Annotated in this window: 60 protein-coding genes (1 of these 60 cut by a window edge); 36 read left to right on the top strand and 24 right to left on the bottom strand. The window is 72.1% G+C overall.

Features of this window, described 5'->3' with window-relative positions:
• The 4 genes from ACWERV_RS23175 to ACWERV_RS23160 form a co-directional block, all read right to left on the bottom strand.
• Positions 1-77: the 5' end (the start) of a hypothetical protein gene (locus ACWERV_RS23175; protein WP_452936059.1), read on the bottom strand. Its footprint begins 283 nt before the window's first position; only the first 77 of its 360 coding nucleotides appear in the window; its start codon is at positions 75-77; its stop codon lies off the left edge, out of view.
• 175 nt (positions 78-252) lie between these two features.
• A complete protein-coding gene (locus ACWERV_RS23170; RefSeq protein ID WP_452936056.1) occupies positions 253-822 on the bottom strand; it encodes a hypothetical protein in 570 nt (189 codons plus the stop codon).
• An 89-nt stretch (positions 823-911) separates the two neighbouring features.
• Positions 912-1,097 carry a hypothetical protein gene (locus ACWERV_RS23165; protein WP_452936054.1) on the bottom strand — a complete coding sequence of 62 codons (186 nt, stop codon included), beginning with the start codon at positions 1,095-1,097 and terminating at the stop codon, positions 912-914.
• A gap of 118 nt (positions 1,098-1,215) precedes the next feature.
• Positions 1,216-1,785: a hypothetical protein gene (locus ACWERV_RS23160; RefSeq protein ID WP_452936052.1), complete on the bottom strand. Its 570-nt coding sequence runs from the start codon at positions 1,783-1,785 to the stop codon at positions 1,216-1,218.
• A 330-nt stretch (positions 1,786-2,115) separates the two neighbouring features.
• Between ACWERV_RS23160 and ACWERV_RS23155 the strand changes: the two genes are divergently transcribed.
• From ACWERV_RS23155 to ACWERV_RS23135, 5 genes are all read left to right on the top strand, one after another.
• On the top strand, positions 2,116-2,874 hold the full coding sequence (locus tag ACWERV_RS23155; protein ID WP_452936049.1) for a GntR family transcriptional regulator: 759 nt from the start codon (positions 2,116-2,118) through the stop codon (positions 2,872-2,874).
• On the top strand, positions 2,871-3,581 hold the full coding sequence (locus ACWERV_RS23150; protein WP_452936046.1) for an AAA family ATPase: 711 nt from the start codon (positions 2,871-2,873) through the stop codon (positions 3,579-3,581). Before ACWERV_RS23155 ends, ACWERV_RS23150 begins: the two co-directional genes overlap by 4 nt.
• A gap of 232 nt (positions 3,582-3,813) precedes the next feature.
• Positions 3,814-5,118 (top strand): XRE family transcriptional regulator, encoded by a 1,305-nt coding sequence (locus tag ACWERV_RS23145; RefSeq protein WP_452936043.1) that lies wholly within the window; start codon positions 3,814-3,816, stop codon positions 5,116-5,118.
• Positions 5,119-6,108: 990 nt separating this feature from the next.
• Positions 6,109-8,553: a hypothetical protein gene (locus ACWERV_RS23140; RefSeq protein WP_452936041.1), complete on the top strand. Its 2,445-nt coding sequence runs from the start codon at positions 6,109-6,111 to the stop codon at positions 8,551-8,553.
• 191 nt (positions 8,554-8,744) lie between these two features.
• Complete coding sequence (locus ACWERV_RS23135) at positions 8,745-10,241, top strand: hypothetical protein (RefSeq protein WP_452936039.1); 1,497 nt, start codon at positions 8,745-8,747, stop codon at positions 10,239-10,241.
• Between the two features lie 109 nt (positions 10,242-10,350).
• Here the strand turns inward: ACWERV_RS23135 and ACWERV_RS23130 are convergent, their stop codons facing one another.
• The 4 genes from ACWERV_RS23130 to ACWERV_RS23115 form a co-directional block, all read right to left on the bottom strand.
• Positions 10,351-10,533, bottom strand: coding sequence for a hypothetical protein (locus ACWERV_RS23130; RefSeq protein WP_452936037.1), 183 nt, complete (start codon positions 10,531-10,533; stop codon positions 10,351-10,353).
• A 104-nt stretch (positions 10,534-10,637) separates the two neighbouring features.
• The gene (locus ACWERV_RS23125; RefSeq protein WP_452936034.1) at positions 10,638-11,324 is read right to left on the bottom strand and encodes a hypothetical protein; all 687 of its coding nucleotides are present in this window, start codon (positions 11,322-11,324) and stop codon (positions 10,638-10,640) included.
• The gene (locus ACWERV_RS23120) at positions 11,321-11,932 is read right to left on the bottom strand and encodes an RNA polymerase sigma factor (protein ID WP_452936032.1); all 612 of its coding nucleotides are present in this window, start codon (positions 11,930-11,932) and stop codon (positions 11,321-11,323) included. The genes ACWERV_RS23125 and ACWERV_RS23120 overlap by 4 nt, the downstream gene beginning before the upstream one ends.
• An 800-nt stretch (positions 11,933-12,732) precedes the next feature.
• Positions 12,733-13,035 (bottom strand): hypothetical protein, encoded by a 303-nt coding sequence (locus ACWERV_RS23115; RefSeq protein ID WP_452936029.1) that lies wholly within the window; start codon positions 13,033-13,035, stop codon positions 12,733-12,735.
• A 489-nt stretch (positions 13,036-13,524) separates the two neighbouring features.
• On the opposite strand from ACWERV_RS23115, the gene ACWERV_RS23110 reads away from it, so the two are divergent.
• From ACWERV_RS23110 to ACWERV_RS23080, 7 genes are all read left to right on the top strand, one after another.
• Complete coding sequence (locus ACWERV_RS23110) at positions 13,525-13,728, top strand: hypothetical protein (protein WP_452936026.1); 204 nt, start codon at positions 13,525-13,527, stop codon at positions 13,726-13,728.
• A 152-nt stretch (positions 13,729-13,880) separates the two neighbouring features.
• A complete protein-coding gene (locus tag ACWERV_RS23105; protein ID WP_452936024.1) occupies positions 13,881-14,423 on the top strand; it encodes a hypothetical protein in 543 nt (180 codons plus the stop codon).
• A 34-nt stretch (positions 14,424-14,457) separates the two neighbouring features.
• A complete protein-coding gene (locus ACWERV_RS23100) occupies positions 14,458-14,793 on the top strand; it encodes a hypothetical protein (RefSeq protein ID WP_452936022.1) in 336 nt (111 codons plus the stop codon).
• A gap of 72 nt (positions 14,794-14,865) precedes the next feature.
• Positions 14,866-15,864, top strand: coding sequence for a helix-turn-helix domain-containing protein (locus ACWERV_RS23095; RefSeq protein WP_452936019.1), 999 nt, complete (start codon positions 14,866-14,868; stop codon positions 15,862-15,864).
• Between the two features lie 35 nt (positions 15,865-15,899).
• Entirely contained in the window at positions 15,900-16,430 is a 531-nt protein-coding gene (locus ACWERV_RS23090) for a hypothetical protein (protein ID WP_452936017.1), read from the top strand.
• 88 nt (positions 16,431-16,518) lie between these two features.
• A complete protein-coding gene (locus ACWERV_RS23085) occupies positions 16,519-17,421 on the top strand; it encodes a hypothetical protein (RefSeq protein WP_452936014.1) in 903 nt (300 codons plus the stop codon).
• A gap of 37 nt (positions 17,422-17,458) precedes the next feature.
• Positions 17,459-20,032: a Helicase associated domain protein gene (locus tag ACWERV_RS23080; RefSeq protein ID WP_452936011.1), complete on the top strand. Its 2,574-nt coding sequence runs from the start codon at positions 17,459-17,461 to the stop codon at positions 20,030-20,032.
• A gap of 254 nt (positions 20,033-20,286) precedes the next feature.
• On the opposite strand, the gene ACWERV_RS23075 is transcribed toward ACWERV_RS23080, so the two are convergent.
• Positions 20,287-20,892, bottom strand: a complete 606-nt coding sequence (locus tag ACWERV_RS23075; RefSeq protein WP_452936008.1) for a hypothetical protein — start codon at positions 20,890-20,892, stop codon at positions 20,287-20,289.
• Positions 20,893-20,957: 65 nt separating this feature from the next.
• Positions 20,958-21,590, bottom strand: coding sequence for a hypothetical protein (locus tag ACWERV_RS23070; protein ID WP_452936006.1), 633 nt, complete (start codon positions 21,588-21,590; stop codon positions 20,958-20,960).
• Between the two features lie 187 nt (positions 21,591-21,777).
• Here ACWERV_RS23070 and ACWERV_RS23065 point away from each other — a divergent pair, with 187 nt between their 5' ends.
• The 3 genes from ACWERV_RS23065 to ACWERV_RS23055 all read left to right on the top strand — a co-directional run bounded on the left by ACWERV_RS23065 (position 21,778) and on the right by ACWERV_RS23055 (position 24,071).
• On the top strand, positions 21,778-22,257 hold the full coding sequence (locus tag ACWERV_RS23065; protein ID WP_452936003.1) for a hypothetical protein: 480 nt from the start codon (positions 21,778-21,780) through the stop codon (positions 22,255-22,257).
• 319 nt (positions 22,258-22,576) lie between these two features.
• Positions 22,577-23,077 (top strand): hypothetical protein, encoded by a 501-nt coding sequence (locus tag ACWERV_RS23060; RefSeq protein ID WP_452936001.1) that lies wholly within the window; start codon positions 22,577-22,579, stop codon positions 23,075-23,077.
• 100 nt (positions 23,078-23,177) lie between these two features.
• Entirely contained in the window at positions 23,178-24,071 is an 894-nt protein-coding gene (locus ACWERV_RS23055) for a hypothetical protein (RefSeq protein ID WP_452936000.1), read from the top strand.
• A 41-nt stretch (positions 24,072-24,112) separates the two neighbouring features.
• Here the strand turns inward: ACWERV_RS23055 and ACWERV_RS23050 are convergent, their stop codons facing one another.
• From ACWERV_RS23050 to ACWERV_RS23020, 7 genes are all read right to left on the bottom strand, one after another.
• The gene (locus ACWERV_RS23050; protein ID WP_452935997.1) at positions 24,113-25,129 is read right to left on the bottom strand and encodes a hypothetical protein; all 1,017 of its coding nucleotides are present in this window, start codon (positions 25,127-25,129) and stop codon (positions 24,113-24,115) included.
• 900 nt (positions 25,130-26,029) lie between these two features.
• A complete protein-coding gene (locus ACWERV_RS23045; RefSeq protein ID WP_452935994.1) occupies positions 26,030-26,965 on the bottom strand; it encodes a phosphotransferase family protein in 936 nt (311 codons plus the stop codon).
• Positions 26,966-27,166: 201 nt separating this feature from the next.
• Positions 27,167-27,862, bottom strand: coding sequence for an HAD family hydrolase (locus ACWERV_RS23040; RefSeq protein ID WP_452935992.1), 696 nt, complete (start codon positions 27,860-27,862; stop codon positions 27,167-27,169).
• Positions 27,859-28,380 carry an orotate phosphoribosyltransferase gene (locus ACWERV_RS23035; RefSeq protein WP_452935991.1) on the bottom strand — a complete coding sequence of 174 codons (522 nt, stop codon included), beginning with the start codon at positions 28,378-28,380 and terminating at the stop codon, positions 27,859-27,861. The genes ACWERV_RS23040 and ACWERV_RS23035 overlap by 4 nt, the downstream gene beginning before the upstream one ends.
• Complete coding sequence (locus ACWERV_RS23030; RefSeq protein ID WP_452935989.1) at positions 28,377-28,928, bottom strand: SLOG cluster 4 domain-containing protein; 552 nt, start codon at positions 28,926-28,928, stop codon at positions 28,377-28,379. The genes ACWERV_RS23035 and ACWERV_RS23030 overlap by 4 nt, the downstream gene beginning before the upstream one ends.
• Positions 28,925-29,857 (bottom strand): nucleotidyltransferase domain-containing protein, encoded by a 933-nt coding sequence (locus tag ACWERV_RS23025; protein ID WP_452935986.1) that lies wholly within the window; start codon positions 29,855-29,857, stop codon positions 28,925-28,927. Before ACWERV_RS23025 ends, ACWERV_RS23030 begins: the two co-directional genes overlap by 4 nt.
• A complete protein-coding gene (locus ACWERV_RS23020) occupies positions 29,854-30,744 on the bottom strand; it encodes an aspartyl/asparaginyl beta-hydroxylase domain-containing protein (protein WP_452935984.1) in 891 nt (296 codons plus the stop codon). The genes ACWERV_RS23025 and ACWERV_RS23020 overlap by 4 nt, the downstream gene beginning before the upstream one ends.
• Before the next feature lie 201 nt (positions 30,745-30,945).
• On the opposite strand from ACWERV_RS23020, the gene ACWERV_RS23015 reads away from it, so the two are divergent.
• From ACWERV_RS23015 to ACWERV_RS22990, 6 genes are all read left to right on the top strand, one after another.
• Entirely contained in the window at positions 30,946-32,310 is a 1,365-nt protein-coding gene (locus ACWERV_RS23015; RefSeq protein ID WP_452935981.1) for a transcriptional regulator, read from the top strand.
• Positions 32,311-32,725: 415 nt separating this feature from the next.
• A complete protein-coding gene (locus ACWERV_RS23010) occupies positions 32,726-33,733 on the top strand; it encodes a DUF6292 family protein (protein WP_452935978.1) in 1,008 nt (335 codons plus the stop codon).
• Between the two features lie 259 nt (positions 33,734-33,992).
• Positions 33,993-34,211, top strand: coding sequence for a hypothetical protein (locus tag ACWERV_RS23005; protein WP_452935975.1), 219 nt, complete (start codon positions 33,993-33,995; stop codon positions 34,209-34,211).
• A gap of 226 nt (positions 34,212-34,437) precedes the next feature.
• Positions 34,438-34,821, top strand: coding sequence for a WYL domain-containing protein (locus ACWERV_RS23000; protein ID WP_452935972.1), 384 nt, complete (start codon positions 34,438-34,440; stop codon positions 34,819-34,821).
• A gap of 86 nt (positions 34,822-34,907) precedes the next feature.
• Positions 34,908-36,410, top strand: a complete 1,503-nt coding sequence (locus tag ACWERV_RS22995) for a hypothetical protein (RefSeq protein WP_452935969.1) — start codon at positions 34,908-34,910, stop codon at positions 36,408-36,410.
• 95 nt (positions 36,411-36,505) lie between these two features.
• Positions 36,506-36,700, top strand: a complete 195-nt coding sequence (locus ACWERV_RS22990) for a hypothetical protein (RefSeq protein ID WP_452935968.1) — start codon at positions 36,506-36,508, stop codon at positions 36,698-36,700.
• A gap of 138 nt (positions 36,701-36,838) precedes the next feature.
• On the opposite strand, the gene ACWERV_RS22985 is transcribed toward ACWERV_RS22990, so the two are convergent.
• On the bottom strand, positions 36,839-37,327 hold the full coding sequence (locus ACWERV_RS22985; RefSeq protein WP_452935965.1) for a GNAT family N-acetyltransferase: 489 nt from the start codon (positions 37,325-37,327) through the stop codon (positions 36,839-36,841).
• 222 nt (positions 37,328-37,549) lie between these two features.
• On the opposite strand from ACWERV_RS22985, the gene ACWERV_RS22980 reads away from it, so the two are divergent.
• The 4 genes from ACWERV_RS22980 to ACWERV_RS22965 all read left to right on the top strand — a co-directional run bounded on the left by ACWERV_RS22980 (position 37,550) and on the right by ACWERV_RS22965 (position 40,711).
• On the top strand, positions 37,550-37,777 hold the full coding sequence (locus tag ACWERV_RS22980; RefSeq protein WP_452935962.1) for a hypothetical protein: 228 nt from the start codon (positions 37,550-37,552) through the stop codon (positions 37,775-37,777).
• A 17-nt stretch (positions 37,778-37,794) separates the two neighbouring features.
• On the top strand, positions 37,795-38,505 hold the full coding sequence (locus ACWERV_RS22975) for a hypothetical protein (RefSeq protein WP_452935959.1): 711 nt from the start codon (positions 37,795-37,797) through the stop codon (positions 38,503-38,505).
• A 322-nt stretch (positions 38,506-38,827) separates the two neighbouring features.
• Complete coding sequence (locus tag ACWERV_RS22970; RefSeq protein WP_452935956.1) at positions 38,828-39,130, top strand: SH3 domain-containing protein; 303 nt, start codon at positions 38,828-38,830, stop codon at positions 39,128-39,130.
• A gap of 525 nt (positions 39,131-39,655) precedes the next feature.
• Positions 39,656-40,711, top strand: coding sequence for a PhlD (locus ACWERV_RS22965; RefSeq protein WP_452935954.1), 1,056 nt, complete (start codon positions 39,656-39,658; stop codon positions 40,709-40,711).
• A gap of 60 nt (positions 40,712-40,771) precedes the next feature.
• On the opposite strand, the gene ACWERV_RS22960 is transcribed toward ACWERV_RS22965, so the two are convergent.
• Positions 40,772-41,572 carry an MmyB family transcriptional regulator gene (locus ACWERV_RS22960; protein WP_452935951.1) on the bottom strand — a complete coding sequence of 267 codons (801 nt, stop codon included), beginning with the start codon at positions 41,570-41,572 and terminating at the stop codon, positions 40,772-40,774.
• A 246-nt stretch (positions 41,573-41,818) separates the two neighbouring features.
• Here ACWERV_RS22960 and ACWERV_RS22955 point away from each other — a divergent pair, with 246 nt between their 5' ends.
• From ACWERV_RS22955 to ACWERV_RS22940, 4 genes are all read left to right on the top strand, one after another.
• Positions 41,819-42,244: an ATP-binding protein gene (locus ACWERV_RS22955; protein WP_452935948.1), complete on the top strand. Its 426-nt coding sequence runs from the start codon at positions 41,819-41,821 to the stop codon at positions 42,242-42,244.
• A gap of 176 nt (positions 42,245-42,420) precedes the next feature.
• A complete protein-coding gene (locus ACWERV_RS22950; RefSeq protein ID WP_452935945.1) occupies positions 42,421-44,139 on the top strand; it encodes a dihydroxyacetone kinase subunit DhaK in 1,719 nt (572 codons plus the stop codon).
• Between the two features lie 983 nt (positions 44,140-45,122).
• Positions 45,123-45,401, top strand: coding sequence for a hypothetical protein (locus ACWERV_RS22945; RefSeq protein ID WP_452935942.1), 279 nt, complete (start codon positions 45,123-45,125; stop codon positions 45,399-45,401).
• Positions 45,398-45,733: a hypothetical protein gene (locus tag ACWERV_RS22940; protein WP_452935939.1), complete on the top strand. Its 336-nt coding sequence runs from the start codon at positions 45,398-45,400 to the stop codon at positions 45,731-45,733. Before ACWERV_RS22945 ends, ACWERV_RS22940 begins: the two co-directional genes overlap by 4 nt.
• 42 nt (positions 45,734-45,775) lie before the next feature.
• Here ACWERV_RS22940 and ACWERV_RS22935 read toward each other — a convergent pair whose 3' ends face one another.
• On the bottom strand, positions 45,776-46,735 hold the full coding sequence (locus ACWERV_RS22935) for a PIN domain-containing protein (protein WP_452935936.1): 960 nt from the start codon (positions 46,733-46,735) through the stop codon (positions 45,776-45,778).
• 48 nt (positions 46,736-46,783) lie between these two features.
• Complete coding sequence (locus ACWERV_RS22930) at positions 46,784-47,155, bottom strand: hypothetical protein (RefSeq protein WP_452935934.1); 372 nt, start codon at positions 47,153-47,155, stop codon at positions 46,784-46,786.
• 91 nt (positions 47,156-47,246) lie between these two features.
• Between ACWERV_RS22930 and ACWERV_RS22925 the strand changes: the two genes are divergently transcribed.
• The gene (locus tag ACWERV_RS22925; RefSeq protein ID WP_452935931.1) at positions 47,247-48,236 is read left to right on the top strand and encodes an ATP-dependent DNA ligase; all 990 of its coding nucleotides are present in this window, start codon (positions 47,247-47,249) and stop codon (positions 48,234-48,236) included.
• Between the two features lie 18 nt (positions 48,237-48,254).
• On the opposite strand, the gene ACWERV_RS22920 is transcribed toward ACWERV_RS22925, so the two are convergent.
• The gene (locus tag ACWERV_RS22920; RefSeq protein WP_452935929.1) at positions 48,255-49,274 is read right to left on the bottom strand and encodes a PIN domain-containing protein; all 1,020 of its coding nucleotides are present in this window, start codon (positions 49,272-49,274) and stop codon (positions 48,255-48,257) included.
• A gap of 117 nt (positions 49,275-49,391) precedes the next feature.
• On the opposite strand from ACWERV_RS22920, the gene ACWERV_RS22915 reads away from it, so the two are divergent.
• Both ACWERV_RS22915 and ACWERV_RS22910 read left to right on the top strand, forming a co-directional pair.
• Entirely contained in the window at positions 49,392-49,811 is a 420-nt protein-coding gene (locus ACWERV_RS22915; protein ID WP_452935926.1) for a hypothetical protein, read from the top strand.
• Positions 49,812-49,891: 80 nt separating this feature from the next.
• Positions 49,892-50,104, top strand: coding sequence for a hypothetical protein (locus ACWERV_RS22910; RefSeq protein WP_452935923.1), 213 nt, complete (start codon positions 49,892-49,894; stop codon positions 50,102-50,104).
• 52 nt (positions 50,105-50,156) lie between these two features.
• Here the strand turns inward: ACWERV_RS22910 and ACWERV_RS22905 are convergent, their stop codons facing one another.
• Both ACWERV_RS22905 and ACWERV_RS22900 read right to left on the bottom strand, forming a co-directional pair.
• On the bottom strand, positions 50,157-50,387 hold the full coding sequence (locus ACWERV_RS22905) for a hypothetical protein (RefSeq protein ID WP_452935921.1): 231 nt from the start codon (positions 50,385-50,387) through the stop codon (positions 50,157-50,159).
• A 60-nt stretch (positions 50,388-50,447) separates the two neighbouring features.
• Positions 50,448-52,106, bottom strand: a complete 1,659-nt coding sequence (locus ACWERV_RS22900) for a 3'-5' exonuclease (RefSeq protein WP_452935918.1) — start codon at positions 52,104-52,106, stop codon at positions 50,448-50,450.
• Between the two features lie 355 nt (positions 52,107-52,461).
• Between ACWERV_RS22900 and ACWERV_RS22895 the strand changes: the two genes are divergently transcribed.
• The 4 genes from ACWERV_RS22895 to tap all read left to right on the top strand — a co-directional run.
• Entirely contained in the window at positions 52,462-52,854 is a 393-nt protein-coding gene (locus ACWERV_RS22895; protein WP_452935915.1) for a DUF3846 domain-containing protein, read from the top strand.
• A gap of 57 nt (positions 52,855-52,911) precedes the next feature.
• Positions 52,912-53,157 (top strand): hypothetical protein, encoded by a 246-nt coding sequence (locus tag ACWERV_RS22890; RefSeq protein WP_452935912.1) that lies wholly within the window; start codon positions 52,912-52,914, stop codon positions 53,155-53,157.
• Between the two features lie 79 nt (positions 53,158-53,236).
• Positions 53,237-53,902, top strand: coding sequence for a hypothetical protein (locus ACWERV_RS22885; RefSeq protein WP_452935909.1), 666 nt, complete (start codon positions 53,237-53,239; stop codon positions 53,900-53,902).
• A 145-nt stretch (positions 53,903-54,047) separates the two neighbouring features.
• A partial coding sequence (gene tap / locus ACWERV_RS22880; RefSeq protein ID WP_452936137.1) for a telomere-associated protein Tap occupies positions 54,048-55,744 on the top strand: 1,697 nt, incomplete at its 3' end.

Here is a 55,744-nt window from a genome sequence, read left to right as displayed (position 1 = left end):
AGGCGGCGGGCGTGCAGCGTGCTGGTGTGCGGTACTCCGGGGGCGGCGGCCATCGCCGCCGGTACGATCGTGTTCAAGGTCGAATCCCTTGTTCAGGAGTGGATGGGGAGGCGACTGGTGAAGGCCCCCGGCGGCTACCGGGGGCCTTCGTCGTGTGGGCCCTGCGGCCCCCGCCGCCACCATCCCCGCGCCTGGGCAGGCCGGGAGGATGGGGGCGACGGTCGGTGCAGGGATCCGATGGGTGGGCTGGGCTCAGGCCGCGTTGCTCCAGCCGGAGCGGGAGCGGCGCGCGGCGCGGATCGCCCGCAGCTCGCGGGCCGTCTCGCGGATCTTGCTGCTGACGTGGGAGTCGGAGCGGGAGTCGCGGTGCTTCAGCGTGAGCAGCCGCAGCTGAACCGTGAGGCGGTGCAGTTCCTTCTCCTCGCGCGCGGCGCGCGCGTCCTCCGTACGGGCCACGGCCAGACGGCCGGCCTGGTCCTGGCGCGCCTGGTACAGCTCCGGGCCGGTCCGGCCGCCGCGCACCATGTCCTCGTACCGGCGCTGGCTGCCCTCGCCCTGCCGCAGCGCGGACTCCTCGCAGGCCGCTCGTACCGGACAAGCCTCGCACACTGACAGCAAATCCTTGCGGCGGAACTCCCACTCGACCGCCGGCTCGTCATCGCCCCGGTACCAGTCGGCGGCGGCCGGGATGCCCGGGGCCGTCGACGCGCACAGGGCGCCGGCGAGGGTAGCGTCCAGGAGCTGCGGCAGCCGCTGCTCCTGGACGGCCGCGGGCTCGGTTCCGACTCGCCCGGCCACGGTGATGGCTACGCTGGTACTCAACGTCGTGTCCTTTCGTAGGGGTTCAACGCGACCGCAGACGGCCTCCGGGATTGCGCCCCGGGGGCCGTCGTCGCGTTCGTGAATTGTGGTCAGGTGCTGCGCACCGCCCGGCGGGCGATCTCCTCCACCTGCGCGACCGTGATCGACGCGCGGCGCGCGGTGCCCGAGGGACACCGCGCGTGGTCCGCGTCGAACAGCGGGTCGTCCTCCGCCGAGACGAGGCGGCGCACGGTGCCGGAGCGGTCCGTCGGGGTAGCGGTCGTGACGTTCTGCACCTTTGGAGCCTCCTGGCTGGTGCGATGTGGGTGTGGCTGTCGTACGAGCAGCCACGGCCCCGGCCGCCCGTCGTAACGCGGGCGGCCGGGGCCGTGGTCGTTCGTCCGGGTGGAAGGGTCAGCGCGCGGGCCGCTGAGGGTGAAGCGTGTCCAGCGGAACCGAGGGGCCTTCCGCGGGGACGTCGCCGGCGGGGAACGTCTGGCGCTTCGCGTCGGCGTCGGCCACACGGGGAAGCACTGCGTTCCACTCAGCCACGCGCCCGGCCGGCGTGCGCTCGGCGCGGGCGCGCAGGGTCCGGTCGGTCTGCAGGCTGAACGCCTTGGGCAGCACCGCGGTGGCCCGGCGGCTGGAGGCGTCCTTGACCGCGTCGGTCAGCGCCTGGTGCCACTCGGGGATCGTCATGTCGAACTCGACACGGCGGTTGCTGCTCCGGCAGTGGATCGCGGCGGCGACGCCGGCCTCGCCGGTGTGGTGCGGGACCAGCTTCTGCACCTTGCTCTGCATGCCGGTCACAGGCACCCACGTCTTGCAGTCCTCGCAGACCACGACGGCCTTGAGGGGGTCGCGGAGGTCGATGTGCGACGGCGGGAGCTGGGAGAGCTTGATGGCGGGGAGGGTGCTGACCCGCTTCGTACGGGTCCGGCGGGGACGTTCCTTGGCGGTGGGCATCGCGGCGGTGATGGACATGGGGATCTCCTCAGGTGCGAAAGGGGAGGGGCTGCGTCGCGGTGCTCTCTCCGCCCGCCAGGCCGCGGGTGACCCCGGCGCCGTGGCGGACAGACAGCGCATAGCGCTGCGAGGTGCAGCAGGAAGTCGAGAACCCGGGGGATTTGGTGGAGCCATCAACCCCGGCCGCCTCTTTACAGAGCGGACGGACTTCCTGCGTCTTGCGGTGTCGCTCACTCAGCGCTCCGTCGGGATCACCGAGGTCTTACATACATCAGGTTGCCTCAGGTACCCTCAGGTGTCAAGCGGTATAGTGAGGCACCTAGTGAGAGTCGAAGGAGGCGAAGGCACATGTCCGGGCCACCCCGAGCCGACAATCGGCCGCCGTACGCACGCATCGCGGGCCACTACCGTGGCCAGATCAGCTCCGGGGCGTTGTCGCCGGGTGACCTCCTGCCCAGCATCAAGGCGCTGGCGACCGAGTGGGATGTCAGCACCGCGACCGCTGACCGTGCGATGCGGCTGCTGCGTGAAGAGAAGCTGGTGCGGGGCATTCCCGGCGTCGGCACCGAGGTACTGGCGCGCCCCATCTCCCTGACCTCCGGAGCGGAGCGCCACGACCGGAGCAGCAAGACGCAGTCGTCCTGGGGCGCAGGGGAGAAGTCGTCCGGCCACACAGCCGGCATAGTCGCGGCTCCTGAGGACGTCGCGCACGTGCTCAGCATTTCGCCTGGTGACGACGTGATCCGCCGCAGTCGGGTCTACCGTGATGATCACGGGATCGTCTCCCACTCGACGTCGTGGATCCCGGCGGAATTCGCCCGTGTCGTGCCCGAACTGGCACGAAGCGCGCGTCTCAAGGGCGGCCTTTCCCTGGACCTGATCGCTCGCACCACGGGACGCCAGGCCGTAAAGCGCATTGATGAAGAAGCGGCCCGCATCGCGACGCCACAGGACCTCGAGCTCCTGGAGCTAGAGGCCGACACCGTGGCGGCGATCCTGGTGCTGACCGCACGCTTCCTGGATGCCGACGGCGAGCTGCTCGAGTACGGCGTGGACCTGGGTGCTCCGGGCCGCACCCGTAAGACGACCTCGGAAGCCGTCCAGTGACCACGCCTCGTGCTGCGCTGCTGGACGACACCCTGGTCAACTGCCTTGAGCGTCGCCTCGGTGAGCTCCTGCGCGAGGAGAACGCCGACACACTGTCCCTGGAAGGACGATCCGAGATCACGAGCATCTCCGCCGCTCTGTCTGGCCGACCGAACCCCGCGCCCCGCGCAGTCCTCATGTCCGGGCTCCAGGGCGCTGGCAAAACGACCCTCGCCCGCGCGCTGCAGGAAGCCGGCTTTCAGCGCCTCTGCCCTGACGAGGAGGTCTTCCGTCGCCACGGCCACTACGGCAGGGACTTTCCACGCGGTGAGTTCCTGGTCAGGGAGGCACCGGTACTCAAGGACATCGCCCTCGAGCTCCAGCAGCTCCTGGTGGCCGGACGCGACACCGTCGTCGACCATGGGTTCTGGACTCGGGAAGAGCGGGCGCACTGGGCAGCGACCGCGCTGGAAGCCGGCGGCGACCCCGTCCTCATCTACCTGCCGGTGCCGCACGAGGTGCGTTGGGCGAGGATCCAGAAGCGCAACGAGCAGTCCTTGATCGACGCGAACAGCATCGAGTTCAGCGAGGAAGACCTGCTTCGTCACGCGGGCCGATTCGCCCCGCCGGCCGACGATGAACCGCACATCGTCTACGACGGCAACCCAGAGCACGTGTTGGCGGCTCTCCGTCGCGCCCGCTCTTCCGGGGATGGTGGCCCGCATTGACTGCTACCTCCCGCCCGCAACTCCCGGCACTTGATGACCATGACCGTGCTCGGATGGTGCGTCTGCGGAAAGTGACATCGGCTGGTGACATTCGAAATGTCACCGCTACTTGTCACCTCCGCGCGATCAAGAAGCCGTGCCATCCTCGGCCGCAGAAGGGCGGCCTTCGCTCGGGCGTATCCGTGCTGAGGTACAGGCTGCGCCGCTGGACGAGTCGGGGTTAGGAGAAGCCATGGATGAGCGTCCTGACTGGGCACGCCGGATGGTTGAGGAGCGGGCCGCGCGCGACTGGTCGCAGACCGATGCGGTGCAGGCGCTGATGGCACGTCTCCCCGATGACCAGGTCGTCAGCGAGCACGACCTGTTGCGGCAATGGAAGCGCTGGGAGGCGGGGGACGCGCAGCCGACGAAGTACCGGTCGGCGATCGCTCAGACCTTCGGCACCACCACGGGCGCGTTCTTCCCCGAGCGCGGCCGCCGCGACGGCCGCGCAGAGGTGTTGCAGGTCAGTGGCATGGACACCGTGGACATCATCGCCCGGCTACGGGCGTCGGACGTCGACACCGCGACGCTGGACGCGCTGCGGATCACCGCGGACCGCCTGTGCTGCGAGTACGCCTACATGCCCGCCGACCAGCTGCTCCTGGAGGGCAAGGCGTGGCTCGCGCGGGTCGTCGGTCTGCAGCACCAGCGGGTGAGCCTGGCGCAGCACCGCGAGATCATCGCGCTCGCCGGCAAGCTGTCGCTGCTGGTGGGCTGCGTGGAGTACGACTCCGGGCGGCCGCGGGACGCGGAGGCGACCCGGCAGGCCGCGCTGATGCTCGGTCAGGAGGCTGGGGAGCTGAGCGTGCAGGGGTGGGCGCACGAGATGCGTGCCTGGTTCGCACTGACCCGTGGCGACTACCGCGGCGTCATCGCAGCTGCGGAGGCCGGCGTCGCCGTGGCGCCGAACGAGTCCGTGGCCGCGCAGCTGTACGCGCAGCAGGCGAAGGCGTGGGCGCGGCTCGGGGACCGGACGCAGACCGAAGTGGCTCTCGACAAGGGCCGCCAGTTGCTCGAGCGGCTGCCGTACCCAGAGAACATCGACAACCACTTCGTGGTGGACCCGGGGAAGTACGACTTCTACCGGATGGACGCACTACGTAAGGTCGGTGAAAACCGTCTCGCCGAGCAGCTGGCCAGCGAGGTGATCCGGGCGAGCACGGACTTCAGCGGAATGGAGCGTGCTCCGATGCGTATCGCCGAGGCCCGGGTGACCCTTGGAGTCGTCGCTGCCCGCGAGGGGGACTTGGACACAGCGCTCGCATATGGCGAGAAGGCGCTTAGTGCTGACCGTCGCTCACTGCCTTCCCTGGCCATGGTCGCAGCTGACCTTGGGCACGTACTCCAGGCTCGTTACGGCCAGGTCAGCGAAGCTATAGCGTTCGTGGCGCACCTTCGCGACCTTCGAGGAGCCCAAGGAACACCTTCGGATGTGCAACCGGGTCCCCACCCCACCCCACCCGTCACCGTCACCACTTCGCTTCCGCCGAGGTGAGGGTGACGGTCACGCGCCCGCACCGTTCGTGACGACACGTCACGCCCCCGCCCACCCAGAGTGGCGGGCTGGGCGGTACAGTGACCACCAGCATTGATCAACTGAACAAAAATGAGAGTGGCCCCATCAGACCGGCTTGGGGAAGCCGGGAGGGGCCACTGCGGCTGCGGACCCCGGGCAGGGTCCAGAGCCGATGCCGAGCACCCTTTACCCAGAGGAGGGAGCCGACGTGATCAGGGTACCCGTACCCCGCGCCGACGACACCGCACCCCGCCGTGGGGGCAGCAGTCCTGACCGGCTGCTGGTCCTTCGCCGGGGTGTTCGTGGTGCCCAGATGCAGATCATCCCGGCCCGCACCTCTGGTGGTGAGGGGGCCGGGATGACTTAAGGTCTGCGGCGGCTGTGCCGCCGGGGCTCTGGTCACCGGGACGGTCCCCACCGTTCCGGGCTGATCACCCCTTTTTCCACCGGAGGTAGGCCCCTCCGAAGGAACGTCCGCCCGGTTAGCAGCCGGTCGGACCTTCGAACTTCACTCGCTAGCCCCACGGGGGCTTTGTGCGCCCTCGCGGGTATCGCAAGGAGCACCGCTATTTTGCATGCTGTCGTGCGCGCGCGCCAGTTTCCGCGTGCTTACCTGGGTTCGTTTCAGCCATCGGTGTGGGTCTACCGGCCCTTCCAGGTGGTGAACGTCACACCTCCGGGCACCGCCCTGTGCTGTTTCAGCCGTACGTCGCGGCTGCGGGCTGTCACGCCGGTGAGGGGCTTCGGGCTTGCCGCAGATGTGACGCATTCCGACCTCCCGGGCAGCGCCCCGGTCGCCTCAGACCTGCACCGGCCGGCCCCGAGCACCCTGCGGGCGGGCCGGTGAACGCGGCTGCGGTGGTAGCTGCCGCTGGGCGGGTGCCGGGTCCGCGGCGGGGTCGGTCGCGTCTTGGTCCTGTGCCGGTTCAGGCCGGGCCGGTGCCGGAACGTGCGGCGGGACATCCGCTCGTGCTCGGCCGGCAGATGCGCGGCCGGCTCGCGGGCGCGGTCCGGGCGTTGCTGGACGCGACGGAGGGGGCGCCGGATCCGGTCCGGCTGGCGGTGCTGGTGCTGGCCTCGCGGACGCCGTCGGGGGGGACGCCGCCGCGGGTGCTGATGCGTTCTCGCTGGTTGGGGGAGTGGCTGGGGTTGTCGTTGTCGCAGACGGCGTCGGCGGTCATGCCGGTGCTGCGGCGGTCGCCGGTCGTGGACGTCGTGGACGTGCCGGGGGAGTACGGGCAGGACGATCTGCTTGCCTTCGAGGTCGTGCCGGTGCGCGCGGCCCGGGGCGTGGTGGGGCATCCGCTGGCGCTCAGCCGGACCGAGCTGGCGGTGTTGTGGCGGCTGGTGGACGCGGTGATGCGGCCGGCGATCGCGTACCGGGACGGGCGGGCGGGCCAGGCAGGTCTGCTGGGGGCTCGTACGGGTCGGGGGGCGGCGACCGACCGGCTCGCGCTGCTGCTACTGCTGCTTGAGGCCTCCGAGCAGGGCCGGGTGCGGCTGTGCGGCGGTGCGGTGGTACGCCGGTACGGACGGGCGGTAACAACGCTCGCGCGGCTGCTGGGGTGCGGACTTGACGGTGCGGCCGGGTCGCTGCGGCGGCTGGCTGATGCCGGACTGGTGGAGCGGGTCCGCCGTCCGGACGGCAGGACCCGGCTGGTGCTGCCCGCGGTGCGGGCGGCACACCGCGGCGGGCCGGCGCCCGCAGGGAGTGCGGACGCCGACGGGGTGTCCTTCACGAAACGGAGCCACGAGGCCCGCCAGCTGCCGGCCGGACCGGAGGAAGGTGTGCCCGCGCCCAGCCGTTGCTCCGGCTTCGCCGAGGCCGTAGCCGCTGCCGGGGGCGTCAGCACGGAGTTGTGGTGGGCCGGGTGGGACACGGATGACGCCAGCTCGCACGAGGACTTCGACGGCGACGGTCGGGGCGGAGCGTCTGCGGACGACCCGGGTCCGCTGGACGGCGGCGAGCAGTCCGACGGGGTCCCCGGTGACGTCCAGGGCGTGGTCGACGAAGGCGTGGATGCAGCGGGTGCTTGCCCCCACGGCGATACGGCAGGGCCGGACCAGACCGCGGCACCGGAGGCAACAGCACAGGTCACCGTGCTCGTGCTTCGCGAAGGTGCTGGTCAGAGCGCGCACGGCGATACGGCAGGCCTTCACACCCACCACTCACCTGTGGTGGAGGTAGTTGGTGATGGTGCTGCTGGATGTGGCTTTTCCGGCGAAGCCGCGTACGGATACCCGCCGTTGCCGGAACGCGCGCACAAGGACGTGAACGGTGGTGCGGGGGACCGGCTCCCGGTTCGGCCGAAGGTCGCCGGTACGTCCGGCGGCCCGCTGCGCGGGGAGCAGCAACCCCTTCCCCCCGCCGTGAACCACCGACACGAGCCGCAGCCGGCATACTCGGGCGCCGGCTGCTCGGAGCAGTCGGCGGGCGCGGTCGGCCGCGTGCATCAGCAGGAGCTACGAGGTCACGACCAGCAACGGGGGAGGGTGCCCCGACCGCCGGATGATCTTGTTGCCGTGGTGGCTCCGGCCGCGGCGCTGTGGGACCGCCTGGTCCATCGCGGCGCCCGCGGCCTGGTCGTGGCCGCGCTCCGCCGCGAGTTGACCGCGGTGACCGCGGCTGCCGACGACCCGGACCGCGCGGTGCAGCTGCTCGCCGCGCGGCTGGAGCGGCGGCTGGCCGTGCAGGACGGCCCGGACCAGGTCCGCGACCCGGTCGGATGGCTGCTTCGCCGAGGCCTGCCCCGCGGCGGCGCGGGTTGCACCCACCCGCGGTGCGACGAGGGGACCCGGATGGACACCGGCCTGCCATGCGAGATGTGCCGCTCGCGTATCGCCGGCCAGCGGGCCCTGCGCGAGCGGGTGACCGCCGAGGTGGCCGCGGACCGCCCGAACGCGCCGCAGGCAGTCCGGCGGCGCGAGGTCGAGCGGCGGCTGCGCGAGGAGACGGCGAAAGCGGCCGAGCAGCGGGCGGTAAGGCTCGCCGCGTCGACCGCGAACCGGGCCGCCCCGGGCGGACCGAACACCGCCCTCCAGGAGGCCCGCCTGCGCGACGGCGCCCAGACCACGGCCGATGCGGAGACCGCCGCGGCCAAGAAGCTGGCGTGCGGTGGAGGGTGCGGGCGCGCGGCCGCGGACCGGATCTCCGGACTGTGCCCGCTGTGCGCGGAGGAGACCCGCGACCTGCTCGTCGAGCCGGAGCTGGAGGGCCTGGACGCCGCCGGGCAGAAGCTGATGCTGCGCCTGGTCCGCGGACACGCGGAGCCGACCGCGGTCCGGGCGTGGACCTGCCGGGAGTCCTCGTGCGGCCGAAGGCTCCACGGCGTACCGCCGGAGTCGGGGCGGTGCGCTCCGTGCGAGCGCACGGTCGACGGGCTTCCGGCTCCGTATCGGGCAGCAGCGCGGTGAGCCCGGTGCCTCCGCGCCGCGGCGCTGAACCTGCGGCGATACCGAGGACGTACCTGGCCGGTTGCTTCTCGGCCAAACCACAGGAGGAATCGGGCGAGAACAGACGGATCCGGCGTGCCGTCCAGCCAGCGGCCTCATGATCTGCCCGAAGCCGGAGCGGCTTCGCTACAAAGACGGTGAGGAGCAGCAGTATGAGCGTCGGCCACGGCGAGCTGACCAGGACCGAGGTCCAGCGCCTACTGGGCGTGAGCACCTTCAGGATGCGGCGGCTGTCCCGCCAGTACGACAAGTTCCCGGCACCGGGCAAGAAGGCGCACGGCACCTTCGGCCAGCAGGACGCCGAGGAGATGTGGCCGGCCGAGGAGGTCTACGGCTGGGCAGCTCGCACCCCGGAGTTCGCTCACCGCGGTGCAGCGCTGCTGCGCCCCCTGCCTGCTGGCCTGTCCCCGGGTCGCTGGCTCGGCTACCGGGACACGCCACGTGGGCCCGCCCAGGACTGGGGCACCGACGTCGGCGTGATCCGGGTCGTACACTGCGACAGCTCGCGGGCCGCCACCGACGTCGCGACGGCGGTCGCCGGCAGCGGCAACCAGGAAGGCGTCGTCACCGTGTGCGCACTGTACGGCGACGTGGGGCCGTGGGGGCCGGCGCTGGTTGCTGCCGACACCGCGCACCCGGGTATCGAGTACGAGGCGAGCTGGGGCGTCGTCGCGGACCTCGTCGGCCAGAAGCTTCCCTGGTGGCCGCCCCTGCTCCGCCTGACGAGCCTGATCCGCTCGTGGAAGCCCGGGACCGCTCCGGCCGTGGTCGAGGCTCCAGTCGGCGACCGGGAACGGGCCCTGCGTCGCGCCGCGGCCAACCCCGCTCTGGACGCGGCCTCGCAGGCGGCTGCTACGGAGATGGCTAACGGCATCCGCAACCAGCAGATCGACAACGCCGTTCAGGACGTCGAGATCTTCTGCGAGGAGGAAGTCGGACCGCGGCCCCGTCAGATCGTTGCCGGGGCCGTGCCGGACACCCGCAACCACCCGCTGCCGAGCGGCGGGGACGGCCGGGCTCTTCGGGAGGGCTGGCACAAGATCGCGCTGCACACCCACCCCGACGCCGTCGCCGCGCTGGACATCGCCTCCGGCCGTGACCCGCGCCTGCTGCCCTTCGGCACCGTCACCGACGTCCCCGTCCAGGACGGCACGGTCAGCGACCGGTGGTCGCGGAGGCTGACGATGTGCGACCCGACTGCCGCCCACGCCGTCCTGGCCCAGGACGTCAAGGCCGACGCGTTCTTCGTGGACCCGCTCACAGACATGCCCGTGCTGCGCACCCACGGACCGAAGCCCAGGTGGCGGTTCTACGCGCCGCTGTCCCTCCCGGCCGGCGGCGCGGAGCTCGCCTCCGTCGTCCTGCACCATGCCGTGTGGGTGACCACCAGCGACGGCCAGGTCCACCCCGCGCCCTGCACACCGTTCGAGCACCTGTGGTGGGGAGACGGGTGGGGCGACCGCGCCAGTGAAGCGGCAGCCGTCGTCGACCAGCTCCTAGACAACCTCGGTGCCATCGTCAGCCTGCGGCAGCACTGGGACGCCCCGAAGGGCCTGACCGCCCTGTTCAACGAGGAACACCCACAAGGCACCGAACTGACCCGCGCCGCATTGCTCCACGCCCGGATGGTCCCACCCCGCGCCCGCTGAGCCCGGCTGCACGACGAGGCCAGCTGACAGCTGAACCCAAAGCCGCGGGCCGCGCCAGCCGGAGGGGGACCCAAGGACCGCCGCGGGGCGGCGGCCCGGGGAGGCTGCTTCAGACGGCGTGGTGCTCCAGCCACACCACGGCGAGACCCACGGCGCCGCTGCCGACGGCGTAGCAGGCCCCGCGCAGCACTTGGGCCAGGGCCGCCCGGCGGCGGGCCCGCGCCCACGCGGCCGCACCGGTACAGGTACGGCGAAACCGGTACGCCCAGGGGCGCGCAGACGTATTCTTCATAGCGGTGTTCCTCTGTTCGGGGATGCCGGGTGAGGAGCCCGTTCGGCCTGATGGGGTGGTATCCGGGGGCCGGACCAGGGCTCCTTGCTGTTTGCGGGTCAGGGTCAGGAGCGGCTGTCTCCGGCGAGCTGCTCGGTAAGCTCGTCGACCAGGCGCTGGTCGGGCGGGCTGACGATGCCGTAGGACGAGCCGGAGGCCAGGCGGGCGATCTCGGCGGCCAGGGCCTGGCTCGTGCGGCTGGTCGGGGTCGTGCGGCCGACGTACGTCGCGACCGCCCCCAGTGCGGTCAGGAACGTCTCGACCCGGCCGTTGGTGACGGCGGCGTCCTCCACGGCGCTGAGGGCCTGGTGGTACCAGTGCTGCGCTTCCCGGGTCTCTCCGAGGACCAGGTGGTACTGGTTGAGGGCGTACGCGGCCAGCGCGTGCCCGGCGCCGGCTGCGAGCTGCCACCAGAACTGGGCGCCCTCGGGCTGACCGGACTGGTACAGCATGCACGCGAAGACCAGAGCACCTTCGAGGTCGAGGTCGCCGGCCGGGGTGGGGCACATCTCGTCTTCGGACAGGCTGGAGGCCAGCTGCTCGACGTGCCGGGACGCGCCGGGCGCGTTGAGTGCCCACTGGCACACCACGGACAGCTTGGCCCTGGCCTGCGCGGCGCGGACCACCTCGGGAGGCGGGCCCTCGGGACTGGCCTCGTCCGCCAGCCGGCGCAGGCCTGCCGCGACGTCGAAACTCGCTGCCGACGTCGGGATCAGGGCGTTGGCGAGCAGTTCATCCAGAGACGCGGTCACGGGCGTACTCCCCTCGTGTCGGTTTCGGAGGGCAGGCCCAGCTGGACGCGCAGCCGCTCCTTGCCCTTTCGGATGTGGTAGTCGACGGTGCGCTCGTCGATGCCCAGCAGCCACGCGATCCGGGAGGCCGGGTAGCCCACCACGAAGCGCAGGACCACGACGTCGAACTGCCGCGGCGGCAGGTCGGCGATCGCCACGTACAGCCCGCGGGAGCCGTCCATCAGCGCCAGGCGCTCGCGTGCGGACCGAAGGATCGCCGAGGCCGCCTTGGCACGCTCGATCGGGCCGTTGACGAGCAGCGCCGTCGGGCGGTTGCCCGCTTCCAGGTACCGGGCCACCGTGCGGCGGAGGATTCCCCAGGCCTGCTGCTCGATCTCGCCCTCCTGCAGCAGGGCGTTCCAGCCGCTGAGGATTTCGCGGAACGCCTCGTGCACGGCTTCGCGGGCCTGCCCGGGGAAGCCGAGGTTGACCTCCGCGTAGCTGTGGAAGATCTCCTGGTGCACCAGGTAGAAGGCCTGGAAGTCGAGCTCGAGCGGGGCGAGCGCGCCCAGGGCGGCCTGCCCGCTGTCGGACGCGGGCGCAGCCCGGTCCGGAACGTCATCGGTCACATCAGCCTCCGTCCGGATCGCCCCGCCGGTCCGGTCATGTGGATGACGGCGCGGGGAACCGCGCCGGAGGCCGGTGCCTCGATACCCACCTAAGCGATTTCGCCTCCCCTTCACTCATCAGTCGCCCACGAAAATCACTGAGTGATCATCAAGTAACACGATCGGTAACGTAGTTGGGATACCTGACCCCCTGTGAGCTGTGACGACTGCCCGGCCCTTCCAGGAGGGGCGATCGGATTCCACCCGCAAAGTGACGCGGATCACGCAGGAGACGATTTGCGGCGTACCGGATCATGCACCGATCTCGATATGACTCCCGCATAACCTGGCAATCAGGATGATGTCGATCAAGTAGTGCGTGGTGTCCCGGACACACCGCCGACGCCGGACGAACCGCCTTCGTTCGTCCCGCTTCCACCGCCGCCCGGCCGGGGCGGCGAAGAGGACCAGGACGCGCACCTCGCCCCGGGCGACGACTAGGGCCTGCCGCTTCCGGAGCGCTGGCTGATGCGACGGCCTCCTAACCGGACACCGAGCAGGCCTGGACGGGACGCGACCTCGCCGTCGACGTGGCGGCCGCCGACGTCAGCACGTACGCCTTCGCTCCAGGCTGGGACGCCCCGCCCTCGCTGCCCCGGCTGCTGGTCCGCTCCCGGTCCGACCTGACCGTTGACGTCATCGAGCAGCATCTGGACTCGCTTGCCGGCACCAGACGGGCCGTCGAGCTCGTCGTCGTCGACGCCTCCCGAGCGGAGGCGCCACGCTGGTCTGGTAGAGCTGGCGGCACTGGCCGTACTGGATTAGGACGCCGGGGGCAGCTCGCGCCAGGCTGCCCCATGAAGTACCAGGTGCGGGTCGATGAGCTGGGCGTGCGCCCGTACTTCGACGCCGAGGAGGAAGGCCTGGCGGCTGGCGGGGGCGACCTCCTCGCCGCGTTCCGCGGCCGTGCGGATGCGCTGTCGAGGTGGCACGCCGAACTCGCCCGGCTGCTCGCCGACCCTCTCCTGGAGAACGCCCGCCGCCGCGAGGACCCGTGCGGGCCGCGGTACGACGAGCGCGGTGACGGCCCGTACGCCGGAGCCGTCGCCCGGTTCCTCCGGCACGCCGTTGCGGACTACCACCGCTACCGCCACGGCGTCGAGCGCGCGGTCACCGTATGGGCCTTCGGCCGCCAGGCACCCGGCGCGTACCCGCCGGCCTGGGCGATCTGCGTGGTGGTCAGGTTCTCGTCCGCCCACAGTTCGCGGAGCCGGTCCTGGGAGAACCGGGGCCCGAAGGTGTGGGTGCCGGTGGTGGTGCGGGTTCGGTACGGGCCGGGTGGGGGCGATCGGTACGTGGACCTGCCGTACGTGACGACCGGGACGGCCGCACCGCGGAATGTTCTCGTCGAGCGGGAGGACGGGACCGCGGTGGTGCGCCCGGCCCGGGTGCAGCGGCTGCCGCAGGGCCCGAACGGCAGGTGGTGGGCCCGTCGTCGTGCAGCTCCCGGCCGCCGGCACGACCGCGGAGCCCTCCCCGGGTGGCCACCCCGCGTGCGACATAGCTGCGACACAGTCCTGGGACCCTCGGACCACCCAACCTGAGGAGCACCCGTGGACCAGCAGCCCGCCGTCGAGCAGATGCCCGACGTGCCGCTCGCGGACCGAATGGCGTGGCACGTACAGGGGTGGGACGCGGTGACGCCCGCCGAGAGACGTTCCCAGGGCGAGTACCTGCATCTGGCGACCGTGCTGCTGACGATGGTGCAGCGGGCCAACAACGAGCGGGACGCCCGCCTCGCCGACGAGGGAGAGTAGGGCGGGTTGTCAATACTGGGAACCTCGCACGCGTCCCGATGGACACCCACTCACGCGGGCGCGCAAGGCGCTTGACGCTTCCTAATCTAGGAAGGTACGATGTGGGTGTTGGTCAGGGGAACAGCCCCAGACCTCGCCGGAAGGACCCGGTCATGAACCACCTCGACACCCACACCGCCGCCGCCCAGGCCCGCGTCACCGCCGACACCGTCCGCACATGGTGCCGCCGCGGCGTCGTCACCGCCACCAAGCACGCCGGCCGCTGGGCCATCGACGCCGCGTCCCTCGCCCACCGCCTCGCGATCGGCGCGCTGAAGACCGCCCGCCGCACCAGGCCCGTCGTTTTCACCGTCGAGACGATGACCGCGATCGGCGGCCGCCGCTGGCAGAAGAACGGCATGGACCGCGTCTACCTCAACGACTGGGCCGAGTTCGCCGGGATCGAGATCCACCGCTACAACACCGGCAACATCTCCTACGCCGCGATCGGCGGCCGCGGCATCGCGAACAGCCGCGCCGGCGCGCTCCTCGGCGCGGTCGACAAGGTCTGGTTCGACGCCGCGGACGGCAAGCTGCACTTCAGGCACTACGACGCGAAGGCGTACGAGATCCGCTACTACGACGGCGAGCGCACCCAGCTCGACCTGCTCGCGCTCATCACCAGCGGGGTCCGCACCGCGATCGCCGCGCTCTGACGCCAGCGATTCTCCTCGAAAGGCACATCCGCAGATGAACCCCGACAGCGCCCACTTCACCGCCTGGATCACGAAGGACCCGCAGTTCCTGGAGACGGACCGCATGGATGTCTTGATCATGGAGGACACGGTGATGGTGCCGCAAACAACTCCGGACGGCCGGAGAATCCAGATATGGGAGACCGACGGGAACATGGTCTTCTACGCCGTCACCAGCGTGGACGCCCGCGAAGGCGACGTGTACGACGCCATGAAGGAGGCCGAGCTGCTGATGCAGCAGGCCGGATGGCGCACCGTCGGACCGTGGGGGCTCGTCCCTGAAGCGCCCAACGACCACGAGTACATCGCCACCGTCGAACCCAACGCCTGACTTCCCTCCGCACAGCACCCACCCCACCGGGCCGGAGACAAGCTCCAGCCCTCATCCGAAAGGACTCGGATCATGAGCGACTACACCACCACCGTCATCCAGCTGGACGAGCCGGCCGGGCTGTACCGGCAGTACCAGGGGCAGAGCGAGCCGCAGCCTGCGTACATCGAACTGGACCTGCGCACGGGCACCGTCCTCGCCACCTACGACTCCGAGGTCGGCAACGCAGTCCCGTTCTCCGTGCGCCACGGCTTCGAGCGCCGCTACGGCATTCCCCGGCTGACCGCGAAGGCCGCGAACCGCGTCATGGACGAGCTGATGCCGCTGGCCGACCGGATCCTCGCGGACTGGGAGGAGGTCTGGGACGGCAACAACCACGTTGCCCGCCTCGGCGACGACGCCCGCGCCGCCGAGGACGAGATCGAGAAGGCTCTCGGCCTCGGCTCCGACAGCACGGACTCCTACGGCCCGTTCGACGAGGCTGACCAGGTCGCCGTGTGGGACATCGACGGGGCCGTCAACGGCTCCGAGGCCGACGACTACGACATCACCGCGGACACCACGGACGAGCGCCTCGACGAGATCGCCGCCGAGATCACCCGCGACCTCGCCAACATCAGCGACAGCAAAGTCGCGGTCGTCAACGGCCTGGAGGAGTACCTCCAGAACCTGCGCGACCAGCTCATCGAGGACGCCACCGCCCCGATGAGCGACGCCGAGTTCCGGGTCCTGCGCGAGTCTCTCGGCCTGACCGGCGACTGGCTCGCCGACCACCTCGGCGTCAGCAGCCGCACCGTCCGCCACTGGGAGCAGGGCAAGTACGACATCCCCCTGGGCGTCGCCCGCGCCCTGCGCGCACTGGAGACCGAGACCGCGGCCGCGGCCGCCGATCTCACCGCCGAGATGACCGAGGCCTACGCCACCGGGCCCGTCCCGGAGGTCACCGTGTACCGCACCGACGAGGACTACCTCGCGACCAACCCCACGCCCCGCCGTACCGCCTCCTGGCATCGCGCCATGGTCGCCCGAGTCGCCCAGCAGACCACCGTCGTTGTCACCTACGACGCCTGACCCCGGCACTGCTGCCGCCGACCGAAGAGGAACCTGTGAAGACCCCGAAGAAGCCCTACACCCCCACCAAGCGCTGCCCTCACCGGTGGTGCGGCCCCGTACACACCATGTATGTCGCCATCGGCTTTATGATGATCGGCCCGACGGTCTTCCACGCCGGCCCGGTCTACCTGATCCTCGCGGCCCTCACGGTGCTGCTCGCCGTGCAGGCCATGAGGATCGCCTGGAAAGGGAAAACGCCCCTGGACGTAGCCGCGGAAGATGCCGTCGCCCGATCCTCCGGCGGCGAGGGCAACATGTCCACGCGGTTCCTGGTGGTACGCCTGGTGTGGGCACGCATCGCTATCGGCATGGACATGGCGGTGGCGGGGGCCGGGGCCAGCGGCGTCTGGAAGAGCTACCGGAATACCGCCGACTACTCTGTTCCCTCCAGTCTGGGCCCCGTGCTGCTCGGCGTCGCGCTCACGTTCGGCCTCATGTGGTTCTGGGAGTTCGCCCACCGCAAGGCCACCGAGCCGGCCAAGCCCGTCCGGCTCCTGGCGACCGATCCTCAGGCGATCAGTTGATGCTCGGCGCCCGATCATTCCCGGTGGCGACACTCCGCCCACCGCAGGGTGACAGCCCCCTGTGACAGCGAGAAGGGATCCGCAAACCGTGACCAGCACCGCGTCCGTGAAGTGCGCCGAAGGCGGCGACTACTGCGGCACGCCGACCGGGTGGCGCCGCGGCGGGCGCTGCCGTCGGTGCCGCACCGCCCACAACGCCGACCTCCGCAACAGCCGCGGCCTGACCGGGCAGCAACGCGAGCACGTCCTGCGGCTCCTGCGGACAGGCCGCGACGTCGACCAGGCCGCCGTGTCCGCCGGCGTCACGCCGTCCCTGCTCGCAGGGGTCTCCAGCACTGACGGAGAGCTACGCGCGGCTCTCGACGGCTACCCCGAGGCCGTCCAGAGGGCTGCACGGTTCGGGGACTACCTGGCCGCGCTGATCCGCACCGGCGGTGACGTCCCGCTTGCACTGCAAGCGTCCAAGATCACCAGTCTTTCCGGCCTCGTAAGCTACCGGCACAACGACCCGCTCTTCAATGCAGCTGAGCAGGCCGTCCTGCAATGGATTGACCAGGCGTCCCAGGGCACAACTCGGCAGGTTCCCGACGAACTCCTCGACCACGCCGCCCGCTTGCTGGAGGACGACCCCACCACCTCCCTAGCTGCTGTCGCGCGGGCAATTGGTGTAGCGAACTCCTCGTCGCTGCGATACGCCGCCCGCCGACACGACCGCCTGCGCGCAGCCCTCCCGCCGAAACTACGGGCCAGCACCAAGCCATCGGTATTCACGCCTGAGAAGGACAAGCTCCTGCGGGAACTGTGGCCCGACAAGAGCCGCTCCCGGGAGGACATCGCCAGCGTCCTCGGGGTGAGCTTGGCTTCCCTTTCCGCCCGGGTCAGAGCCCTCGAACTACCCCCTCGTCTGACCTTCCGTACCGGCCGCCGCGGAATCTCCGCCAGCCGACACGCCCCCGCTGGCCCCCCCGTGGAAGACCCGGCATGCCCGTAGCCGCCCCAGGGCTTCCAGGACCCGGAGGGAAGAGCCCGTGTCCGGCGCTCAGCAGCTCGCCCAGGAAAGGATTGATGTTGTGACGCCCCCGCACGCTCCGCCGACGGTCACGCTGCGCCCCTACCAGGCCGAAGCGGTCGACGCGATCCACGCTGGCCTCGCGGACGGCGGCCGCGGGCAGCTCCACGCCGCGTGCGGCGCCGGGAAGACTCTGATGGCGATCACCGCCGCGGACCGGATCCTTCCCGGGGACGGCCTGATCGCCGTGTTCGTGCCGTCCCTTGCGCTGGTCGCCCAGTTCATCTCCGACTGGCGGACGTTCTCGACGGTCGACTCGGTCCTCGCGGTGTGCAGCGACGACACGGTCACCGACTCCTCGTTCCACGTCGATGACGTGCCCGCCGACGTCACCACCAGCCCGCAGGCCATCACCGCGTGGCTCACCAACGCCCGCGGGCGGCGCCTGCTGGTGTCGACGTACATCTCCGCCTACCGGGTCGGCGAAGCCCTCCACGCGATCGGCGCGACCGTGGACCTGGCCGTGTTCGACGAAGCCCACCACCTCGCCGGGCGGCAGGACTTCGTGACCCGCCGCATCGTCACCGACCAGGCCATGCCGTGCCGCCGGCGGCTGTTCATGACCGCCACCCCGCGCGTGGAGGACGCCCGCACCGAGTCCACCGGCCTGATGTCGATGGACGACCCCGCAGTGTTCGGGCCCGTCCTGTACCGGTACCCGTGGGTGCGCGCCATCCAGGACGGCTACCTCGACGACTACCGCATCGTCGTCATGGGCATCACCGAACAGCAGATCATGGACCTCCTGGCCGACGAAGAGCACGAGTACGTCGACCGGGCCGGCGCCCCGGACCTGCGCACCCTCGCCGCTCAGGCCGTCATCGGGAAGGCCGCAGCCCAGTACGGGCTACGGCGCATCATCGCCTTCTGCACCCGCCTGGACGTCGCCCGGGAGTTCGCGTCCACGATGGGCTCCACGATCCGCCGGCTTCCCCCCGCCGACCGGCCGGACGGTGTCCTGCACGCGCAGCGGATCAGCGGCGACATGCGGCACACCCAGCGCCAGGCCGCGCTCGACCGCCTCCGCCAACCCCCCGAGGGCGGGTGGACGGTCCTGACGAACGTCCGCTGCCTGACCGAAGGCCTGGACGTGCCCGCGGTCGACGCCGTCGCCTTCACCCACCCCAAGCGGTCCCAGGTCGACATCATCCAGGCCGTCGGCCGGGCGCTGCGCCGCTCCGGCGGAAAGCAGGGCACCGCCACGATCGTCGTGCCCATCGTCGTCCCGGACTCCACCGAGGAAGTCGGCGACCTCGAACCCGGTGACTTCCGCGTGCTGTGGCAGGTCGTACGGGCGCTGCGCGCGCACGACGACACCCTCGGCATCGAACTGGACGCGCAGCGGTCCCACGAAACCTCGTCGAACCCGCAGCTGCCCGGCAGGATCACCATCGAGCTTCCCGCGGGCAGCAGCGACACGATGCTGCGGCAGCTCCGGGCCCTCGTGGTGAAGCAGACCACCTCGTCGTGGTGGCACGGCTACGGGTGGGCGCGGGAGTTCGCGCAGCAGCACGGGCACCTCCGCGTCCCGATCACGCACGTCACCGAGGACGGCACGCAGCTCGGGGTGTGGATCCAGAACGCCCGCCAGCACCGGCGCAAGGGGTGGCTGCGTCCGGACCGTGTCGTGGCCCTGGACTCCATCGGCATGGTCTGGGACGTCAGGACCACCGGCAGCATGTGGACGAGGTTCGTCGCCGAACTGGCCGCGTTCAAGAAGACCCACGGCCACGCGGCCGTTCCGCAGAAGTACATCTCGCCCAGCGGGTACCGCCTCGGATCCCAGGTCAACAGCGTCCGCCAGGCCCCCCACCGGGTCTCCACCGCGGTCCGGGCCGCCCTCGACGACATCGGCATGATCTGGGACACCCGCGACCTGCGCTGGCAGCAGCTCTACAGCGCGTGCGTCACCTTCCGCCGCGAGCACGGCCACCTCGACGTGCCCGCCGACTACACCGACATCTCCGGGTACCCGCTCGGTGTGCGGCTGAAGAAGATCCGCCTGAAGTGGAAGGCCGGAACCCTCGACCCGGCCGAGGAGAAGTCCCTCGCCGAGCTCGGCTTCAGCTTCGGCGACCGCAAGGACCAGGCGTGGCTGGACTTCCTCGCCGCCTGCGACCGGTACTGCGCCGACCACGGCGACCTGTCCACCGTTCGCAAGGACTACACCGACAGCGGCGGGTACCGCCTGGGCGCCGCGATCTCCTACTACCGGAACATCAACAACGGCACCAGGTCCGGCACGATCCCCGCCCCGCGACGGGACGCCCTGGACAAGCGCGGCATGGTCTGGCGCCTCGTACCGGACCGCGACATCACCGCCGCCGAAGCCGAGACGCTCACCCCGCTGGCCGGGCCGGAACTCGGCCGCGCCATCATCGACCTCATCGACAGCCAGGCCGTCACGCAGTCCAGCATCGCCGCGGCTCTGGGCATGCACCGCTCCTACCTCAACACCAAGATCAAGCAGTTCCGGGAGGACGGGACCTGGGCGTCGCGCGCGACACGCGGGAAGCGGGCAACCTCGTCCTGACGCCACCCGCCCGGGAACGCGGAACGCCCCCTCGGCCAGCTCGCGGCAGAGGGGGCGTTCCGTTTCCGGGGCGGAACCGTGCTGCCCCGGGTCCGTGGCAGCAAGGGATCGACCCCGGTACTCCTGTCCCCAACGCGTAAGCGTGGACCGTCGCGGTGAACGCGACGTCCGGGAGACGGGCAGGAGCGCACCCCACCAGGCGGTCCATCCCGCCGAAGGGGCGTCCGCACTGTAGCGCTCCCGCTACGCGCAGTTCAAACGTCCCACGCGCCCTGCTGGGCTTCATCGGCCCAGGTGCGCCGCCGTCCGCGGGTTCGCTCGGGGAGCTGCATCTGCGCGGCCCAGACGGAGACCGTGCCGCGCGCGACCCCGAGTTCCTGGGCGATCCGCATGGTGGTCAGGTTCTCGTCCGCCCACAGCTCGCGGAGCCGTGCCTGGGCGCGGGCCTTCGCGGTGGCCCTCTTGGCGTTCGGCCGGGAGGGGCGCGGCGTGAACGGGAGGCCCATGTCGGACGCCCACGCCCTGACGGTGTGCCGGTCGACGCCGAGCGTGTCGGCGATGTCCGCGAGCGGCAGGTCGGGGTCCGCCCACAACTCGCGCAGCCGGGCCTGGTCCGCCTGCCGGGCGGCGCGCGTCTCGCCCATGGAGCGGTGGCCGTTGCGGGAGTAGGAGTGCCGGAGCGGCAGGCGCATGGCGGCGGCCCGCCTGTACACGGTGGCTCTCCCGAGCCCCAACCGTCCGGCGATGTCCTCGACGGTGAGGCCCCGGTCGGCCCAGAGGTCTCGCAGGAGGCCGGCGTCCTTGGGGCGCCGCTCGGCGGGAACAGCGCCCTCTACGTCCTTGGGGGTGAAGCGCGTCATCGCCCTGTCCGTGTCGGCGTGGATGGTCCCCCGCTGGGGGCGATGAGGTGGACAGCATACCGGGTCTAGCTGGCGAGCTCGCGGGCTTTCGCGTGGCCGACGCGGGCCCGCTCGGCGTAGTCGCCGGGGGCGGCCATGGCCCGGCTGGCGGAGGTGTGGGAGACGTCGAGGGCGCGGGCGGCGCGGGCGGCGGCGCCGTGCTCGGTGCCGTAGGCGGTCGTCAGGTTCACGCCGCGCAGCCGGGACAGGCGGGCGATCTCGGCGCTGAGGCGGGCGATCTGCCCGCGGATGATCCGGTCCACGACCACGGGGTCGTCGCTGTGCTCGCTCAGGGCGGCGAGCCGGACTTCCTCGTACTCGGCGAGCGCGTCCAGGTCCTCCTCGACGTCGGTGTTGGGCCCGGCGTCGATGTAGCCGTCGCCCTCGGGGTCCGCGAGCCGGTCGAGGAGGAGAACGAGCTGGTCCTCGATCCAGGACTGGGCCTCACGGGCGGGCTCGACTTCGAGGGTCCATCCGTCGGCGTCGGGGTCGGTGGAGGCGTGCCAGACGGTGGCGGCGGTCTTGTCGAGCCAGACGTTGTGGAGGTCGGCGCCGAGGTGCGCGGTGATGAGGGGCAGTTCGTAGGCGTTGGGGGCGTGCTCGGCAACGTGGGCGGCGGCCTCGGTGCAGTTCTCGAACTGCAGGGTGTGGGTGGTCATTTGGGCCTCCTCGGTCGGCGTTGAACCGAAAGTACACCCCCAGGGGTTGAGAATCAAGCCCTGGGGGTTGAATTCGACCCCGCGTCCCGATCCCCCCCCCGTCAGGATTGGTCAACACCTTGACCGGTCAAGGCGTTGACCGGTAGTGTGTGGGTGTCGGAACCACCACGCCCGGAGGGGAACCACCATGCGCTTCCAGCACGTCATCGAGTCCTGCGACAACGCCGAAGACCCGATCTGGGTCGCCACGATCCAGGGCGACGAGCCTGAGGAGTACGACGGCACCGCCGCACAGTACGGGCGTGAAGTCCTGCGCAACTGGATCGACGACATGCGAACGGACGACCCCGAGGCGCAGATCGTCGACGAGTACGACAACCCCTACCTGCGGGTCCTGGTGCACTTCGAGGACAACCCCGTGCTCGACACCCCCAGTGCGGCCGCCGTGATCGGCTCAGACGACCTCGACACACCGTCGCCGGAGATCGCCGCCGTCGAGGCCGCCCGCGACGCCAAGCTGTACGCCCGGCACCTGGACTTCCGCGCCAACGAGATGCTGGAGGAGGCCCTGCCCGCGGCGAACGCGGCAGGACACGGGGCCAACGCTCTCGCCCGGCTGGTGGACGGAGCGGTCTCCCGCCCGATCGCCCTGCGGATGATGCGCTGACCCCGCGTTGCTCGACCAGGTCGGCGGCGACGGCGCCGCGCCCGGTTCGGCAGCTCACGGGCCCGCACGTACGATCGGACGCATGTTCGAGCACCTGCCCCGCGCTGACGTGGTCCTCCCCGACGGCCGGACCCGGCCAGCTACTTCCCATGAAGGTTGCGGGGTGCCCGTATGGCCGTCAGAAGCCCGCCCGCGTACGTACGTTGGGATCCGAACACCACGTGGAGGGACCGATGATCCGAAGCAGGCGGTGGCGTCACCGGCGCGAGGGCGCCGTCCGGCTGCAGGGCACCGACCACGGCACGGCAGGCGGTGGAGCATGAGCACCGTCCTGTACCGGGTCCACTGGGAGGACTGCCCGCCGATGAGCCCTGAGCACGCCTGGTCGGCCCCTTGGGGGACCATCCGCAGCGACGACGGCTCCCGGTACCAGTGCGTTGTGTGCGACGGCACCGGGGAGGGCTTCCGCGACTGCCCCAGGTGCGTCTGCGGCGTCGTCGAAGCCGCCGACGGCGACGTTGTCACCTGCCCGCTGTGCAAGGGGAACGTCGTCCTCGACGGCTGCGAGAACTGCGAGGGCGACGGCTGGTGGGACTGCATCCGCGGCTACTCCTGCACGGCCAGCCCCGAGGGGCTCCTCGACTACTTCGAGTGCAGTGCCCGCTCCGGCCTGGCCGGCGGCGAGACCGTCGTCGTCTTCGAAGGAGAAGTCGTCGATTCCGGGATCGACGGCGAGCCCACCGCCGTCCCCGTCCGCATCATCGAGACCCTGTCCTGGGCCGACTTCGTCGCCCGCACCACCGCCGTCACCGCTCGGTGAACACCGCCGGACTCCCGTCCCCGGCGACGACCTGTACTCTGGTGGCCTCATCGCCCCTGTAGGGGAACCCCCGCCCGCACCGATCACCGGCAGGGTCGCGATGCCACGCCTTACCCATGATCAGGTAGCCGACGCCCGGCGCCGCTACGCCCGGCGCGAGGCCTCCGCCGCCGTCCTGGCAGCCGAACTCGGCGTCTCCGTCTCCGCCGTCAAGCACGCCGTGACCGGCCGCTCCTGGGCGAGCATGACCGACCCGCCGCCCGTCCACCGCCCGCAGGCCCGGCGGGGGTCCCGGCCTGCGGGACGCACACCGGCGCTCACACCGCATTCCGTGCGTGACATCGTCCGGCTCCGGGACACCGAGCGCCCGACGTGGCGGGCGATCGGCGCGCTGTACGGGGTGAACGCCTCTGTCGCGTACCGCGCGTACCAGTCGGCGAAGCGCCGACAGGCCCGTCGCCCACCCGCGGGCCTCGTCCAGCGCCGCCCGCCCTACGCCGGGAAGCTGCGCAAGCTGTGGAAGAGCCCGGACCTGACGGTCCGCGAGATCACCGCGGAGCTGGGGATCACCTACCGAGCTGCGGTCAGGTGGGCTGCCGACATGGGTCTGCCGCCGCCGAAGCAGCGCCAGGGCTTTCGCGGCGCGAGCACCAACTCGGTGCACGGCAAGGCCGCCGCGAAGGAGCGGCTCCGCGTGCTGTGGGCGGATCCGCTGGCCAGGATGACCGACATCGCCGCCGAACTGGGGGTCGGCCAGTACAAGGTGCGCAGGTGGGTTGCGGAGCTGGAGCTGCCTCCCAGGCCGCGGCGGCGCCCGGAGGCCCGGCGCCTGCAGCAGCTGCGGCAGCAGAAGCTGCTCGCGCTGTGGACAAGGCCCGACGTCGTGGTCCGGCAGATCGCCGAGGAACTGGGCGTCTGCCCGGCGACGGTCTACCGCTGGGCGGCCGATATGCAGCTGCCCGAGCGGCGCCGTGGACGCAAGCGGGCCCGCTGACCGCCTACGGCACCCTGCCCCCCGGCGGCGAACCCGGGACTTCAGTAGACGGTGCCGGCGAAGTCGAAGGCGAGCCGGGTCAGCAGTTCCCGGTGGGCGGGGCTCCACCGGTCGAAGTCCGCCAGCAGCTGGTGCATCGCCCCGAGCAGCGTCCACGCTTCGCCTTCGCGTTCGAACAGCAAGTACGCGGCCTCCTGCGGGCCGCCGCCCGTGTCGCCCAGGCCGATCTCCAGCAGCTGCCACGCCCGCCGAAGAGGCGCGTTGCCGCGGATGCTGGCGAGGAAGACGGTCACGCTGCGCCGGGCCCGGTGGATGACGACCCACGGGTCCTGGTTGTCGTTGCGCATCTCGTACAGGGTGAGCCCGCACAATCCCGTCACGTCCTCGGCGCTGCGCACGGCCCGCAGGTGCGCCCCGCCGCGCGGCACCGGCCCCCCGAACCCGCTGCGCATGATCCGCTCGGCCCGCCGCACGTTCGCTGCGGCGAAGGCGCGCTCGACCTCCGGCCGTTCGGCGGTGAGCGCGGTCACCGAGCCCGCGGTGGCCCAGGCCCCGTAGGGGAGCGCCCACACGCTCAGCCGGCAGGCCCGGCACACCGGCCAGCCCGCGAGCCAGCCGGGGAGGTTGTTCAGGAACCGGGCGCTGTCGACGCCCGGCAACATCGTCTTGCCCCACAGGTGCGTCGTCGGGGTGTGGCAGTACGTGCACGGCCAGGCCTCACCGCTCACGCTGTCGTCGGGCGCGAAGGACGGGGCCAGCTCCGCCCGCAAGACCGCCGGATCGCGCTGCCGCCGGTTGTGCGTGACCTTGGAGTTCGGGTACAGCGCCGCGAGGACTTTCCACCAGGCGTAGGCCGGTGACTCGGGGTCCGTCGAAGCGCCGGCGGTGCACGCGTCGGTGAGGATCCGCTCGCACAGCCGGTCCAGGTCCGCGCCGGTGACATGCTCGGGTTCCTCCCGGTCCGCCATCACGGCCAGCGCCCAGGCCCCGGCGCTCTGGACAGGGTGCCCCGTCCGCTGCAACGGGCTGACATCAACGCGGGAATGCACAGTGCTCATGTCCGACATAACCCGCCCGGCCGCGCCCAGGACACCACCAGCGCCGCCATCCCGCCAGCGGCTCGTGCGGAGGTGGGACTGCCCTGACGGCAGCGAGCCCGCCGTCGGGCGCCCGGGATAGATGAGAACATAGATGACAACTATGCTGGCCGGTGGAGCCGCGGAGTGCGTAGTGCAAGCGCGACACCACGGTCGATGCGGGCATTACCGCGGATGTAGCGAGGCCCCCACCGCGCCAACGGCAGGGGCCCCGCATCTTGCGTCCGCGCTCGGGTGCCGCTTCCAGCTCAATTGCGATGAGCTGGAAGCGGCATCAGCCGTGGTGCCGCACTTGGCCCACGAGCCGGCTTCCCCAGAACACGGTGGCCGACACCGGAGCCATCCAGAGGCGGACGCGTCGCCGCACCCTCCGCCAGTTCACCGTCTTCGGCCTAGCGTGCTTCCCCACGAGTTCTCCTCGGGAAGGGATCGGCTGGATGCCGACCCGGGGCCCCAGGGTCGGCGCGCCGACCCTTCCGAGTTGTCCCCGGCGGGAAGCAGGACTCCACCTTACGGCGTGTCAGGCGGCTCTTCCGACCACCGGACGGGCCTTCGTGGAGGGCGAGTTGGCAGCAGCGGAGCGGAGCGTTACCCGGCCGGGCGGCCGGGCGTGCCCCGCGGTGCGGCAGTGTGTCAATACGCCTATCGGTGAAGAACGTTCGTTGGTCCAGACCATTCACGCCCGTGCGGGTGACCGGGCGGCCGGGTAGCGGACAGTAACAGGCGCCCCGGGTGTGATGTGCGTCTCATGCGAGACAGCCGCCGCCGCGAGCCGCCTGCGCTGCTCGGGCTCCTGGCCGAGACCACGCCGCAGCGCTACACGCTCGACGTGGACCACCGGCCGGACCCGGGACCGGCCGGTCAGGTGCGGCGTACCAGGAGGGCGAGTCCGGCGGCGGCGGCGCGGTGCTGGTAGTCGCGCAGGCCGGGGGCTCCGGGGGGTGCGGGGAGGCGGGCGCTGCGGTGCCAGTGTCCGGTGAGGGCGGTGAGGTATGCGGTGGCGGTGTCGGGGTGGTGGGCGGCGGCGGGGTGGGTGGTGAGGGTGCGGGCGACGTCGTCGGGGTCGGCTCCGGCGAGGATGAGCTGGGGGGCGAGGGAGACGGCGTCGATGCATGCGGGGCCGGTGGTGGCGTGGGCCCAGTCGACGATGGTGACGCCGCGCGCCCGGTCGGCGACCATGTTGTCGGCCCGCAGGTCGCCGTGGACGATCCGGTCGCCGACCGCCAGCGCGGGCCAGGCGGCCTCCAGTTCGGCGAACTGGCCGAGGCGGGCGCGGGCGGTGTCGGGGAGGTCGGCGGGCGGGTCGGCGGCGAGCTGGGCCCAGCCGTGGAGGCCTGCGGCGGGGGAGGGGCGTCCGGCGACGGCGGCGACGTAGGCGGCGGGGGCGGGTTCGCCGGTGAGTTTGTCGAGCAGGGCGAGGATGTGCCTGGGGTCGGGGCTGGCCGGTGAGAGGTCGGGGTGCTCCCCGTCGAGGTGCTCGAACAGGACCGCGGTCCACCCGGCGGCGCGGTGGACGCCGAGGAGGGCGGGGGCGGGGGCGCCGGGCGGCAACGAGTGCAGTACGGCGGCTTCGTGGAGGTTCGCGGCGGTGAGCGGGTCGTCGTCCGCAGCGGCCTTGGCGAAGGCGCGGTGGCCGCCCGTGGTGGTGAGGGCGGCGGCGAGCTGGTGGCCGTAGCCGCCGGGCGGGGTGACAGCGGTGGTGACGGGGGCGCCGAGGGCGGTGTCGAGGAGGGTGCGCAGGGCCGGGGGCAGGTCGGTGTAGTCCAGGCGGCCGGTGCCGGGCCGGGGCGGGGTCATGGCGGGGTCCTCACGGGGGTTTTCGCGGGGGCGGGTGGACGGGGGCCGCCGAGCCGGGCCGAAAGCCGCGGAGAGAGAGCGTGTTGGCTCTCAGTTCTCCGGCTCGGCGCCGGGCGCTCGCCGCATCACGCGCATGTCCTCGTCCTCATGGGGGTGGAGGGGCACCCGCACCGGGTGCCCCTCCACTGTAGCGGTGGCGGTTCAGCCGCGGCGGGAAAGGTGCTCCAGCAGCGGGGTGCCGAGTCCGGCGGGGGCGCGCAGGATCTGCCGGGCTCCGGCGTCGCGGAGGGCGGCGGCCGGGTGGTAGCCCCAGGCGACGCCGACCGCGAGGGCGCCGGCGCGGCGGGCGGCGTGGATGTCGGTGGGGCTGTCGCCGACCATGACGGCGTGCTGGTTGCGGACGCCGAGCGTGTCGAGGGCGGTGTGGACGCCGTCCGGGGCGGGTTTGTGCGGGGCGTCCTCGCGGGTGACGACGACGTCGAGGAGGTCGGCGAGGTCGGGCGGGAGCAGCCAGCCGATGCGGGCGCGGTACTGGAGGGTGACGACGCCGATCGCGGTTCCGGCGGCGCGCAGTGTGCGCAGGGCGGTCAGGACGCCGGGGAAGACCGCGGGTGGTGGGGCGGCGACGAGCGCGCCGTCCCACCACCTGGTGCACGCGGTGTCAGGGTCGTCGATGCCGAGGTCGGCCAGGACGTCGCGGCGGGGGCGGGTGAGGGCGTCGGCGGGCAGGTCGGCGGGGGTGTGGCGGCGGCCGGTGGCGTAGGTGGCGACCGCGGCGAGGGTGGCGGTGACGGCGGATCCGGAGTCGAGGAGCACCCCGTCGAGGTCGAACAGGGCCGCCCGTGGCGGCCGTTGCCGCTGGGCCGGGGTGGGTGCGGTGATGGCGGGGCTGGTCACGGGGTGCCTCCGGGGTCGGTGATCAGGGCGCGCAGCTCGACGCGCTGCGCGCCGAGCAGCGCGGCGGCGCCGGTCTGCCGGTCGAGCACGCACAGCGCGGTGGTGACCGTCGCGCCGGACATGCGCAGCAGGCGTACGACGTGCAGCAGGCTCTGGCCGCTGCGCGCGGTGTCGTCCACCACGACGACGTTGCGGCCGTCCACGGCGGCGCCCTCGATGCGGCGCCGGGACCCGTGGGTCTTGGCCTGCATCCGCAGGACGGTCGCGGGCAGGCCCGTGTGCAAGGACAGTGCCGTCACCAGCGGGACCGCGCCCAGGGCCGGTCCGGCGACCACGGCGGTGCCGGCCGGCACCAGGTCGGCGAGCGCCGCGGCGGTCTCGGCGAGCAGTGCGGGTACGGCGCCGAGCGCGAACGGGTCGAAGAACACCGGGAGCGTGACTCCGCTGGGCAGGTGGTAGGGGCCGGGGCGGTAGGCGGAGGCGATCCGCGACGCCAGGCCCGGCGGGAGCACGGTCACCGCTCACCCCCCGCGGGCGTCGCGAGAGCGGGCAGGACGTCGGCCAGGGCGGCGGCGTCGGGCAGCTCGTGCAGGAAGCCGAGCGGGCGGGTGGGGGTTTCGACCAGCCACTGCTGCGCGCGGAGGAAGGCGCTGAGGGCGCAGGCGGCCGGGCCGATCAGCAGCACGGGCAGGGTGCGGATGCACGTGGCGTAGTACAGGGCGGCGGCCGCCTCGTGGAGGGTGCCGATGCCGCCCCCCATCACCACAGCCAGGTCGGCGTCGTCGAGGTAGGCGTGCAGCCTCTTCCCCAGCGTCTTGGCGTAGACGGTTTTGGTGACGTGCGGGTTGAGGTCGCCCCAGTCGGGGCGGTCGGCAAGGGTGACGGCAGTGATGGGCACGCCGTGGCGGGCGGCGCCGCGGGCGGCGGCCTCCATCAGCCCGTTGTAGCCGCCGTGCAGGACCGCGTACCCCGCGCGGCCGAGGACGTCGCCGACGCTTTCGGCGAGCGCGAGTTCGCCCGCGCGGGGGATCACCCCGGCGAACAGCGCGACCGTGCCCGCGGTCACCGGTCTGTCTCCAGGTCCTGGTAGGCGCGGTAGGCGGTGAGCTGGTCGGCGAGGCCGTGCGAGGCGGCCGGGGCGATCCGGGCGATGGTGAGGACGATGCGGTCGAGCGCCTGGTCGGCCTGCTCCAGCGTCGGCACGGCGGGCTGTGCGAGCGCGTCGTCGAGCGCGCGCAGGCACGCGCGGCCGGTCGCGGTGTTCCCGATCTCGTGCAGGTGGTACCAGCCGTGATGGCGCGAGTGCGGCACCAGCACGGTGCGGATGACGTCGCGGAGGGTCTCGGTGAGCTGGTGGTGGAGCCCGTAGGCGATGCGCCGCTGCCCGCGGGCGATGCGCTTGCGGAGCATCGCGTGCAGCACGACGGCCTGCACGAGCAGCCCGCGGGCGTCCGGCGCGGCCGCGGCTGCGCCGTCGGCGGCCAGGGCCCGCGCGGCGGCGCTCCGGTCGTCGCGGGAGGGCGCGCCCGCGTCGGTGGCCTGCCACAGCACCCGGGCGCCGGTGCGGGCCCGCAGCGCCTCGGCGGCGCTGGCCGGGCACAGGTACAGGTCGAGCTGGAGCAGGTGCCCGCCGTACGGGAGGAGGTAGACGCGGCCGGCGCCGCCGAGCTGCCCGACGATGGTGTCCGGCCAGCCCGGCAGCAGCGCCCCGTGGGCGCCGTGCATCAGCGGGTCGAGCACGGTCAGCAGGGTGGGGAGCTGGCCGTCGGCGACGGCGACGACCAGGTCCAGATCGGACAGCCGGTCGACTCTCCCCCCCGCCAGCGACCCGCGGACCATCAGGTGGGTGACCGCCCGCGAGGCGGTCAGCGCGCCCATCAGCTGCTCCAGCAGCACCAGCTGCTCGGGCCGGTGGGCCGCGGCGAGCTCGTCGAGCGCGCGCGCCGTCCCGCCTGCGGCCGCCGCCGCGCCCGTGGTGGTTGTGGTGGTGGTCACCGGTCCGCCCCCGTCCCCGTCGTGGTGCGGGCGAGCATCCGGTCCGCGGTCTCCCGCCAGTGCTGCGCCCGCTCGCTGTCGCCACCCCGGGCGTGCAGCTCGGCGACCAGCTCGTACCCGGTTCCCTCCGGCGCGGCGAAGCCGAAGAAAACGCGCAGCAGGTGCTGCTCGGCCTGGTCGGTGAAGCCGAGGCCGACCAGCCGCGCGGCGTCGTCGAGCAGCCGCTCGCGGTCGGCGCCGGTCAGCTCCGGCAGCACCGCGGCGTCGCCGTCATCCAGCAGCGGCTGCGCGGCCAGGTCGGCGTAGGCGCCGGTGGTGTAGACGTCGCAGATCAGGTGGAGCCGGTCCGGGCCGGTGGTGTTGCGGACGCCGTGGGCGACGGTCGGGGTGAGTCGCCACAGCGCGCCGGGCGCCATGTGGATCTGGCAGCCCGCCGTGACCAGCACCGCCGACGGGTTGGTCACGAGCGGGATGTGGAGGCGGTGGCGGCCGGTCTCGCGGAGCTCGGCGTAGTCGCGGTGCTCCCACAGGTACGCGGGCGCCGAGAGCCGGGCGAGCCGCACGTACATGAGGTCCAGGTCGAGCCGCGCGAGGAAGGCCTTCGTCGCGGGCATCCGGTCCAGGACCGTCGTGGAGCGCGGACGGCCGTCGCCGATCACGGTGTCGTGCGGGTCGCCGGAGTGGTTGAGCAGGCTGACGGTCCACCAGCCACCGGTCTGGTAGTCGCCGTACTCCACCACGCCGCGGTCCGCGGCCAGCGCCTCGGCCGTCACCGCCTCCAGCTCGACCGGGTCGAGGTCGGTCAGCCGGGCCACCTGCCCGGCCAGCCGCGCGAGGACCGGGCGCGGTACGGTCCCCGCTGCCGGTCCCGCTGTCGTTGCCACCATCGGTGTGTCCTTCCGGTGCGGTCCCGGCCCGCCCGGGACGTGCCCGCCCAGCACACCGCCCGCACCGCCCGCCGCCCAGGGCAACTCGGTTGCCGGGCGTTGCCGCCCGTTGCCGACCGTTGCCGACCTCCCGGACGCCCTTCCCCGGGACGGGCCCCCGGGGGACACTGAAAAAGCCCATGCGCACGAGAAGGGCCGCCCGTGACCGATGCGGAACTGCACCCCCTGGCCTACCTGCTGGCCGTACGCGGCCTGACGGCGGAGGCGTACCTGCGGCGGGTCGCCGACCAGCACCAGGCCATGGGCTACGGGCAGATGGCCACCCGCAGGGAGAAGGTCAGCCGGTGGATCGCCGGCACCCACTCCCCCACCTACCAGACGCAGCTGGCCATGGCCGCGCTCGAAGGCCGCGGCCCGGACATCGTCCACGCGCACGGCTGGCCCGGCTGGCTGTTGCTCATCACGGCCGACGACATCGCCGTCGTCACCGCCCCCTGGACCACCACGGCTGCCCTGCACGCGCTGACGATCACTGGAGGTCCGGTGGACCGCAGGAAGTTCATGATCACCACGACCACCGCTCTCGGTGCGGTCGCTGCCCAGTGGTCCGATGCCGCCGCCGCGGTTGCCGCCGCCCCCACCGCGGCCCGCCGCCCCCAGATCGATGGCGGCATTGCCGATTTCTTCGACCGGCGCCTGGACGACCTGCGCCACCTCGACGACCGGATCGGCTCCGGCCAGGTATACGACGCCGCCCTCGCCGAGCTGAACCTGATCAAGACCACCATCACCAGCACCACCCACAGCCAGGCCGTGCGGAAGCGCCTTTTCAGCGCCGCCGCCGAGGCCTCCCGCGCCGCAGGCTGGACCGCCTACGACTCCGGCAACCACGCCGCCGCCGAGCTGCACTACGCCGCCGCCCTGCGCACCGCCGCCGAAGCCGGAGACCTGGTCACCGGCGCGAACACCGCCGCCTTCTGGGCGATCCAGCACTACAGCAACGGCGACCCCCGCGGCGCGATCGCCCTGCTCGACACCGCGCTGTCGCTCGCACCGCGCATCGGATCACCCCGCATGACCGCCATGCTCTACGCCCGCGCCTGCCGCGCCCACGCCCGCGCCGGCGACCCCCGCGCCGCCGACCGCGCCGCAGGCGCCGCCCTGGCCGCCTACGACCACGCCGGGCCCGTCGCTGACGACCCCGGGTGCGTGTACTGGGTCAACCGCGGCGAGATCCACCAGCTGCTGGGCTCGTCCTCCCTGAACCTCCGCCACCCCGCGACCGCGCTGCGGCACTTCCAGGACGCGACCGCCGCCCACGCTGCCGAGGCGTACGACGGCGACGCCTTCCCCCGCGGGCACGCGATCTACCTCGCACGGCTGGCCGAGGCCCACCTCGACCTCGGCGACCTCGACGCCGCCGCGGCCGCCGCCCACGACGCCGTAGCCCGCATGGGCGGCATCACCTCCGCCCGCGGCACCAGCACCCTCACTGACCTGCGCACCAAACTCGCCCGGCACCGCGGCGTACCCGTCATCCGCGATGTCCTCCACGCCACCGGCTGACCTCGGGACTACGCGGCTGGCTGTGCCCACTTCCAGCACCGCGCCAGGGTGGCGCGGATGATTTCCGGCGCCGCCCCGCACGACCGCACGGCGGCCGCCGTCCCAGACATGAGGGTGGCCGGCGTCCAATCCGCCGAAGCGGGTGGCAAGGACACCGGCCGTCCGAAAGCACACACCCCGGGAGCGAGCCCGACGCATGACCTCGCAACCCACTGTAGCGAGTTTGCCGGAACGCGTGCCAAGCTTCCCTTCCCCGGTGATGTAATGGCAGCATCATTTTCTTGTCGGCCAAGGAGGTGATACCTCCTCGGCCGGCCAACCTGCAACGACCCCCGGGTGCCCGCTCTCGCAGGCGGCCCGCACGTTATGGAGACCCGCGATGATCCGCGCTGACCGCCGAGACCAGGTGCGCACCATGGCTGACCTGGCCAAAGAACGAGGCCTTGCCCTGCCCACGTACCGCAACCGCGGCCTGCACAAGCAGGAGGGGCACCCGCCGCCCATCAGCTCGGCCGGCAGCCGCACCCTGCTGTGGGACGCCGAGCAGGTAGACGAGTTCCGGGCCACCGGCTCCTTCCCGCCGCTGCCGGACGAGGACTCCGACGACGACCTGCTGGACCGCTACGAAGCAGCGCAGCTGCGCGGCGTCACGCCGAAGACCTGGACCGGATACGCCGAGGAGCCGCAGATGCGCGCCGTGGCCGAGGTCATCGGGGGTGTCGCGCACTGGCCCCGCGGCGCGGTGAAGGCCTTCACCCAGGCCCTGGGGGGCAAGGCCGGCCGGCCGGCCGGCAGCGGCGACATCGTCCCGCGCGACGAGATGCTCGCTCTGGTCACGGAACTGCTCGACGCCCGCCCGCAGATCAGTGGCCAGGAGGTCGCGGAGGAGCTGGGCGTCCACGTCGTCACGGCCCAGAAGGTTCTGGTCGACGCGCGCGGCCGGCGTATCGCCGACGTGCTGCAGGTCCGGCAGGGGCTGACCCCGGAGGAGGCTGCTCGGCAGCTCGGCTACCCCAGCCTGGTGATCCGCACCGCCGTGCGGGCCGCCGCGGTGGAGCAGCGGATGCGCGCCGTACAGCCCTACCTGGAGTCGGTGCGCCAGGCCCTCCTCGATGCCGGCATCCCGCTGCGCGGCGAGGCGCCGACGTTCCAGGTCCTGAAGGGCGATGTGTGCGCGGCGTCCCTCGTGCTCGGCGCGGAAGGCCCGGTCGACGCGGCAGCGCTGGTCTGGGACGACCGCTGGGGATGGCGGACCGCCACGAGCAGACTGCACCCGATCCCGAAGGACCACACCACACCGCCCGAGGGCCCAGGCATCCGCTACCTCGGGAAGGGCCTCACGCCGGCGCCGGCCGAGGTGATCGCCGACCTCAGCGATGCCCGCCGGGGGACGAAACGTCCGCCCGCCGATCACCGGGGATGAACCCGGTCGCCACGGCGGTGCCCTTCAGCCTCGGCCCGGCCCGGCCGCTGACGTCCCGCCGATCCCGCTCCTCCGCGCCCGGGTCCGTGATGAAATGGCGTCAAGCACCTGTGCGCTCGGATGCGCCTCACCACCCCCGAGGCGAAGGACTCAGAGCGTCGTCGAAAGACCTGGCGCCGAGGGCCTGCGGCGCCGAATGACCGCAGCTTGCCTCCATGACTGGCGAAGGAGGGTCGGCACGCCGTCAGGTCCCCAGAGCGTGCTGACCGACATGCCCAATCGCGGCACCGTGCTGCCCCTCGTCGGCGCAGCCGTCCCGCCGGCTGCTCTCGCGTACAGCGGCGCCCCTTGGTGGGTACTCCTGGTCTGCTCCCTGCCCGGCGCGACGGTCGCCGTCCTCAACGCCCTCATCCCGCAGGACAGCCACGACCGCCTTGAGCTCTGGCGGGACTGGCTGCGCCATCGACGACGGCCGTAGGCCGGGGTCCTCGGCGCGGAGACGGCACTGTCGCCCATACCGGACTCCGAGCGACGGCGCTCCAGCTGGCCCCCGGCATCCCCGTTGCCTGCTGCCCGGTTGTCTTTTCGCAGATGGGCGCGTGTCGCACCCCCCGTGGTGATGTATGTGCGGTATAGTTTTCTTGTTGGTGCCGGTGGCAGGCGCCAACGTCCGAGAGCCCCCACCTCATCATCAGGGAGACCCTGTGTCCAAGAGGACCCATGAGCAGCCCTTCACCGCACTGCTCGCCGACCTGCTGCGCGCCATGGTCGGCCGCTTCGCCGTGACCATCACCTACGCCAAGATCGCAGAGCCCGAAACCGTCCGCACCCTCGAAGTCCACGACGTGTACACCACGGGCGAGGGCCGGATCCTCGTGCTGGCCGTCGACCACAGCAACGGCAGCGTCCGCACCTTCCACCCGGAGAAGATCACCTCCTACACCCTGCACCGGGGGGTTTCCTTCACTATGGCGCCGCCTGCCGGATACGACCGCCCCGTCCCCGCCCCGTGCGGCTCCGGCCAGGTCATCGCCCGCGAACTGGGCCGCGACGACCAGAACTCCCGCCCCGCGCCTCCGGCTGGCTGACCGACCCGCCGCGCGGACCCGTTTCCACGGCGGGCCCGTGCGGCGGCGCGCGCATCCACCCGTCACCGCCATTCGGGAGTTCCTCCATGACCGCGAGCACTGCCTCCGGCCAGCGGCCGAACCGCTTCCGTCACAAGCAGCAGACCGTCCTGAACTGGGGTCTCGGTGCCGACAGCACCGACGTCCTGCTCCGCTTCCTCGCCGACCCGGTCCGCCACGGGCTGGAACCCGACCTGTCCGACCTTGTCATCGTCCACGCCGTGACCAGCGGGGAGTGGCCGGACACCGTGGAGTACGCCAACCGCCTCGTCCTGCCCCGCATCAGGGCGGCGAAGGTGCGCCTGGTCCAGATCGCCCGCGGTGGTCCGCGCGACGCCGACGGCGTCCTGGTCCTCAGCGACACCCGTGCTCCCCGGCGCGTCATCGCGGAAGGCCCATGGCGCCTCGCCGACGAACTCTCCACTGCCGGGACCGTTCCCCAGCTCGCGAACGGGCGCAGGACGTGCAGCATCCGCTTCAAGGGATGGTGCCTGGACACCTGGGCTGCCGCGGAGTTCGGCACCGAGTCGTACCGCCGCGTCATCGGGTACCACTACGGCGAACTGGGGCGCGCCGAGAAGGACTCGAAGATCCAGCGCCAGCTGAACACCGAAGCTGGACGGACCATCTGCGAGCCGCACTACCCGCTCATCCTGGCCCGCCTCGATCGGGCCGCCGTCGAGGCGCACGTGCTGCAGCAGCTCGGCGAACCGATCAAGAAGTCGTACTGCACCTTCTGTGTCTTCAGCGGCGTCTGCGCCTCCCGCGACGCGCACGAGGACCGGCTGCGCGACTACCCCCACCTGGCCGCCGACGTGCTGCGCATGGAGCACGTCAGCATGGCGCTCAACGAGCGCATGGCCATGTACGGCGCGGACTCCCTCGTTCGCCGCCTTACCGCGGACGGTCGCAATGCCGACATCCTGCGAACGTTCGAGCAGGCCCTGAGCCAGGCCCGGTACGCCGTCTACGAGGTCCGCCGCATTGTTCCCGTGGGCCGCACCAAAGACTGTCGCGCCTGGCACGGCAGCAAGTGCGACACCCCGCGGTGGTGGTGCCGGTACGAGCGCACCGCCCGCTGCCGCAAGCGGCACCACATCGTCGGCCAGGGCACGAACGACGCTCATCTGCCCTACTGCGAATCCGACAGCACCTGTCGCGGCCCGCTCCGGAAAGGTCAGGCGTGGCGGTCGGTGCGCACGTTGTGGGAAGGCGACCGGGCCACCGCACAGCGGCTGGTCCGCGCCTACGGCCGCCGCCGCGAAGCACAACTTGAGCGGGGAGAACTGTCCGGGATCGAGCGAGCCCATTATCTCAAGCCAGGCGACTCGCTGCCGTCGACCTCCGGTTACCTGGTCGCCGCCCCCGCTGGCGTCGCGGACAAACAGCGGACCGGATTCGAGGCCCGCTGGACGGCGCTGACCTTGCGCCACGGCACCGTCTACCGCCCCCTGCGACCTCTCCCTGAAGCTCCGCGCAGGAAGAAGACGTCCGGAGCCCCGCCCGTGCGCCGCGCGCGCACGGTCGCCGGCGTCACCTTGATCGCCTGAGGTCGGCCACCGGCGGTCTGTACGTCCGCGGCCGCGGCACCGCGGGCCTACGCGGCGGGGGCGCCGCTTACATCAACGCTGCCAGGGAGGACCCAATGACCATCTGGAACACCCGAGTGGGCGTGATCGCCAACCTCGAAGCGGACTCATCGGAGCAGGCGCTCGCCAAGCTGCGCGCGGCTCTGGAACGTGCGGGCTTCGAGGTCTTCGAGACCGATGGCGACGCCTTCGAGTGCGAGGAGGGGACGATCGTCGACGCACTGCCTCTCACCGTGCAAATCGTGCGCTGACCCGGTCTCGCCGGTCCTCTTCCGGGCCCTTCCCCCACTCCGACCGGGACGGCGGAAGGATCCGGCGCCGCCACCGAGCAACCGCCGTGGGCAGTGAGCGGCCGCGGGGGTCCGTCCGGAGCCTTCCGGGCCCAGCGCTCAGCCCCCCGCCGGAGGCGGAGTGACGCGTTCGGTGAGCGCCGCGGTGGTCGCGCCGAGCATCGCCGATCCGCTGATCGGGAGGAAGCCGCAGGCGGAAAAGAAGGCAAGGCGCCCGGCCGGCCGGTGCTGGTTCGGGAACAGCACCACGCTGTCGCAACCGGCCGCTGCGCAGTCGGCTGCGAACCGGCGGACGAGGGCGGCTCCGGTCCCCGAACGGCGGTGCGCTGTGACCACCAGGAGGTTCACGATCCGGCCCCGCGGCGGCGGGTACTGACCGTTCTCGAACCCGCTGGAGACCTCGACGTGCCCTTCGACGAAACCGACCACCCTGTGGTCGTCCAGCGCGACGTAGAGCCGCTCCTCACTACCGCGCACAGGTTCGACACGTGCACGGCTCGCCCAGTCCTCCTCGACAAGCAGGGCGCGCAGGCCCTCGTCAACGGCCCTGTCGTAGTCGCCCGCCATCCGGGTGATGGTGATCGCCATGGGGTCACCGTAGACGGTTTCACCACCTGAGCATGATGTAAGTGCGGTATAATTTTCTTGTTGGTGCCGGTGGTAGGCGCCGATGTCCGAGAGCCCCCACCTCATCATCAGGGAGACCCTGTGTCCAAGAGGGAACGACCCCGGCCGGATCACTCCGATCCGGCCGGGGCGGGGCAGCCCAGACCCTCCTCTTCGCCCGCGGACAGACAGGAGCGAATGCTCATGCCCAGCGCTCTGCGCCTCGATGTGCCCTGGGACGACTACCCGCTGCTCGCCTCGGATGACCTGGTCAAGAGCGACCTGGAGCTGACGCACACGCGATGCGGGGAATGCCTGTGCGACGCCGAAGCCGGTGACACCCTCCTGGTGCTCATCGAGATGGTTGCTGATCACGAGGCGACATGTCACCAGACGAGCGCCCGCCAGAACCACGGGGAGGGTGCGCCGTAAGCGCGCACCAGCATGCCGTGCAGTTCTCCGGAGGCGTCGGCTCCTTCCTCGCGGCCGTCCAAGTCGCTGAACGCCATGGCACCGCCGGCATGACCCTGTTGATCGCCGACACCCGTGTCGAGGACGAAGACCTCTGGCGCTTCAGCGACGACGCCTCCGCCTTCCTGGGGGTCCCGCTGACTATCGTCCGCGACGGCCGTACCCCCTGGCAGGTCTTCCGTGACCAGCGCTTCCTCGGCAATGACCGACTGGCCCCGTGCACCAAGTTGCTGAAACAGCAGCCCTGCCGGGAATGGATGGAGACGAACGCACCGCCGGACCGCGCCACGGCGTACGTCGGCATCGAACCGAACAAGCACGACCGCAACCGCATCCCCGCCATCGTCCGCAACTGGCAGCCCTGGACCGTCGAATTCCCACTCGCCGACGGTCCGGACGCCACCAAGGACGAACTACTCAACGAGGTACGCCGCCTCGGCGTCAAGCCCCCGCGGCTGTACGAACTGGGCTTCGCGCACAACAACTGCGGTGGCGCATGTGTCCGCGCCGGCCAGCGCCAGTGGAAGCACCTCCTGGCCACGCTGCCCGACCGATACGCCCACGCAGAGCACGAGGAGGAGGAGCTACGCGCCCTCCTCGGCGACGTCTCGATCCTCCGCGACCGCCGCGGAGGCACCACTCGCCCACTGCCCCTGCGCTCTCTGCGGGCGAGGGAGCAGCAACCGTGAGCACGCAGCGTGACGCCCGGCCGGAGCACTCGGCGAGATCGTATATTGCTCGGCGCCAGCAGAGTCCGATGTCCGCGTCAGCCTGACCGCCTTCGTGGCCCGGCCGGACGACCACATCCGGCCGGGCCACGAAACCCCAGATCTGCGCCGCGGCGGTGTACGTCAACGCCTCCCGTGTGATGACCGAAGACCCAGGTGGAATGCGTCCTCCACCACTCGGGTGATGCCGGGCCGGCACCCGTGGTCCAGCCGACCCGCGCCGCGTTAGCCGTCCGTGGACGCAACGGGAGTCGCAGCGACCGCGACCGCGGCCGCTCTGGTCGTGACCGTGTTCGGTGCTGCCGCTGTGCCGGTGTCGGCGGCAACTGGCCAGCCGCGCGCGGTGAGCAGGTGCGGGTACGAGGTGACGGTCGACGCCTTGCGGCTGCGTGGCGGACCGGGAACGCAGTACGGGGTGGTGGCGCTGATGTCGAAGGACTCGTTGGTCGACGCGGACCGCGACCAGGGCGGTTGGTACCGGGTCACGGTGCTGGAACGGTGGGGGAGCGCCGGGGCCCAGCCGGGAGCGAAGGGGTGGGCGGCGGCGTCCTACTTGCAGGTGGTGCCGTGCACGCATCTGGACTGATCGCGTGGTCGCGGTGGGTGTTCCTGGTTCCGCTGCTCGCTGCGGCGGCGTGCACGACGGTCGCTCCGGGACCGCGGCCGTCCGGGGCCGGCAGGCCGCCGATGGCGGTGGTGACCCCGCAGCCGGGCGCTGTGCAGCTCGGCGTTGCGGCTGAGGAGCGAACCGCGCCGACGTCGGGGGCGACCGAGAGCGCGGGTGACTCCGAGCGCCCGCAGCGGGCGGTCCCGCCCGGTGTTCGCAGCCGGTCAGCGGCGGGCTCGCGGCGTACCGCTCCGCACGGGCTGGCGCGGGCGACGGCGCCGGCGGTGTCCGGCCGCGCCGTGTGCGCGGCGGGACGGACGTACGGCCAGATCCCGGCGGGGCTGGCGAGTGCGTGCCGGTGGGCGATGAGCCGCTGAATTCGGGCGAATTAGCGTGTGAGTCGCCTTTTCGGAGGGTGGTCGGTGGTAAGGGCGATTTCCAGGGCACGGCGGTGACATGGTGCGGATCGAGTGGTTCGCGTCGATGTCGGCCCGAGGAGCGGATATGGCTGCATACGTGAGCTGTCCGGTGGTGGCGCTGCCGGAGCACCGGGTGCCGACCAGCGCGGTGCTGGAGGACATCGCCGTGGCGCAGGAGGGGCAGCCGGGCCGGGCGGCCGCGCTGCGGATCGTGCGCAGCCTCGGCGTGGAGGAACGGTTCTGGTCGCTGCCGCGTGAGGAGCTGAGGCGGCCGCAGGGGATCGCGGCCCGCAACGCGTGGACGGTCGACGCGGTGTTCGGGCTCGGTGCGGAGGCGGGGCGGGGCGCGCTGGGCGCGGCGCGCCTGGAGGCGGAGGAGATCGACTGCCTGATCGCGATCCACTCCAGCGGGGTGTCCATGCCGGGGCTCGGGGTGCACCTGGCGGGCGAGCTGGGCCTTCGGCCCGGCGTGGTGCACGTGCCGGTGACGCAGGTGGGCTGCACGGCGGGGGCGTGGGGGTTGGCGCTGGCCGCGGAGCTGGTCGCGGCGCGGCCGGGCCGCCGGGTGCTGCTGGTGGTCGCCGAGGCGTTGAGCAGCTGCTACCGCCCGGCTGAGCCGGGGATCGTCCCGGCGATGTACTCCGGGCTGTTCGGGGACAGCGCGGCCGCGGTGGTGGTGACCTCCGACTGGCGCGGCCCGGGGCTGCGCGTCCTCGACTCGTGGACGCACCTCCTGCCGGACAGCAGCACCTACTACTCCATGAACCTCGACGAGTGCGGGCAGCACTTCGCCTCGACGGCGGCGTCGCTCGGAGCGGTCGGCGCGTGCATGCCGCACCTGGTGGAGTGGCTGAAGACGGCCGGCCCGACAGCGTGGCCGGTGTGGTGGGCGGCGCACCCCGGCGGGCCGAAGATCATCGAGTCCCAGGCGGTCGGTCTGCCGGACGCCCCGGACCTCGGGCACGCCTGGGCCTCCTTGCGCGAGCACGGCAATGTCGGCGGTCCGGCCGCGCTGGACGTGCTGCGCCGTCACCACGGCGCCCCGCCGCGCCACGGCGCCCCGGGCCTGGTGACCGGGTTCGGGCCGGGCTTTTTCGGGGCGGCCGTCCGCGGGGTGTGGGCCGGGCACGCCGAGAGCTGAAGGCGTCACCGTAGGGGTCGAGCCCCGGGTCGACCACCCGGTCCTCGCCCCCGCCTGACGTCAGGTGAGGTGGATCTCCGGATCGGCCGGCGTCATGCAGACCCACCGCATGTCGGTGGCTCCGTAGGGGCCGAGGGCGAGCAGGTGGACCGCGACGGGCTCGGCGCTGACCAGCGGCAGGTGCATGGGCCGCGGGGCCTGGTACGGGGTGCGGACGTGCGCGGTGCGCTCCCACAGCTCGGGGACCTCGGGCTGGGTGCGCACCTCGGCGACGACGTCGCCCAGGCGCTTGTTGTTGGGGTTGCGCTGCCAGGCCGCGCGCAGCTCGGACAGGATCGGGACGGCCCAGGCGGTTTCCCACTCGCGCATCTGGTAGCGGGCGTCGGGAGAAAAGGCCCAGGTCATGACGTTCGCCCCGGGCCGGGCCATCCACGGGCAGTGCAGCGCAGCCAGGTCGTTGTAGGCGACGACGTCCCACGCCTCGTCGCTGAGGTAGCTCAGGCAGTTCCGCTGGTCCTGGACGAGCTGGACGAGCAGGGGATCGGGGGTGATGACGCGGACGCGGGGCGGCTCGTGGCCGTGCAGGCGGTACAGCGTCTCGGCCTGGTCGGCGGCCAGGTCCAGGATGCGCACCACCCCGTCGAGCATCGTCCGGCCGAAGTTGCGCTGCTCGCCGCGCTCCAGAGCCCCGTACCACCGCTCGGACACCCGGAGCAGCATGGCCATGTCGAGCTGGGTGACGTAGTGGCGGGCGCGGACGCGAACCGCGGCGAGTCCCGGCACCAGCGCGGGATCGCGCCGTTCGCGTACGGCGCGCAGCATCGCGCCGATATCGGCGCGCTGTTCATCGTCCCTGCTCACGCGGCTACTCCCTCCGTAAAGCCAGGGTAAATTCCGCCGAAATCCTGCGCATCAGCGTACTCACGTAATGGCGGAAGCGAGCAAGCCCGCCATCAGCGACTATTACCTTTCGAAGTCAACATGGCTACGGATTGTTACCGGAACTGGGAGTGCCGGAACTGTGACGTGCCGGACTTCCGGTGCATCCGCCGAGCAGTGTGGTGACCGTAACGCCGCAGATCAACGCCCCTGATCCTGGGAGTCAGCATGATCGTCGGAGTCGCCCCGAAGGCCCACGTACGCACCACCCTGACCCGCCACCCCGTCGCACCGCGCCGCGCCCGCCTGTGGGCCCGGTCCGCTCTGTGCTCCTGGTCCGCCACGGAGCAGATCAGCGCCGCCACCGTCGACGACGTCGTTCTGGTGCTGTCCGAGCTGGTGAGCAACAGCCTGCTGCATGCCCGCGGTCCGATCCGCGCGCGCCTGGCGCTGCTGCGCGCCGGTGAGGTGCAGGTCGAGGTCCACGACGGCGGTCCGGCCAGCTCCCGTACGCGGCGCCCGGACCAGGACGACGGCGTCTACGGCCGCGGGCTGGCCATCACCAGCACCGTCGCCTCCCGCTGCGGCTGGACCCGCCAGCCGGGCGGTACCACCGCCTGGGCCACCGTCCTTACGACGGCTGCTGCTGCCTGACCCCCCGTCCACCACCCCTGAGCCCGTCTCCCGTTCTGCCTCGGGCGGGAGACGGATTCCTCCGGCCACCCGGAAGGGCGCCCTGATCGCCCTGACCGGGATCCCCCTCGCCGGAGACCGCCGGGCCCGGGTCTCCCCGCCCAGGGCCCGGCGGAGCACCCACGATCGGAGCTGTTGTGAGCTACTTCCTGCCGGAGACCGACGCCGTGCTGACGGCATGCCGCGGCTGGGCCATGGCCTACCCGGACACCCTCGCCCTGTGCGAGGAACCCCTCTACCTGCGGGCCACGGCTCCTGCTGCCGGTCGGCGGGTGGGACTGCTGTCGGGCGGCGGCTCGGGCCACGACCCGCTGCACATAGGTCTGCTCGGCGCCGGCGGCTTGGACGCCGTGGTCCCCGGTCAGGTCTTCGCGTCTCCGCACAACCGGCAGATCGTCGCGGCCGGGTCGGACCTGGCCGAGGCGTACGGCGGCGGGGTGCTGATGATCGTGAAGAACTACACCGGCGATCTGATCAACTTCCGGGCCGCTGCTGAGCGGCTGGCCGCGCGCGGGGTCCGCGTCGATCACGTCGTGGTGAGCGACGACATCGCCTCGGCGTCGGCCGGGATCGGCCGCCGCGGGACCGCTGCCGCTGTCGTGGTGGAGAAGCTGGTCGGGGCGGCGGCCGACCAGGGCGCCGACCTGGACGACCTGGTCGAGCTGGGCAACCGCGTCGTGCTGCGCTCCCGCACGCTCGGGGTCTGCGCCCGCCCCCACACCTCACCGTCCACGCTGCGGCCCGCGTTCGGCCTGCCGGTCGATCACCTGGACTACGGCACTGGCATCCACGGCGAGCGGGCCGCGCAGACCGTCGCCCGCCCGCGGGTCGAGGACCTGGTGCACCGCATCCTCGACGACCTGGCCGTGTGCGACGGACCGGCGGCCGAGGAGGGCGTGCTCCTGGCCGTCAACGGCCTCGGCGCCACGTCGCCCGGCGAACTGGCCGCGGTCGCTGCGGTCGCGGCCGAGCAGCTGGCGGCGCGCGGCGTGGAGGTCGCCGCGGTGCTGACCGGCACCCTGGCCACCGCGCTGGACACCGCCGGAGTGTCGATCACGGTCACGCAGCTCGCGCCCGGCTGGACGAAGCTCTGGCAAGCACCCGTTGACGTGCCGCTGACGGCCTGGCCGCAGGCCGCCGCCGCGCCCGTTCTCATCACCGGCCCGGACACCTCGCGCACGACCCTTCCCCGGCAACGCCAGGGAAGCTCCGCCGTCCTGGACCGCTACGCCGAGATCATCACCCAGGTCCGCGGCGCCCTCACCACGCTCGACCAGACCGCAGGCGACGGCGACTTCGCCGACAACTTGCTCCTCGGGCTCAGGCGCGGCTCCGCCCGGGTAGCCGTCACGCGCGAGGACGGCCTCGCCGCAGCGGGGGAAGAGTTTCTCGACCACGTCGGCGGCACGTCCGGCCCGCTGTTCGGCCTGCTGCTGACCAGCCTCGGCGGCGTCACGGCCGCCTGCGCGGACGGCGAGCGCCCCACCCTGACGGCCACGGCGTCCGCGCTCGCGGACGCAACCGAGACGATCAGCCGCGTCGGCGGAGCCCAGCTCGGCGACCGCACCATGGTGGACGCCCTGACCCCGGCGGTCCGCTCACTGACCCGAGCCCGCGACGAGGACGAGGACTACCTCACCACCGCAGCGCTGGCCGCCATCGCCGGAGCCCGCCACACAGCCGACCTGCTCGGCAAGCGCGGCCGCTCCAGCTACGTCGGAACCCGCGTCATCGGCACGCCCGACCCCGGCGCGACCGGCGTCGCGCTGCTCCTGGTGGCACTGGCCGAGACGTACGAGCACCGGTTCAGCGTCCGGCTGCCCGCGCCCGGATACATCGTCAAGCCCGCCAACTGAGGGGGCGGACGGCGGCGGTCGTCGACGCCGGGCTGCTGTCACGGGCGGTTCGGCCGGCGGGCGCAGCCGGTCGGACCGCGTCGCGGCGCGAGCAGACCCCGGCTGGGCTGACGGGCGTCTGCCCGGGGTGAGCGGTGAGAGTTGCTGGCATGCATTTGGCATATGCCGATCGCATAGCATGGTATGCCTGTTCCCGCCCGGCTCCGACCCCTCCGCCCGGCCCGGCACGTGCTCTGACCTGCACTGAAGCCGGGTGCCGGTTATCCATTAATTTACGCTTCCGAGGAAAATAAGCAAGTTATATGCGTCGTTTCCAATCCACGGGGATGGAGTTCAATCCCCGTGGAATGAAGCGGGATTCCCGCGTCTACTCCAAGGAAAGTCCGAGTAGAAGTCGGATGCCGGGCCGCTGGAGCATCTTTGCAGGTCATGGCGGTACCGCGGGGAAAACTGTGATGATCGTCCGTTCGGGGCCCCGCCGTGAGATAAAGTGCTCGTGGACGTGCCGACTTGGGGCCTGTCCGTCCTGGCGTGCGCTGCGCAGTGGCTAGCTCTGCACACCTCTTTTTGGGGTGTGCGGAGCTAGTGCTGTACACCACGGGAGGAAGGAGGGCGTATGCCGAGGCGTAGACGCCGAGGGCGCCATCGACGCACGAAACCGCCGGACTGGGACCGAAGGCGCACGTTGATTGCTGTACTCCAGTTAGGGCTGGAAGCGATCGTCGTGTTCTGGCCCCAGTAAGACCGGCGGCTCCGCAGAGTGGGCCCGCACCAGCCAGGTGCGGGCCTTTGCGTTTGCAGCATACGGCCAATCGCCGAAAGCTGCACGTCAGATGGCACTTCACGATCACCATTTCATTTTCCGGATCCTCTGACCTGCATCCCCTGAACGCGGGCGGGGTGAGCTGACCGGGCGGGCGGCTGACGCCGGGGGGGTGGGCCGCGTACGGTGGAGTCGTCCCGCCCGCCGGAGGAGGCGCCGTATGACTGCCCAGCCCCATGAGTACCGGGGTCCCGTCGACCGCCCGCGGACGGTCGGCGCGGTCAAGGAGGCGCTGCCGGAAGGCCTGCGGGGCCGGTTCGAGCGGGAACTCGACGAGACGGCGCCCGAGGGTCTGTTCGCTCTGGTGGCGCGGTGGGCGGCGGTGGCGCAGGCCGCGTCGGATCCCGGGCTGGACTCGGCGGCGGCCGCGGTACGCGAAGGCGCCGTGCCGACGTACAAGCTGGGCGAGGTCCTCCCCGCGCTGGCGGACCTGCTGTGACGCGAGGCGGTTACCGGGTGGTGTTCACCGACTCCGCCCGCCGGGAGCTGCGCGAGGTCGAGGGCGCGGACCGGCTGACGGGGATTCCGCCGGGGGTGCTGTCGCGGGAGAGCATGCGGGCGCTGCTGGCCGATACCGAGCTGGGCGAGCTGCTGGACGCGCTCGACGCTCTGGCCGCCGATCCGTACGGCGGGCTGTCGCTGGCGCGCACGGCGGACTCCGAGGCCGATCGGACGGCGCTGCTCGGCGCGCTGGCCGTGACGTACATGGTCAGCTCCGCCGCGCAGCCGCCGGTGCTCACCGTGACCGGGATTCGGGGCCCGAAGGGCTGACTGCCGCCGCGCACGCGGCGGTGCCGTGCGGCGTCTTCCTGATCACGTCCCGGGTTCGGGCTGGGCGGCTTCGGCGTCGCGGCGGTCCTTGCGTTGTCCGCGGGTGCCGTTCCCGCGGGGCTGGTTGCCGTCGCGGTCGCGCGGCGGTTCTTCGCCGGTTCCTGCGGTGTGGGGGAGCTTGGTGACCTTCAGCCCGGCTACGCGGCCTCGGTTGGCCTGGCTGGTGTCGCAGGTGAGCAGCCGAACCTCGCGGGCGGCGATGCCCTGGATGGCGACTGCCCGGTCGATGATCTCGTCGTCTTCGATAGGAAGCCGGACGTGGCCGGGCTGGTCGAGAACGAGGTCGGCGTAGACGGCGCCGCGGATGGAGGCCCCTTCGCCGGGCGCGGCCGGGTGCAGCGTTCCGGTGGTGCTGGTGCCGTTGGTGATGATCGCGTCCAGGAGTCCCAGGGTGTGGCCTGCGCGCCATCGGGCGTGCGAGCGTCCGGATTCCTTGAGCCGGTCGAGTTCGTCGACCACCACGATGGGGAACAGCAGGTTGATCTCCTCGTCGGTGGGCAGCCCCATGATCTTGTGGAGATCTGTCTTTGCGAGCGGGTCGGGGCTGTTGAGGTAGAAGCTGGAGTCGGCGACGGCCAGCCAGGTCGGCCCGCCCCACCGCGTGATGTGCTCGTGGAAGGTGTCGAGGGCGGTTTGGAGAGCGTCCGTCCGCTCGTCGAGTTCCAGGTTTACCAGCCCGTTCAGCAGGCGCTCGGCGAAGCTGCCGGCGCCGCCGAGGAGCTGGCCGTGGGTGCGGGTGCGCACGAGTCGGTCGATGTCCGCCTCGCTGATCTGGCCGCGCAGCTGCCGGGCCGAGTCGTTGGCCCACTCCAGGTAGTGCAGCAAGCGCTCGTCGGCGTCGCGCGGCCCCGCGCTTCGAATGTTGCTGGCGCCCCGGTGGACTTCCTGGAGGGTGTCCGCGATGCGGTTGCGACCGGCGCCGGGCTGGGGGGTTATGAGCATGCGGTGATCCTGCCAGTCGACGGGCACGGTGGGCCGGGCTTTCGGGATCTACGGGCGGTCCTGGGACCAGTCGATCGTGGCCGGGGGGACTACGGCGGTCTGCCGGGGCCGGGGCGGCGGGGGTGGACCGGTGGGGACACGGGCGCCCTGGTGGTCGGCGGCGCCCGCCAGGGCCTGCACGATGGCGTCGCGGGCGGCGCGCCAGCCGAGCGCGGCGTCGCCGTCCAGGCCCGCGGGCAGTTCGCCGGCCGCGGCGGCGAGCTGCGCCGCGCGGGCCAGGACCCCAGCCGCGACGAGGGTTAGGTCGTCGGCGGGGCACGAGCCGGGCACCCGGCGGGCGTTGGACGCCGCGCGCACCAGGCGCTTGTGGGCGGCTCGTGCGCGGGCGCGGTGGTCGGCTGCGGGGGCGGGGTGGGTCACCGGGTCACCGTACGGCGGGCGGCAGCACCTGGTGCTCGTGCCGCGCGGTGCCGCGGTCGCCGTGCCGGGCGGCGGGGGTGAGGGTGGGGGTGTGGAGATTCCCGAGCCGATGGTGGCGGTGCCGGTGGAGGAGTGGGCGCTGCCGGAGGACGGCTCGCTGGTCGCGGAACCGAAGTGGGACGGCTGGCGGGCGCTGTGCGGCAGGTTCGAGGACGGGGCGGCGGTGATCCGGTCGAGGCGAGGCACCGACCTGACGCCCGGGTTCCCGGAGGTGGCCGCGGCCCTGGCCGCCCAGCTCCCGCCGGGGAGCCTGGTCGACGGCGAGCTGGTGGTCTGGGCGGCCGGGCGGCTGGACTTCGGGCGGCTGTCCGCGCGGCTGGGCGGCCGGCCAGCGCGGGTGGCGGCGCTGGTCGCGCGCGAGCCCGCGTCCCTGATCGTCTTCGACGTGCTCCGCCTGGGCGGGCGATCGCTGACGGCGGAGCCGTACGAGCACCGCCGCGAGGTGCTGGAGGACCTGTTCGTCTCCGGCGCGGTGCGGCCGCCGCTGAATCTGTGCCCGTCGACGTCGGAGGCGGCGACGGCGCGGGCGTGGCTGGAGCAGTGGGCGCCGGACACGATCGAGGGCCTGGTGCTGAAGCCGTCCCGCGGGACCTACCGGCCGGGGCGGGGCGGGTGGCGCAAATGGCGGGTCCGCGACACCCGCGAAGCGGTGGTGGGGGCGGTGACCGGAGCGGTGAGCCGCCCGGGGATCGCGCTGCTGGGCCGGTGGGACGCCGCGGGCCGCTTGCGGTATCTGGGGCGTACGGCGCGGCTGTCGGCAGCGCAGGCGGTGGAGCTGGGCGCGGTGCTGCGCTCGGCACTGCCGGGCCATCCGTGGGAGGGGCGGCGGTTCTCCGCGGCGTGGGGGTCGCACGAGGTCCTGGCGGTGGAGCTGGTCGCCCCGGAGGTGGTCGCGGAGGTGAGCGCGGACGCCTCCCGGGTCGCGGGCGGGGGGTGGCGGCACAGCGTGCGGTGGGTGCGCCTGCGCCCGGACCTTTCACCGGAGGATCTGCCGCCGGTGAAAGGCCGCGACGAGGGCTGAGAGCGTGGTGCGGACCGGTCAGCGGCCCCCGAGGCGGCCGACCTGCCAGTGCCCCCGGCCGGTGACGTCCACGAACATCGCGTGCGTGCTCAGCACGTCCTGGACGGCGGCCATCCGCGCGGTGTGCCCGGCGCCGGGGACGGCGTCGCCCAGGCGTTCCACGATCGCCGTGCGGGTCAGGTGCTCCCGGGAGCCGACCAGGGTCCGGGCGACCTGGTGCAGCAGCGTGTCGCCGGGCGTTCCCAGCTCCGCCTGCCGCCACAGGTCCTCACCACGGGTGTGCCGGTCGCTGAGCGCGGCCACCCGCGACGAGGCGTGCTCCAGCAGCACGGGCAGCACCGGCTGCCGCTGCGAGGGGACGCGCGGGCCCTTCTTCTCGTTCCAGAGCAGCGCCCCCACCACCACCGCGCCGACCACCACCACGGCCGCCAGCTGCTTCGGCTTGGCCTGGTTGACCCAGACCCTCCCCACCGCGTGGACCGCGCGGCCCGTGACGGTGAGTACGACGCCGGCCTGCCGCTCCAGATCGTCCATCCTGCCCTCGGTCACCCCCACGTGCCCGAGGGCGGCGCGCAGAGCGACATAGTCGCTGGACGCGAGGCCGCTGTCGACCAGGTCCGCGTCGGTCCCGATGAGGACCACCGGAGCGATCACCCCGGCCAGCAGCAGCATCGGCACGTCGGAGGCGTCCCGGCCCTGGAGAACCTCCGCCTCCGGGGTCATCGGCAGGCCGGTGGCGTCCACGACGTACAGGACGGGCGCGTACTGGGACTGCCACAGCTCCAGCGCCAGCCCGAGGTCGAAGCGGCCCCCTTCACGGTGCCGGTCGGCCAGCACGCGCGGTACTTCCTCCCACACGTGCAACGGGATCAGGCACCGCACCGTCCCGGCCTGCGCCCCGGCGACGAAGGAAGACAGCTTGCGCCGCCGGGTGGCCGCGATGATGTCCGTGGTCAGTACGGAGGTGTCCAGCAGAGCGCGGCGCAGCGTCCCGCGCTGGTAAAGGGTGCGCTGTCCAGTCGGCGACAAATCGTTCATCTCGGCATCGTAGGGCGGAAGTTGACCGGCCACCGCGGGATTTCGTGCTGTCGCTGCGGTCACCGGGAGACGGTGAGGGGAGTGGTCCTCTGAGCCCCAGCCCCTAATATCGAACGTATGCACGATGAATCGTCTGGGCCACGGGTCGAGGTCGTCATGCCCGGGGGCCAGGTCGTGGGTGCGCGGCTGCTGGGGTGGACGCGTAGGGCGGCGGGGCGGTGGGTGGCGTCGGTAGAGGTGGAGGGGCCGGTCGAGGTGCCGGGTGATGCGGTGGTGCGGTTGGCGGGGGAGGACTACAGCGGGGTGCCGCGGGTGCGGGAGAGGGTGTACGCGATCGTGACGGATCTCAACCTGAGGGGGGACCCGCTTTCGGCACAGGTTCACGATGTGGAGTGCTGGGAGGTGCCGAGGGCGAGCACGGACCGGAAGCGGGTGACCCGGCTGGAGTCGGCGCGGCAGGCGGCGGGGATGCTGATGTGGAAGGACACGAAGCCGTGCACGTTGTGTCTCGGGCGGAGCTGGGCGGGAGAGGAGTGAAATGCGGGCGTTCGTCCGGTATTTGGGGATCCTGCACGGTAGCCTGACGCGGTCGCGCATCTGCTACTCCGGGGAGAGCCATGTCTCAGGGATCCGCCAGCCACCTGCGCACCCTCGCCGCCGAAGTCGAGGCGCTCCAGCAGCGCGTACGTGACGCACTTGACGAGCTGGACGAGATGACGCCCAGCGTGAGTTTCCAGCTCAGGGCGGCGTTCACCTCGCTCGGGTCGGCTGTGCGGACCCTGGAAGAGGCGGCCGACGAGGCGGCGGCGCCCGCGCCTGTCGTCCCGTGAGCGGAGGCGCCGCGGACGGCCTCTCCGCTCACGGGACGTGCGGGTTGGGTGGTCAGTGCGTCGGGCCCTTGCTTGCGTTGCGTGCGGCGAGTTGCACCATCCACTCTTCGTAGGCGGACAGGTAGTCATCGGCGACTGCTTTGGCTTTTGCGAGTGCTTCCTCGCTCGGTTCGTCGCGGTGGGCCACGGCGCAGCACAGTCCGCGTGCGAAGAAGTCGAGTAGCTTCTCCCGCTCCACCGCTGCTTCTTCCCGACTTGTGATCGGGTCGGGGGAAACGTTCACGGTGTGTCTCCTGTCGGGGCGATGTGTGCTGGCCGGTCGGGCGCGTGCAGGTCGATTCTCCTATGCCGGGCGTCCGGCGGGTGTGCGGTCCGCGGGTTGCTGTTCGGGGACGGTGGGGCGGAGGTGTGCGGGGAGGGCCCAGGTGGGGGGTTCGGCCAGGCGGCGCAGCAGCCGGTGGGCGGCGCGGACGTCGCCGAGAGCGCGGTGTGTGCCGCCGCCGAGCGGCAGCCACTGACGGGTGCCTTCCCAGCCGGAGCGGTTCTCCATCAGGCAGTCCCAGGTGGCAGGGTCGGCCAGGGGCCGCGGGTCGAGGCCTTCGTCGTGGCAGTGCAGGGTGATGCACTGCCGGTCGAATTCCGCGTTGTAGGCGAGCACGGTGCGCTGCCGGGTGGCGGCGAGCAGGTCGGGCAGGACGGTGGCGAGCGTGGGGGCGTCGGCGGCCTCGGCGTCGGTGATGCCGTGCACGGCGCGGGCGCCGGGGGAGATCGGCTCGCCGGGGCGTACGAGGGTGTCGAGCAGGACGTCGCCGGTCGCGCAGTCGACGGCGGCGACCTCGACGAGGTGCCCGGGGATGCCGGTGGTCTCGGTGTCGACCAGGACCGCTCGGCCGGGGGCGAGCATGGCGCGGGCCCAGTGCACGGTGGCGATCGCCTCGCTGAGCAGCGTCACGCCGCCGGAGAGGCCGGCCGCGGCGACGAACTGCTTGACGTCGGCGAGTGCGGGGCCGCTGGCGCCGTCCTGCTCGCCGGGCAGCCAGTCGAGCGTCCAGCGGTCGGGGCCGGGGTGGTAATGCGCCCAGGCGGGCACGTGGAAGCGTTCGGTGACCTGCTGGGCCAGGGCGTGCATGCGGGCCGCGCGGGTGGGCGCGAGCCGCACGAACTCCGCGAGGGGGGAGGGCCGCCCCGGGGGCGTCGCGCGCACGGCTTCCCAGTCGATGCCGGGGAGGTCGAGCATCGAGTCGAGGTCGCCCACCTGGTACAGCGGCACCTCGACGTCGCGGCGGACCCCGTAGCGGCGAACGGTGCTGGAGACCGGCGCGATCCATCCGGCCTGCACGCAGTGGTCGAAGTCGACGCGGCGGATCTCCAGGTGCTGCGCGGCGAGGTCGGGCCCGAGCAGCCGCGCAGCGCGTACGTCGTCGCCCAGGTCGGCGTTGTCGGCCAGGCGCTCGACGTCGGCCAGCGCCCACCGCTCCCACCGACCGATCGCGACACCGGCTTCGCGCGCCGCCTTCTCGAACTCCGCGACGGTGAAGCCGCAGCGGCCCGCGGCCTCGCGCGTGCGCAGGGACTCCTCCAGCCAGGCCGTGCGCTCCGCGATGATCTCCCGCAGCGCCGCGGCCATCTCGGGCGTGGGGGCGGAGAGCTGCCGCGGGTCGTAGAGGTCGAAGTCCTTGTAGGAGCCGACGCGGTCGAGCAGTCCGCGCTCGACGAGATCTTCGACGTCGCTGTACCAGACGTCGACCTGCTCGTCGAACAGGGCCTCGACGAGCATCTGCGCGCCGCGCTTCGCGCCGTAGCCCGGGTGTGTGCCCAGGGCCTCGATCACCTCCTCGCGGCGCGCGTGCAGCTCGTCGGCCTGCTCGTCGGACCAGCGGCCGGACGGCAGGGCCGGGGCGGGCACCAGCCCGCGGACCCTGCCCCGGTCGATGTGCCAGTTCTCCAGCCCCGCGTGAGTGGCGAGCTGCACGGGCCCGAAGCCCTTCCTCTTCGACGCCATGAACCCTCCCGTAGCTATATGACTACATAGTGTAATCACGCGAGTCAACCTGAGACGCGGTGGTGCGTCGCATTGCACGCCGCTTGATGTGGGCCGAAGGCGGTGCACCCGCCCCGCACCACAGGGGCGGAGCGCCGGGTGCCAGGTTTCCCAACCGCGGTCCGGGCGGCTGGAGTTCGATCACATGAGGGACGCAGGACCGGTCTGGCGCAAGCGGATCAAGATCTGACCTGCGACGCGACCCTCATTCCGCGCGCCCAAGTGATGGAAGTGCGGTATAGTTTTCTTGTTGGCGGTTTCGTGGCAGAACCCCCGACGGTCCGAAGCGCAAGCCCAGATTCCAAGGAGAGCAGCTATGCCCGCAGCCCCGTCCCCACGCTCGTACGGACTGGTGATCCAGCCCACCGGGAACTTCCGCCTCCTGCCCTGGGATCCCACCGTCAACACTCCCGAGCATGCCCTGCGCTGCGACATCGCAAGCTCCGCCGACCTCGCCGCCGAGCCCGCCTTCAAGCTGACCGCCTGGCACGACCCGTCCGCCGCGGTCCTCGGCCATCGCGTCAACGGTCCTGCTTCCGCGCTCCTGTCGCTGTACGCACCCCTGCCGCCCAGGTACGGCGACGTCGTCGTCACCGCAGGCGCCGACACCGCCGGGCGCATCCTCGGCCTCGACCTCGACCAGACCCTCACGCTGCTCGACAACTTCCTCCAGCGCCCTCGCCACATCCCGCGCCAGCGCTGCCACTGACCCATCCACCGGGGGGCCCGCGCAGGGCTCCCCGGCCGACACCCCGAGGTCTCCCACGTGACGCACCCACTCAAGACCTGGACCGTCATCGGACTGCGCCTGGACGTGGAACCGTCCACGCTGCTGGTCGCCGCCGTACTGCCTGGCTCGCACGCCAACGACATCGCCCTCCTGTGCACCAGCGAAGACGACTTCACCCGCTGGGCGGCGAACGTCGACGCCCCCGACGCGGACGCCGCCGCGGCGCAGGCCTGCGCCACCCCCTTCCCGCCGGGCCGGGGCGATGTCACCGACCGCATGTAACTAAGGTCCGTGAAATTTTCTTGCACGGGGGCTGGTAGCAGGCCCGCGACCCGAAATCACATCTCCTCAGGAGTCAACTGTGTCCTTCGATCACTCCAACCCGCACGTTTTCTCCTGTTTCTTCGTTCTGCACCCGAATCACCTGATCCATGAGATCTTCGGGCTGCCGGACGCAACGCTCAATCTTCCCGAAGCACTGGCCGGGTCTGCGCCGTACGCCACGCTCACGCTCACCGACGGAGCTGAGCTTCACTACCAGCCCGCCAGCGCGACACCAGCAAACCGAGCTGCCACCGCGCTGGCCGCCCGCTTCGGCGCTGACGGCCCCAGCATCTGCGGCGGCGTCCACATCACCGGTTCCAGCTGCGGGACGGACACCGCGCTCGGCATGACCGACGAGGTGTTCCTCGCCATCTACGGCAAACTGCTCGCGGCCTGTGCGGACATCGGCGTTCGCCTGTGGCGCCAGTTTCGGCCGGGCGATCTCGTAACCATCCGCTACACCGATCTCGCGCGCGGCGACCTGTTCTGGTTCGGCGGCAGATCGCACCGGCTCGTGGACGTACGCGACCTCCCGCCCGGCCAAGAATCCAAGCTTGACCAGGACGCCAAGTTCATGGTGTTCGACGACGGCGAGGAGTTCCTTTGGTACCCCACAGGCACATTCCACGACCGCGCTGACCGCGCCCCGGCGGGCTACTGGCAGCGGACCGGCAATCAGCTCCTGCCCGCCGACCCGAGTTGACCAACGGTGGACCTGCTGGCCGTCCCGGCCGGGGAGATCGTGCCGACGTCGGTTCACAACCCTCGCGCGAGAGACCTGCCTTCTGTGCGATCCGCGTTAGATTGAATGCGTGATCCGTGATAGATTCCTCGTGGAGGTGAGCCCCGTGTCCACGGAGCACGAGCTGTTCAGTGCGGTTGACGCGCTGCTGGAGCAGGTCCCGGCCGACGACCTTCCGCCATCTGCCGAGCGCAGGCGGCTGCGGGAGGCCGCGGGGCTGAGTCAGACCCAGGTCGCCACTGCGCTCGGCACTCGCCGAGAGACCGTCGGGAGCTGGGAGGCGGGGACCCGGGACCCGCGGCCGCCGCAGCGCGCCGCCTACGCCCGGCTACTCGAAGGCCTCGCGCAGCGGTTCCCGACACCGGACCCGGTCAACGCGCCAACGCCGCCTGTCCCCGAACCACCCGCGGTCGCGGCCCCTGAGGCCGACGCCGGTCCGCCGCCCCCTCCCGCCGCGGGGGACCGGGCGGCGACGTCAGCCAGGAGCACGGCGCCCCGTTCGGCGACCGCCGCCAGGAGCACGACGGCATCGAGCCGGCCAGCGCCGCGGAAGGCGCCCGCGAAGCCCGCAGCCACCCCGGCTTCGTCTTCCCTCGCCGCTGTCGCGGTCGATCCGCGGTTCGCGCACGGCCCGCTCGGCGTGCTGGACGGCGACGGGCAGCTGTACTGCGCGGGCGGCCTGGTCCTGGAGTGCCCCGCGGCGTCGGTGCCGGAGCTGGTGGAGTGGACGCTGGCGGAAGCCCGACTCGGTGCGAGCCGGCTGCACCGTTCGGGGAAGGACTCCGACCCGCTGATCGTGGTGACGGCCGCGGCCGCCGCGCGGCTGGGCCTGCCGGAGCGCCTGGAGGATCGCCGGTCCATGCGGCTGCCGGAGGACCACAAGGTCGTCAAGCAGATCACGCGCGCGAAGTGGCAGCTGACGAAGCGCGGGTTCGGGCCGTGGGCCAGGGTCTACCGGCCGGCCAAGGGCAGCGAACGGCAGTGCGTGCAGCTGGCCGTGCTGCCGTGGGGCGCGCTGGACGCCCGCGCGTGGGGCGACGCCGACCAGATGCCGCCGGCGGAGCTCGCCCGCGTGCTGACCGCCTACGCCTCCCGGGTGTTGACCCCGCGCGGCTCCACCGCTGTGGCGGGCCTGGAGCTCATGACGGCTCTGCGGCCGCCGACTCGCGCGGTGAAGGACGAGGCGACCGACACGTGGGTGTCCGGGCCGGTGCCCGGCTCGCTCACCGCGGCCGTCAATCCGGCGCCGCCGGAAGCCCCCGACGAACACCCCGTCGTGCACGGGCTGTACCCGGCCGCCCAGCCGCGCACCGCGGCGGAAGTCCTCGATGAGGAGGCGTTCGACTGGATCCGCCCCACCCAGCTGCTCACCGATGCCGAGTGCTCCCGCCAGTTCGCGGTCGGCGTCGACGTGAACACCGCGTTCCTCGCCGCCGCGAACCGGCTGATGGTCGGCCTCGGGGCGCCGGAGTACGTGAAGGCGCCGCGGTTCGATAAGGCGGTGCCCGGGTCCTGGATGGTCGACCTGTCCTGGATCGAGCTGGACCCGCGGCTGCCGTCGCCATTCACGCCGCACGGCCGCCGACCGGAGGGGCCGGCCTGGTACGCCACCCCCACCGTCGCCTACGCGCAGGAGCTGATCGACCAGTTTGGGCTATCGGTGGAGCTCCGCCCGCTCGTGGCCTACGTCCGGCGGGAGGCGGGTCCGTACCTGGACCCCTGGTACAAGCACCTCGCGGACGCCTACAAGCAGACGATGGCCGACCTCGGCGTCACCGCCGGTCTGTCCCCGGCCGACTTCCT

Source organism: Streptomyces sp. NPDC004031 (genome assembly GCF_053604375.1).
Note: the sequence above shows the minus strand (reverse complement) of the source record. Positions and strands in the feature narration are given on the sequence as shown.

What these genes read in the sequence shown, in the direction of transcription:
- ACWERV_RS23160 (WP_452936052.1), bottom strand. Translation starts at nt 1,785, where the DNA reads ATGTCCATCACCGCCGCGATGCCCACCGCCAAGGAACGTCCCCGCCGG.
- ACWERV_RS23155 (WP_452936049.1), top strand. Translation starts at nt 2,116, where the DNA reads ATGTCCGGGCCACCCCGAGCCGACAATCGGCCGCCGTACGCACGCATC.
- ACWERV_RS23145 (WP_452936043.1), top strand. Translation starts at nt 3,814, where the DNA reads ATGGATGAGCGTCCTGACTGGGCACGCCGGATGGTTGAGGAGCGGGCC.
- ACWERV_RS23135 (WP_452936039.1), top strand. Translation starts at nt 8,745, where the DNA reads ATGAGCGTCGGCCACGGCGAGCTGACCAGGACCGAGGTCCAGCGCCTA.
- ACWERV_RS23130 (WP_452936037.1), bottom strand. Translation starts at nt 10,533, where the DNA reads ATGAAGAATACGTCTGCGCGCCCCTGGGCGTACCGGTTTCGCCGTACC.
- ACWERV_RS23105 (WP_452936024.1), top strand. Translation starts at nt 13,881, where the DNA reads ATGAACCACCTCGACACCCACACCGCCGCCGCCCAGGCCCGCGTCACC.
- ACWERV_RS23100 (WP_452936022.1), top strand. Translation starts at nt 14,458, where the DNA reads ATGAACCCCGACAGCGCCCACTTCACCGCCTGGATCACGAAGGACCCG.
- ACWERV_RS23095 (WP_452936019.1), top strand. Translation starts at nt 14,866, where the DNA reads ATGAGCGACTACACCACCACCGTCATCCAGCTGGACGAGCCGGCCGGG.
- ACWERV_RS23075 (WP_452936008.1), bottom strand. Translation starts at nt 20,892, where the DNA reads ATGACGCGCTTCACCCCCAAGGACGTAGAGGGCGCTGTTCCCGCCGAG.
- ACWERV_RS23070 (WP_452936006.1), bottom strand. Translation starts at nt 21,590, where the DNA reads ATGACCACCCACACCCTGCAGTTCGAGAACTGCACCGAGGCCGCCGCC.
- ACWERV_RS23065 (WP_452936003.1), top strand. Translation starts at nt 21,778, where the DNA reads ATGCGCTTCCAGCACGTCATCGAGTCCTGCGACAACGCCGAAGACCCG.
- ACWERV_RS23060 (WP_452936001.1), top strand. Translation starts at nt 22,577, where the DNA reads ATGAGCACCGTCCTGTACCGGGTCCACTGGGAGGACTGCCCGCCGATG.
- ACWERV_RS23055 (WP_452936000.1), top strand. Translation starts at nt 23,178, where the DNA reads ATGCCACGCCTTACCCATGATCAGGTAGCCGACGCCCGGCGCCGCTAC.
- ACWERV_RS23050 (WP_452935997.1), bottom strand. Translation starts at nt 25,129, where the DNA reads ATGAGCACTGTGCATTCCCGCGTTGATGTCAGCCCGTTGCAGCGGACG.
- ACWERV_RS23045 (WP_452935994.1), bottom strand. Translation starts at nt 26,965, where the DNA reads ATGACCCCGCCCCGGCCCGGCACCGGCCGCCTGGACTACACCGACCTG.
- ACWERV_RS23020 (WP_452935984.1), bottom strand. Translation starts at nt 30,744, where the DNA reads ATGGTGGCAACGACAGCGGGACCGGCAGCGGGGACCGTACCGCGCCCG.
- ACWERV_RS23010 (WP_452935978.1), top strand. Translation starts at nt 32,726, where the DNA reads ATGGCTGACCTGGCCAAAGAACGAGGCCTTGCCCTGCCCACGTACCGC.
- ACWERV_RS22995 (WP_452935969.1), top strand. Translation starts at nt 34,908, where the DNA reads ATGACCGCGAGCACTGCCTCCGGCCAGCGGCCGAACCGCTTCCGTCAC.
- ACWERV_RS22990 (WP_452935968.1), top strand. Translation starts at nt 36,506, where the DNA reads ATGACCATCTGGAACACCCGAGTGGGCGTGATCGCCAACCTCGAAGCG.
- ACWERV_RS22985 (WP_452935965.1), bottom strand. Translation starts at nt 37,327, where the DNA reads ATGGCGATCACCATCACCCGGATGGCGGGCGACTACGACAGGGCCGTT.
- ACWERV_RS22980 (WP_452935962.1), top strand. Translation starts at nt 37,550, where the DNA reads ATGCCCAGCGCTCTGCGCCTCGATGTGCCCTGGGACGACTACCCGCTG.
- ACWERV_RS22965 (WP_452935954.1), top strand. Translation starts at nt 39,656, where the DNA reads ATGGCTGCATACGTGAGCTGTCCGGTGGTGGCGCTGCCGGAGCACCGG.
- ACWERV_RS22955 (WP_452935948.1), top strand. Translation starts at nt 41,819, where the DNA reads ATGATCGTCGGAGTCGCCCCGAAGGCCCACGTACGCACCACCCTGACC.
- ACWERV_RS22945 (WP_452935942.1), top strand. Translation starts at nt 45,123, where the DNA reads ATGACTGCCCAGCCCCATGAGTACCGGGGTCCCGTCGACCGCCCGCGG.
- ACWERV_RS22935 (WP_452935936.1), bottom strand. Translation starts at nt 46,735, where the DNA reads ATGCTCATAACCCCCCAGCCCGGCGCCGGTCGCAACCGCATCGCGGAC.
- ACWERV_RS22920 (WP_452935929.1), bottom strand. Translation starts at nt 49,274, where the DNA reads ATGAACGATTTGTCGCCGACTGGACAGCGCACCCTTTACCAGCGCGGG.
- ACWERV_RS22915 (WP_452935926.1), top strand. Translation starts at nt 49,392, where the DNA reads ATGCACGATGAATCGTCTGGGCCACGGGTCGAGGTCGTCATGCCCGGG.
- ACWERV_RS22910 (WP_452935923.1), top strand. Translation starts at nt 49,892, where the DNA reads ATGTCTCAGGGATCCGCCAGCCACCTGCGCACCCTCGCCGCCGAAGTC.
- ACWERV_RS22900 (WP_452935918.1), bottom strand. Translation starts at nt 52,106, where the DNA reads ATGGCGTCGAAGAGGAAGGGCTTCGGGCCCGTGCAGCTCGCCACTCAC.
- ACWERV_RS22895 (WP_452935915.1), top strand. Translation starts at nt 52,462, where the DNA reads ATGCCCGCAGCCCCGTCCCCACGCTCGTACGGACTGGTGATCCAGCCC.